54 protein-coding genes and 3 tRNA genes (2 of these 57 running past the window's edge) are annotated in these 57,486 nt (G+C 51.9%); 35 read left to right on the top strand and 22 right to left on the bottom strand.

Translation table 11 applies throughout. From position 1 onward, the window contains the following. The 3 genes from groL to ubiA form a co-directional block, all read left to right on the top strand. Positions 1-760: the final stretch of a chaperonin GroEL gene (groL, locus tag Dpoa2040_RS00770; RefSeq protein WP_168639953.1), read on the top strand. The gene continues 887 nt to the left of window position 1, outside the view; 760 of the gene's 1,647 nt are visible here — the last part of the coding sequence; its start codon lies off the left edge, out of view; its stop codon occupies positions 758-760. Positions 761-1,096: 336 nt separating this feature from the next. Further along, positions 1,097-1,612 (top strand): chorismate lyase, encoded by a 516-nt coding sequence (gene ubiC / locus Dpoa2040_RS00765; protein WP_042868420.1) that lies wholly within the window; start codon positions 1,097-1,099, stop codon positions 1,610-1,612. Positions 1,613-1,633: 21 nt separating this feature from the next. Next, a complete protein-coding gene (gene ubiA / locus Dpoa2040_RS00760) occupies positions 1,634-2,497 on the top strand; it encodes a 4-hydroxybenzoate octaprenyltransferase (RefSeq protein ID WP_042873757.1) in 864 nt (287 codons plus the stop codon). A gap of 34 nt (positions 2,498-2,531) precedes the next feature. On the opposite strand, the gene plsB is transcribed toward ubiA, so the two are convergent. Further along, the gene (gene plsB / locus Dpoa2040_RS00755) at positions 2,532-5,015 is read right to left on the bottom strand and encodes a glycerol-3-phosphate 1-O-acyltransferase PlsB (protein ID WP_168639952.1); all 2,484 of its coding nucleotides are present in this window, start codon (positions 5,013-5,015) and stop codon (positions 2,532-2,534) included. Positions 5,016-5,143: 128 nt separating this feature from the next. On the opposite strand from plsB, the gene Dpoa2040_RS00750 reads away from it, so the two are divergent. Together Dpoa2040_RS00750 and lexA are read left to right on the top strand one after the other, a co-directional pair. Further along, the gene (locus tag Dpoa2040_RS00750) at positions 5,144-5,509 is read left to right on the top strand and encodes a diacylglycerol kinase (protein ID WP_146411586.1); all 366 of its coding nucleotides are present in this window, start codon (positions 5,144-5,146) and stop codon (positions 5,507-5,509) included. A gap of 109 nt (positions 5,510-5,618) precedes the next feature. Continuing rightward, positions 5,619-6,230 (top strand): transcriptional repressor LexA, encoded by a 612-nt coding sequence (gene lexA / locus Dpoa2040_RS00745; RefSeq protein WP_042868425.1) that lies wholly within the window; start codon positions 5,619-5,621, stop codon positions 6,228-6,230. Positions 6,231-6,455: 225 nt separating this feature from the next. Here lexA and zur read toward each other — a convergent pair whose 3' ends face one another. Then, entirely contained in the window at positions 6,456-6,965 is a 510-nt protein-coding gene (gene zur, locus Dpoa2040_RS00740) for a zinc uptake transcriptional repressor Zur (protein WP_042868427.1), read from the bottom strand. Positions 6,966-7,140: 175 nt separating this feature from the next. Continuing rightward, positions 7,141-7,848, bottom strand: a complete 708-nt coding sequence (locus tag Dpoa2040_RS00735; RefSeq protein WP_168639951.1) for a pirin family protein — start codon at positions 7,846-7,848, stop codon at positions 7,141-7,143. Between the two features lie 109 nt (positions 7,849-7,957). On the opposite strand from Dpoa2040_RS00735, the gene Dpoa2040_RS00730 reads away from it, so the two are divergent. Then, positions 7,958-8,854, top strand: coding sequence for a LysR family transcriptional regulator (locus tag Dpoa2040_RS00730; RefSeq protein WP_042868431.1), 897 nt, complete (start codon positions 7,958-7,960; stop codon positions 8,852-8,854). A 111-nt stretch (positions 8,855-8,965) separates the two neighbouring features. Here Dpoa2040_RS00730 and Dpoa2040_RS00725 read toward each other — a convergent pair whose 3' ends face one another. From Dpoa2040_RS00725 to Dpoa2040_RS00685, 9 genes are all read right to left on the bottom strand, one after another. Further along, positions 8,966-9,949 carry a glutathione S-transferase family protein gene (locus tag Dpoa2040_RS00725; protein WP_168639968.1) on the bottom strand — a complete coding sequence of 328 codons (984 nt, stop codon included), beginning with the start codon at positions 9,947-9,949 and terminating at the stop codon, positions 8,966-8,968. Positions 9,950-10,041: 92 nt separating this feature from the next. Beyond that, the gene (locus Dpoa2040_RS00720) at positions 10,042-10,437 is read right to left on the bottom strand and encodes a DoxX family protein (RefSeq protein WP_168639950.1); all 396 of its coding nucleotides are present in this window, start codon (positions 10,435-10,437) and stop codon (positions 10,042-10,044) included. A gap of 254 nt (positions 10,438-10,691) precedes the next feature. Continuing rightward, positions 10,692-10,988, bottom strand: coding sequence for a YqjK-like family protein (locus Dpoa2040_RS00715; RefSeq protein ID WP_168639949.1), 297 nt, complete (start codon positions 10,986-10,988; stop codon positions 10,692-10,694). Next, a complete protein-coding gene (locus Dpoa2040_RS00710) occupies positions 10,985-11,383 on the bottom strand; it encodes a phage holin family protein (RefSeq protein ID WP_168639948.1) in 399 nt (132 codons plus the stop codon). Before Dpoa2040_RS00710 ends, Dpoa2040_RS00715 begins: the two co-directional genes overlap by 4 nt. Positions 11,384-11,386: 3 nt before the next feature. Beyond that, positions 11,387-11,692 carry a YqjD family protein gene (locus tag Dpoa2040_RS00705; RefSeq protein WP_168639947.1) on the bottom strand — a complete coding sequence of 102 codons (306 nt, stop codon included), beginning with the start codon at positions 11,690-11,692 and terminating at the stop codon, positions 11,387-11,389. A gap of 186 nt (positions 11,693-11,878) precedes the next feature. Beyond that, positions 11,879-12,229 (bottom strand): EnvZ/OmpR regulon moderator MzrA, encoded by a 351-nt coding sequence (mzrA, locus tag Dpoa2040_RS00700; RefSeq protein WP_168639946.1) that lies wholly within the window; start codon positions 12,227-12,229, stop codon positions 11,879-11,881. A gap of 3 nt (positions 12,230-12,232) precedes the next feature. Further along, positions 12,233-12,907: a DedA family protein gene (locus tag Dpoa2040_RS00695; protein WP_042868447.1), complete on the bottom strand. Its 675-nt coding sequence runs from the start codon at positions 12,905-12,907 to the stop codon at positions 12,233-12,235. Positions 12,908-13,432: 525 nt separating this feature from the next. After that, entirely contained in the window at positions 13,433-14,212 is a 780-nt protein-coding gene (gene exuR, locus Dpoa2040_RS00690; RefSeq protein WP_042868450.1) for a transcriptional regulator ExuR, read from the bottom strand. 232 nt (positions 14,213-14,444) lie between these two features. Continuing rightward, a complete protein-coding gene (locus Dpoa2040_RS00685) occupies positions 14,445-15,746 on the bottom strand; it encodes an MFS transporter (RefSeq protein ID WP_042868453.1) in 1,302 nt (433 codons plus the stop codon). Positions 15,747-16,282: 536 nt separating this feature from the next. Between Dpoa2040_RS00685 and uxaC the strand changes: the two genes are divergently transcribed. The 4 genes from uxaC (at position 16,283) to Dpoa2040_RS00665 (ending at position 21,511) form a co-directional block, all read left to right on the top strand. Further along, positions 16,283-17,692: a glucuronate isomerase gene (gene uxaC / locus Dpoa2040_RS00680; RefSeq protein ID WP_042868456.1), complete on the top strand. Its 1,410-nt coding sequence runs from the start codon at positions 16,283-16,285 to the stop codon at positions 17,690-17,692. A gap of 199 nt (positions 17,693-17,891) precedes the next feature. Further along, entirely contained in the window at positions 17,892-19,343 is a 1,452-nt protein-coding gene (locus Dpoa2040_RS00675; protein ID WP_168639945.1) for a tagaturonate reductase, read from the top strand. Between the two features lie 18 nt (positions 19,344-19,361). Continuing rightward, positions 19,362-20,852, top strand: coding sequence for a UxaA family hydrolase (locus Dpoa2040_RS00670; protein WP_168639944.1), 1,491 nt, complete (start codon positions 19,362-19,364; stop codon positions 20,850-20,852). 110 nt (positions 20,853-20,962) lie between these two features. Next, positions 20,963-21,511, top strand: a complete 549-nt coding sequence (locus Dpoa2040_RS00665; RefSeq protein WP_168639943.1) for a YgjV family protein — start codon at positions 20,963-20,965, stop codon at positions 21,509-21,511. A 55-nt stretch (positions 21,512-21,566) separates the two neighbouring features. Here the strand turns inward: Dpoa2040_RS00665 and Dpoa2040_RS00660 are convergent, their stop codons facing one another. Next, positions 21,567-22,520, bottom strand: a complete 954-nt coding sequence (locus tag Dpoa2040_RS00660; RefSeq protein WP_168639942.1) for a TerC family protein — start codon at positions 22,518-22,520, stop codon at positions 21,567-21,569. 435 nt (positions 22,521-22,955) lie between these two features. Here Dpoa2040_RS00660 and rlmG point away from each other — a divergent pair, with 435 nt between their 5' ends. From rlmG to Dpoa2040_RS00630, 6 genes are all read left to right on the top strand, one after another. Next, complete coding sequence (gene rlmG, locus Dpoa2040_RS00655) at positions 22,956-24,107, top strand: 23S rRNA (guanine(1835)-N(2))-methyltransferase RlmG (RefSeq protein WP_168639941.1); 1,152 nt, start codon at positions 22,956-22,958, stop codon at positions 24,105-24,107. 96 nt (positions 24,108-24,203) lie between these two features. Next, a complete protein-coding gene (locus Dpoa2040_RS00650) occupies positions 24,204-24,500 on the top strand; it encodes a hypothetical protein (RefSeq protein WP_042868469.1) in 297 nt (98 codons plus the stop codon). A 215-nt stretch (positions 24,501-24,715) separates the two neighbouring features. Then, positions 24,716-25,189 (top strand): ATP-independent periplasmic protein-refolding chaperone Spy, encoded by a 474-nt coding sequence (gene spy, locus Dpoa2040_RS00645; protein ID WP_168639940.1) that lies wholly within the window; start codon positions 24,716-24,718, stop codon positions 25,187-25,189. A 192-nt stretch (positions 25,190-25,381) separates the two neighbouring features. Beyond that, on the top strand, positions 25,382-26,431 hold the full coding sequence (apbE, locus tag Dpoa2040_RS00640) for an FAD:protein FMN transferase ApbE (protein WP_168639939.1): 1,050 nt from the start codon (positions 25,382-25,384) through the stop codon (positions 26,429-26,431). A 799-nt stretch (positions 26,432-27,230) separates the two neighbouring features. After that, positions 27,231-30,011 carry a flavocytochrome c gene (locus Dpoa2040_RS00635; RefSeq protein ID WP_168639938.1) on the top strand — a complete coding sequence of 927 codons (2,781 nt, stop codon included), beginning with the start codon at positions 27,231-27,233 and terminating at the stop codon, positions 30,009-30,011. Between the two features lie 71 nt (positions 30,012-30,082). Further along, the gene (locus Dpoa2040_RS00630; protein WP_168639937.1) at positions 30,083-31,060 is read left to right on the top strand and encodes an FAD:protein FMN transferase; all 978 of its coding nucleotides are present in this window, start codon (positions 30,083-30,085) and stop codon (positions 31,058-31,060) included. A 94-nt stretch (positions 31,061-31,154) separates the two neighbouring features. Here the strand turns inward: Dpoa2040_RS00630 and Dpoa2040_RS00625 are convergent. The 4 genes from Dpoa2040_RS00625 to rpsU form a co-directional block, all read right to left on the bottom strand. Next, positions 31,155-31,230, bottom strand: a tRNA-Ile gene (locus tag Dpoa2040_RS00625). Positions 31,231-31,485: 255 nt separating this feature from the next. Then, positions 31,486-33,321 (bottom strand): RNA polymerase sigma factor RpoD, encoded by a 1,836-nt coding sequence (rpoD, locus tag Dpoa2040_RS00620; protein WP_168639936.1) that lies wholly within the window; start codon positions 33,319-33,321, stop codon positions 31,486-31,488. 156 nt (positions 33,322-33,477) lie between these two features. Further along, positions 33,478-35,232 carry a DNA primase gene (gene dnaG, locus Dpoa2040_RS00615; protein ID WP_168639935.1) on the bottom strand — a complete coding sequence of 585 codons (1,755 nt, stop codon included), beginning with the start codon at positions 35,230-35,232 and terminating at the stop codon, positions 33,478-33,480. A 127-nt stretch (positions 35,233-35,359) separates the two neighbouring features. Beyond that, positions 35,360-35,575 carry a 30S ribosomal protein S21 gene (gene rpsU / locus Dpoa2040_RS00610; RefSeq protein WP_001144069.1) on the bottom strand — a complete coding sequence of 72 codons (216 nt, stop codon included), beginning with the start codon at positions 35,573-35,575 and terminating at the stop codon, positions 35,360-35,362. Between the two features lie 227 nt (positions 35,576-35,802). Here rpsU and tsaD point away from each other — a divergent pair, with 227 nt between their 5' ends. Next, a complete protein-coding gene (gene tsaD / locus Dpoa2040_RS00605; protein ID WP_168639967.1) occupies positions 35,803-36,816 on the top strand; it encodes a tRNA (adenosine(37)-N6)-threonylcarbamoyltransferase complex transferase subunit TsaD in 1,014 nt (337 codons plus the stop codon). A gap of 50 nt (positions 36,817-36,866) precedes the next feature. Here tsaD and argR read toward each other — a convergent pair whose 3' ends face one another. Then, positions 36,867-37,337, bottom strand: coding sequence for a transcriptional regulator ArgR (gene argR / locus Dpoa2040_RS00600; RefSeq protein ID WP_042868486.1), 471 nt, complete (start codon positions 37,335-37,337; stop codon positions 36,867-36,869). A gap of 492 nt (positions 37,338-37,829) precedes the next feature. Between argR and mdh the strand changes: the two genes are divergently transcribed. Beyond that, complete coding sequence (mdh, locus tag Dpoa2040_RS00595) at positions 37,830-38,771, top strand: malate dehydrogenase (protein ID WP_168639934.1); 942 nt, start codon at positions 37,830-37,832, stop codon at positions 38,769-38,771. 72 nt (positions 38,772-38,843) lie between these two features. Here mdh and Dpoa2040_RS00590 read toward each other — a convergent pair whose 3' ends face one another. After that, positions 38,844-39,125: a helix-turn-helix transcriptional regulator gene (locus Dpoa2040_RS00590; RefSeq protein ID WP_146411580.1), complete on the bottom strand. Its 282-nt coding sequence runs from the start codon at positions 39,123-39,125 to the stop codon at positions 38,844-38,846. Positions 39,126-39,313: 188 nt separating this feature from the next. Here Dpoa2040_RS00590 and Dpoa2040_RS00585 point away from each other — a divergent pair, with 188 nt between their 5' ends. Together Dpoa2040_RS00585 and Dpoa2040_RS00580 are read left to right on the top strand one after the other, a co-directional pair. Next, entirely contained in the window at positions 39,314-39,700 is a 387-nt protein-coding gene (locus tag Dpoa2040_RS00585) for a DNA-binding protein (protein WP_042873760.1), read from the top strand. 226 nt (positions 39,701-39,926) lie between these two features. Further along, positions 39,927-40,307 carry a DNA-binding protein gene (locus Dpoa2040_RS00580; protein ID WP_042868493.1) on the top strand — a complete coding sequence of 127 codons (381 nt, stop codon included), beginning with the start codon at positions 39,927-39,929 and terminating at the stop codon, positions 40,305-40,307. Between the two features lies 1 nt (position 40,308). Here Dpoa2040_RS00580 and ispB read toward each other — a convergent pair whose 3' ends face one another. Beyond that, positions 40,309-41,280, bottom strand: coding sequence for an octaprenyl diphosphate synthase (gene ispB / locus Dpoa2040_RS00575; RefSeq protein ID WP_042868494.1), 972 nt, complete (start codon positions 41,278-41,280; stop codon positions 40,309-40,311). Positions 41,281-41,538: 258 nt separating this feature from the next. On the opposite strand from ispB, the gene rplU reads away from it, so the two are divergent. The 4 genes from rplU to cgtA all read left to right on the top strand — a co-directional run bounded on the left by rplU (position 41,539) and on the right by cgtA (position 44,618). Further along, positions 41,539-41,850, top strand: coding sequence for a 50S ribosomal protein L21 (rplU, locus tag Dpoa2040_RS00570; RefSeq protein WP_016943772.1), 312 nt, complete (start codon positions 41,539-41,541; stop codon positions 41,848-41,850). A 19-nt stretch (positions 41,851-41,869) separates the two neighbouring features. Next, positions 41,870-42,127 carry a 50S ribosomal protein L27 gene (gene rpmA / locus Dpoa2040_RS00565; protein WP_012771136.1) on the top strand — a complete coding sequence of 86 codons (258 nt, stop codon included), beginning with the start codon at positions 41,870-41,872 and terminating at the stop codon, positions 42,125-42,127. Positions 42,128-42,241: 114 nt separating this feature from the next. After that, complete coding sequence (locus tag Dpoa2040_RS00560; protein ID WP_168639933.1) at positions 42,242-43,186, top strand: DMT family transporter; 945 nt, start codon at positions 42,242-42,244, stop codon at positions 43,184-43,186. A 256-nt stretch (positions 43,187-43,442) separates the two neighbouring features. Continuing rightward, positions 43,443-44,618: an Obg family GTPase CgtA gene (cgtA, locus tag Dpoa2040_RS00555; RefSeq protein ID WP_042868498.1), complete on the top strand. Its 1,176-nt coding sequence runs from the start codon at positions 43,443-43,445 to the stop codon at positions 44,616-44,618. Positions 44,619-44,718: 100 nt separating this feature from the next. Here the strand turns inward: cgtA and dacB are convergent, their stop codons facing one another. Further along, positions 44,719-46,152, bottom strand: coding sequence for a serine-type D-Ala-D-Ala carboxypeptidase (gene dacB, locus Dpoa2040_RS00550; protein WP_168639932.1), 1,434 nt, complete (start codon positions 46,150-46,152; stop codon positions 44,719-44,721). 266 nt (positions 46,153-46,418) lie between these two features. On the opposite strand from dacB, the gene greA reads away from it, so the two are divergent. Beyond that, on the top strand, positions 46,419-46,895 hold the full coding sequence (greA, locus tag Dpoa2040_RS00545; RefSeq protein WP_042868502.1) for a transcription elongation factor GreA: 477 nt from the start codon (positions 46,419-46,421) through the stop codon (positions 46,893-46,895). Positions 46,896-47,017: 122 nt separating this feature from the next. Here greA and yhbY read toward each other — a convergent pair whose 3' ends face one another. Beyond that, positions 47,018-47,311 (bottom strand): ribosome assembly RNA-binding protein YhbY, encoded by a 294-nt coding sequence (gene yhbY, locus Dpoa2040_RS00540; RefSeq protein ID WP_168639931.1) that lies wholly within the window; start codon positions 47,309-47,311, stop codon positions 47,018-47,020. Between the two features lie 159 nt (positions 47,312-47,470). Here yhbY and rlmE point away from each other — a divergent pair, with 159 nt between their 5' ends. The 10 genes from rlmE to infB form a co-directional block, all read left to right on the top strand. Continuing rightward, the gene (gene rlmE, locus Dpoa2040_RS00535; protein ID WP_168639929.1) at positions 47,471-48,100 is read left to right on the top strand and encodes a 23S rRNA (uridine(2552)-2'-O)-methyltransferase RlmE; all 630 of its coding nucleotides are present in this window, start codon (positions 47,471-47,473) and stop codon (positions 48,098-48,100) included. 47 nt (positions 48,101-48,147) lie between these two features. After that, positions 48,148-50,103, top strand: coding sequence for an ATP-dependent zinc metalloprotease FtsH (gene ftsH / locus Dpoa2040_RS00530; RefSeq protein ID WP_146411577.1), 1,956 nt, complete (start codon positions 48,148-48,150; stop codon positions 50,101-50,103). A 117-nt stretch (positions 50,104-50,220) separates the two neighbouring features. Next, on the top strand, positions 50,221-51,054 hold the full coding sequence (folP, locus tag Dpoa2040_RS00525) for a dihydropteroate synthase (protein ID WP_168639927.1): 834 nt from the start codon (positions 50,221-50,223) through the stop codon (positions 51,052-51,054). 8 nt (positions 51,055-51,062) lie between these two features. After that, a complete protein-coding gene (glmM, locus tag Dpoa2040_RS00520) occupies positions 51,063-52,400 on the top strand; it encodes a phosphoglucosamine mutase (RefSeq protein WP_146411572.1) in 1,338 nt (445 codons plus the stop codon). 319 nt (positions 52,401-52,719) lie between these two features. Then, positions 52,720-53,055: a preprotein translocase subunit SecG gene (secG, locus tag Dpoa2040_RS00515; RefSeq protein ID WP_042868510.1), complete on the top strand. Its 336-nt coding sequence runs from the start codon at positions 52,720-52,722 to the stop codon at positions 53,053-53,055. A 55-nt stretch (positions 53,056-53,110) separates the two neighbouring features. After that, positions 53,111-53,197, top strand: a tRNA-Leu gene (locus tag Dpoa2040_RS00510). A 59-nt stretch (positions 53,198-53,256) separates the two neighbouring features. Continuing rightward, positions 53,257-53,333 (top strand) — tRNA-Met (locus tag Dpoa2040_RS00505). Positions 53,334-53,552: 219 nt separating this feature from the next. After that, complete coding sequence (rimP, locus tag Dpoa2040_RS00500) at positions 53,553-54,005, top strand: ribosome maturation factor RimP (protein ID WP_042873761.1); 453 nt, start codon at positions 53,553-53,555, stop codon at positions 54,003-54,005. Positions 54,006-54,026: 21 nt separating this feature from the next. Beyond that, positions 54,027-55,517: a transcription termination factor NusA gene (nusA, locus tag Dpoa2040_RS00495; RefSeq protein WP_042868511.1), complete on the top strand. Its 1,491-nt coding sequence runs from the start codon at positions 54,027-54,029 to the stop codon at positions 55,515-55,517. A gap of 25 nt (positions 55,518-55,542) precedes the next feature. Next, positions 55,543-57,486, top strand: partial view of a translation initiation factor IF-2 gene (gene infB / locus Dpoa2040_RS00490; protein WP_146411569.1) — the 5' portion only. It continues 771 nt past the right edge of the window; the window shows 1,944 of its 2,715 coding nt (coding positions 1-1,944); it begins with the start codon at positions 55,543-55,545; its stop codon lies off the right edge, out of view.

Below are 57,486 nucleotides of genomic sequence, written 5' to 3'. Positions count from 1 at the left end.
TTCTGGTACTGTGATTTCTGAAGAAATCGGTCTGGAGCTGGAAAAAGCCACTCTGGAAGATCTGGGTCAGGCCAAACGTGTGGTTATCAACAAAGACACCACCACTATCATTGATGGCGTGGGCGACGAAGCGGCAATTCAGGGCCGTGTGACTCAGATTCGTCAGCAGATTGAAGAGGCGACTTCCGACTATGATCGTGAAAAACTGCAAGAGCGCGTAGCTAAACTGGCTGGTGGTGTTGCGGTTATCAAAGTTGGCGCAGCCACTGAAGTCGAAATGAAAGAGAAGAAAGCCCGCGTTGAAGATGCGCTGCACGCGACCCGTGCTGCCGTTGAAGAAGGCGTGGTTGCCGGTGGTGGCGTGGCGCTGGTGCGCGTAGCGGCGTCTATCAGCAAACTGACTGGCGACAACGAAGATCAGAACGTAGGTATCCGTGTTGCACTGCGCTCTATGGAAGCACCGTTGCGTCAGATCGTATCTAACGCGGGTGAAGAGCCGTCTGTGGTTGCTAACAACGTGAAAGCCGGTGAAGGTAACTACGGTTACAACGCTGCGACTGAGCAGTATGGCAACATGATCGACATGGGTATTCTGGACCCGACCAAGGTAACCCGTTCTGCTCTGCAGTACGCGGCTTCTGTGGCTGGCCTGATGATTACCACCGAATGTATGGTCACCGAACTGCCGAAAGGCGACGCGCCTGATTTAGGTGCTGCCGGCGGTATGGGCGGAATGGGTGGTATGGGCGGTATGATGTAATCTGCCACGTAACTGCAGCGATATTCTCGCTGTGGTGCCTGTCACACGAAAAAACTACCCGGCCAACGCCGGGTAGTTTTTTTTAATGGCCGTAAGCCAACCTGGATGTTCCTTGTAATGGTAATGCACGTTCTGTGCGAACGTACATCATGTGCGTGACGCCCCACTGGTTTGCAACAAAATGTGAGATGAGCGGGTATGTTGTTTGAAATTCATGCAAATCGTTAACGTACGGTTCGAAGCCGGTTATCAGCGTGCAATTCTTCGCTAGAATAAGCATCTGCGCTACAATTAGCAGCGTATTTTATTTATTAAACACCAGGTGGAATGGGATAAATGTCTGATGAGGCGTTGGCTAGCCTGCACTCGGTTGAGTGGTGCGCGCCCGAAGATTTACCTGCGTCCGTGGCGGATTGGTTGGTTTACCGCGATTCGATGACGCGCCGTCTGGAACGGTATTGTATGCGATTGACCGTGCAGGTCGGCAAAGAGCAGTTTGTGTCGTCGCTGGATATGGCTGGTGAGCCGGAGTTGTTGCCGCTGAGTGAGCGCTATTGGCTACGTGAGGTAACGCTGTTAGGTGACGGCAATCCCTGGTTATTTGGTCGCACGGTAATACCGGAGCAGACGCTGGAAGAGGCTGATATTGACCTGACGCAGGTCGGTAATACGCCTCTGGGGCGTTATTTGTATTTACAAGGGCCACCGCCGCGCGATGTCATTCAAACTGGTCGATGCGGATCATTGTGGGTGCGGCGTTCACGTGTGCTTTTGTCGGGCAATCCGTTGCTGATCACCGAGCTATTTTTGCCGGATGCCCCCGTTTATTTCCCCGACGCCCATCAGGGCTGAGTGCAGAAGGAGAATCAGGCGTTGGAACGATTGTTAACGTCAGGACGCTGGGGCGCGTATTTCCGTTTGATGCGTATCAATAAGCCGATTGGCACCCTACTGCTGTTATGGCCGACACTGTGGGCGCTGTGGTTGGCAGGGCGTGGAACGCCGGCTCCTTGGACGCTGTTGGTGTTTGTCGCCGGGGTGTTCCTGATGCGTGCGGCAGGGTGTGTGATTAATGATTACGCCGACCGCCATTTTGACGGGCATGTTAAACGTACTGCGGCACGCCCGTTGCCTGCCGGATTAGTGAGCGAACAATCTGCCAAGGTACTGTTTGTCATACTGGTGTTGCTGGCGTTTGGCCTGGTGCTGACCATGAACCCGTTGACTATCTGGCTATCGGTTGCTGCACTGGCATTGGCCTGGGTATACCCGTTTATGAAGCGAGTCAGTCATCTGCCGCAACTGGTGCTGGGTGCGGCGTTTGGCTGGTCTATCCCGATGGCTTACGCCGCTGTGAGCGAGTCGTTACCTGCTACCTGCTGGCTCATGTTTTTTGCCTATATCTGCTGGACTGTGGCCTATGACACCGAATACGCGATGGTTGACCGCGATGACGACCTCAAGGTCGGGATAAAATCTACTGCTATCTTGTTTGGTCGTTATGACACCTTGATTATTGGCCTGCTACAACTGATGACGCTGGTGGCGATGCTGGCGCTGGGTCGGATGATGGGGTTGGGACAGATTTTCTACTGGTCAGTGCTGGTGGCAGCGGTGTTGTTCGCTTATCAGCAGAAACTGATTGCCCGGCGTGAGCGCGAAGAGTGTTTTCGGGCGTTCCTCAATAACAATTATGTTGGCATGGTGCTGTTTTTCGGCATTCTGTTTGGTCTGTAATAACAGCCCTGCGGCGTCTCCGCAGGGCTTACTGTTACTCAGCGTCTTCCTTTTCTACCAGACTAACGACGGGTTCGTTGCCGCTGTCGCTGCTCTCTTGTGCCAGACTGGCGCTTTCAATCGTCAGCTTCACTTCCGGGGTAAGTAGTTCGCCCAGAATGTTATACATCGCCTGGACGTGCTCCAACACCGCTTCACCACTGTCACCGACATACCCTTCGTTACGCAACGTGTTGACCAGCGTAGAGAACACCGCTTTATCGAAAAATTCTGGCGCGTTGATGCCATGCAACACTGAGAGGCGTTGAGCCATGCTGCGGCTTTCTTTCTCCAGCGCTCCCCGGCTTATCGTGGGGTTGGCGTTCAGCAATGCCAGAGTAATAGCATAACGCTGTAGTGTTTCGCGGACACCCGCAGCCAGCAATTGCAGCGTACGGATACGTGCGGGGTGTAACTCCAGCACGTCATCCTTGCTCAAAATGAGTTGCTGACGCGCCAGTTCCGCAACTAATTTGTCCAGCACGTCAGCCAGTTCAGCTTTTTCGTAATGCAGGAACAATTCAGCCTGCAGCAGTGGGTAAATCAGTGTGATTTGACGTAACAGTTCCGCCGTGGTGATGCGACGGCAATACATCACAATACTGGCAACCAGCGACGGCAGCACCAGCATATGATGGATGTTATTGCGGTAGTACGTCATCAGTACTGCCTGCTCGCGCGGCAGGACGATAATATCGCCGACGTTGTCTTTCTCTACCTCGAACTTGTCCATGCTTAGTGCATGATCCAACAGCTCGGCAGCGGTTTTGTTCGGTACCGTGATATCGTTGCTGTAAGGAACGTTACGTAGTAGTTGCAGATAGCACTCCAGTTGTTCTTCCATCTGCTCGCGTGTTAGCGCTCGCTGACGTGAGGCCAGCAACGCGGTACAGCACAGGTTCATGGCGTTGGCCGCTGCTGCGTTATTGATACGCACCATGATGTCGTCGGCGATATCCTGTACGGTAGGTGTCAGCCAGGCTGGGCGCTGCGGGTCGATAGGGTCGATAGCGTCACGCCATTGCGGTACATGGTTGTTGAGGTAGGTGGTTAGCGACAGCGGTTCACCGACATTAACGTACCCCTGACCAAGATTGCGTAATTTACGCAGCCCCCGCATCATCTGCAGGAAGCCCTCTTTCTCTTTCGTGGCACCGCGCAACTCTTTAGCGTAGGTTCCCACTTCCATCACATGCTCATAACCGATGTAAATCGGCACCAATGTGATAGGTCGGGGACCGCCGCGCAACATTGCCTGGATGGTCATCGACAGCGTGCCGGTTTTGGGTTCCAGTAAACGACCCGTGCGGGAGCGGCCACCTTCGACAAAGTATTCCACCGAATAGCCGCGGGTAAACAACTCGCCCAGATACTCGCGGAACAGCGTGGAGTAGAGCTTGTTTCCTTTGAAGGTGCGTCGGATGAAAAATGCGCCCAGACGACGGAAAACCGGGCCTGCTGGCCAGAAGTTAAGGTTAATGCCGGCAGCGATATGCGGTGGCACCAGCCCTTGATGGTAGAGCACGTAGGAGAGCAGCAGATAATCCATGTGGCTGCGGTGACAGGGAACATAGACGATTTCATGCCCATCCTGCGCCAGTTGGCGCACCCGCTCGGCATTGTGCACGTTGATGCCCTGATACAGACGGTTCCAGGTCCAGCTCAGCACCCGGTCAGAGAGTCTGACGGCTTCATAAGAGAAGTCGGCGGCAATTTCTTCCAGCAGGGTAATGGCATTTTGCTGGGCCTTGTCATGGGAAATCTTCTTGACCCGTGCTTCATCATCAATCGCCTTGGCGATAGCATGGGAGGACAACAACTTATTGAACAATTCCTGACGGACCGGCAAACGCGGACCAACAGTTGCCAGCCGCAGACGTGAGAAGTGCATACGGGCTACGCGCGCCAGCTTATGGGCGATAGTCTTGTCGGTGCCGTGCTCAGTTGCCATATAACGCAGCGATACGGGGACGGAGAAGCGCACAAAACTGTCGCGCCCCAGCCATAAAACGGCGAAGAATTTCTCGATGCCGTTCAACAGGCGCAGGTGTGGGGTGTCCTGACTTTGTCCCTCACGGCCTGGTGAACGACCGAACATGACCGAAACCGGCACCATCTGTATGTCGAGTTCCGGATTGTTACGGTGCAGATCCAGATAGTCGTGGAACAATTTTATCGACTGCTGTTTGGGTACGTAGTAACGAAACAGGCGTGGGCCATCGTTGACGAACACGTGGCTCGGCAGGGTTTTCCCATCGATCTGTAGCGGTTGCAATGGGTCCGGCAGACTTAGCTCCAGACATTTGGTGCGCAGAGTCAGCAAATCTGCCTTGGAGTTGTAGGGCAGGACATAGAAAATTGGCCGCGTCGGATCCAGTCGTTGCTCATTAACGGGGTCCTGTGGAATAACCTTACTTCTTACCAGTAATTTTAGCGGGAAATTCAGTAGTTTATAGTAAATTATACGCCAACCTGACATAACAACCAGAAGCCTCTTGTTAGCAATTCGGGCCAAGGATACCAGAAACCAAACAGGATATCTGTGGTGATGAAACCAGGGGGGCGCGTTAAAATCATGACCAATCACAAATTAAAGGCGGAGTACGCATGAACAAAGCAACCGGAATGACCCGAATTATCAAAGCGACGGGTTATTCGCTGCAAGGGTTGAAACAGGCATGGCGGCATGAAGCGGCGTTTCGCCAGGAAGTATTGCTTACGCTTGTCGCGGTAATGATTGCCTGCTGGCTACCGGTTTCCATGGTTGAGCGGTTGCTATTAATCGGTTCTGTCGTGCTGATCGTGCTGTTTGAACTGGTCAATAGCGCTATTGAAGCCGTAGTGGACCGGGTTGGGATGGATTACCACGAGTTATCTGGTCGGGCTAAAGATATTGGTTCGGCGGCAGTATTCGTTGCCTGTTTGTTGGCCGCGGTGGTATGGGGAGCGATACTGTGGAACCGTTTTGCGTGACGATTTGCATAATCACAGAAAAATCCGTGCAATCGTGATATCGCGGTTCCCATCGGCACTTTCCCTGTATATACTCACAGCGAGACTGTATAAACAAACAGGGGGCGGAATGAAAGCGCTAACTACCAGACAACAGCAGGTTTATGATCTGATTCGCGATCATATTTCACAAACCGGTATGCCGCCCACCAGGGCCGAAATTGCCAGTCAACTTGGCTTTCGCTCGCCAAATGCAGCTGAAGAGCACCTCAAGGCGCTGGCGCGTAAAGGCGTCATTGAAATCGTCACCGGTGCTTCGCGCGGTATTCGTCTGCTGATGGAAGAAGAAGATCAGGGACTGCCGTTAATTGGCCGTGTTGCCGCAGGTGAGCCGTTGCTGGCACAGCAGCATATTGAATGTCACTATCAGGTAGACCCGGCGATGTTTAAGCCCAGCGCTGATTTTTTGCTGCGGGTAAGTGGTATGTCGATGAAAGACATCGGTATTCTGGACGGCGATTTACTGGCGGTGCATAAAACGCAGGATGTACGTAACGGTCAGGTCGTGGTGGCGCGTATTGAAGATGACGTGACGGTCAAACGGCTGAAAAAACAAGGTAATATTGTGCAACTGCTGGCAGAAAATAAGGATTTCGCGCCAATCGTTGTCGATTTGCGTGAACAGAGTTTCTCCATTGAAGGTTTGGCGGTCGGTGTGATCCGCAACAGTGACTGGAGCTGATGCCCTTGTTTCAGCTCGCCTTATCGTGGGTGGTGATGACAACCGCCCATTGAGGTAGCTTGTCTGGATGAACGCCTGTATTTGCCGGTTGCGTTACAACGTGGTTGATCACCGAAGTGGGATGCAGACAAGCGTGTTTAGGAAGATTAATGTATTCCGGAAGAATGGTGTGAAGTAATGCTCCACACTCGGCAGGCATTTTCCATCATTTAACGTTTTTCACATTTAACGTTTTTTCACCATGATGCTGTGATCATGATTACAGCTGTCCCGATGCTCGCAAGACTCCACTTTCAGGCATTCGCCACACAAGCCGTGAGCTTCCACCACACTGTGGCGTAGGGCAAAGCCCGCCTGCTTCGCCAACTGGTGCAGGGTTTCCTCAATACCTTCTGTCTGGCGTTCTGTCACTTGCCCACAACGATCACAAATAAATAGCGCCGACGTATGACTATGCTCTTCGAAATGATGGCACAGCACATAACTATTGGTGGACTCTACTTTGTGGATAAAGCCTTGTTCCAGAAGAAAATCCAGTGCGCGATAAACAGTAGGCGGTTTAGCCTGGGGTTCGGAAACACGGAGCAGATCCAGCAGATCATACGCGCTGATAGCACCAGGTTGCTGGGCCATCAATCGCAATACCTCTTGACGCTGAGGAGTCAGACGCACGTTGCGTTGCTGGCAAAGCTGTTCAGCCTGGGCAACAAGTTTGTCCGGATTGGTTGAGTCCATTGCAGTAACCCTGAAGCGAGTGTGAAATTATGGCGGCATCTTACCATGACTGGACAAAAACGCCGAGACGGCGGCTTCAAGGTTGTTCTGAACTCCCTCAGCCAATAAGACATGGTGCCAGCAATGGTTCAGGGAAGGCGTTTTTTAGTTGCGTTTAACATTATTGCAGGTGCAACTAAGCCACCAGATCGATCAGTAATGCGCGTGTGGCGGTTTCTGCCCGGAAAGTGAGGCGGTTTTCCTGCTGGACAAACGCGCCGTCGCCGCAGTGCAACACGTTGGGTGCGGCGCTAATATTGCCATTGATGCTGAGGATACCGTGGATCGATTGCAGATAGGCGCGGTTACCATTCAGTGTCAGGCTATGTTGCTCACCTGCCGCCAGATTCAGATGATGTATCCAGACCTGTTGGCGCAGATGGAGGGCATTAGCTGATTCATCCGGTGATGCCAGTAATTGATAAGGACGCTGTGCTTCTAGCGTGAGTCGTTGCAGACACTGGTTCTCCCGCGTTGGACAGGCATCCAGCCATAGCTGCAACCGGGTTAGTGGCGTGTCGTTGCCAACATTATGTTCGCTGTAGCTGACAGTAGGCTGGGTGGCGAGCAGCAGCGCTTCGCCTGCTTTGGCGCGCGTATGGTTACCGTTGCTGTCGCGGTATTCCGCTTCGCCCTGCAATAAAATGTTCAGAATATCGACGCGCGGGTAGGTTCGCGGCTGAAAAGAGGCACCTGGCGCCAGTACTTCCTGATTGAGAACCCGTAGTGAAGCAAACCCCAGTAATTCAGGATCAAAGTAATGACCAAAAGAAAAGGTGTAACGTGCCTGCAACCAGCCATAGTCAGCCTGGCCGCATTGTTCTGCTGCTCTGCTAATGATCATGGCATTTGACCCTGATAATTATTAATAAAATGATAGTAATTGTCTGGACGATGGATTGTTAGCCAGTTAATCTGGTTAGTATATTCAAAAATCCTGAATGAGTGAGAGAATGGCAAAAGAACGGGCATTAACACTAGAAGCATTAAGGGTTATGGACGCCATTGATCGCCGTGGAAGTTTTGCCGCCGCTGCCGATGAACTGGGGCGTGTGCCTTCAGCCCTGAGCTATACCATGCAGAAATTGGAAGATGAGCTGGATGTGGTGCTGTTTGATCGCTCTGGCCATCGCACTAAATTCACCAACGTCGGGCGGATGCTGCTGGAAAGGGGGCGTATCCTGCTGGAAGCCGCCGACAAGTTGACTACCGATGCTGAAGCGCTCGCACGAGGATGGGAAACCCATTTGACCATCGTCATGGAAGCGCTGGTGCCGACTGAGCGCCTGTTTCCATTGCTGGATAAACTTTCGCTGAAGGCTAACACTCAGGTGTCGTTGCTGACTGAGGTGCTGGCTGGTGCATGGGAGAGGCTTGAGCAGGGCAGGGCAGATATTGTTATCGCACCTGACATGCACTTTCGTTCCTCTTCGGAAATTAATACCCGCAAACTCTATTCAATGAAGAGTGTGTACGTGGCCAGCCCGGATCATCCAATTCATGATGAGCCAGAGCCATTGTCGGAAGTCACGCGCATCAAATATCGCGGTATTGCGATTGCCGATACCGCCCGCGAACGTCCAGTGCTGACGGTTCAGTTACTGGATAAACAGCCGCGCCTGACCGTGAGTTCAATGGATGATAAACGGCGTGCATTGCTGGCGGGGTTGGGGGTGGCGACCATGCCGTATGAGCGGGTGGCGCAGGATATCGCCGAAGGGCGATTGCGGGTCGTGAGTCCGGAAAATACCATCGAAGCCCAAATTATCATGGCATGGCGTCGTGATAGTATGGGTGAAGCTAAAGCGTGGTTTTTACGGGAAATACCACGCATATTCAACGCGCATTGATGATGGCGCAGGCAAAGCATAACGCCGTCGGCTGAATTCCCCACCGACGGCGTTGTCAGGTATAGCCTGGTGAATTGTCTGTACGTTTACTACAGCGCGTTCACTACAGATTTAGTAACGCTTATCCCGGCCATGTGGTGCGGCCAGATCCCCATCCGGGCCTACCGAGATGATGCCGTAAGGATTAATCGTGCCATGGCTACGGTAATAGTGGTGGCGAATATGCTCCAGATTCACCGTGTCGGCTACCCCCGGTAACTGGTAGATTTCACGCAGATAACCATACAGATTGGGGTAATCGCTAATCCGGCGCTGGTCACATTTGAAATGGGTGTGGTAGACCGGATCAAAACGGATCAACGTCGTCCACAAACGGATATCCGCTTCGGTGAGCCGATCTCCAGCCAGATAACGTTGTCGGTCAAGGATCGATTCCAGCCGATTCAGCGCATTAAATACCAGCCTGACTGATTCATCGTAAGCCTGCTGGGTAGTGGCGAAACCGGCTTTATACACGCCGTTATTAACCTGATGGTAAATCCACTCGTTCAGGTCATCGATTTGCCCCTTCAATTCCAACGGATAGTAATCATCAGGTGCGGCACCGCAGCCGTCGAAGGCACTGTTTAACATACGGATGATATCGGCTGATTCATTGCTGACAATCGTGTGCTGCTGTTTGTCCCAGAGTACCGGAACGGTGACGCGTCCGCTGTAATCGGCTTTGGCGTGCTGATAAAGCTGGTATAGAAATTCGTGTTGATAGAGCGTGTCGCCAGTGGCCTGTGGAAAGTCGGTATTAAAGGTCCAGCCGTGGTCCAGCATCAACGGGTGTACTACTGAGACGTCAATGTGTTGTTCCAGTCCTTTGAGTTTTCTCAGTAACAACGTGCGGTGGGCCCATGGGCAGGCCAGCGACACATACAGGTGGTAACGGCCAGCTTGTGCGTTGAAACCGCCAGAGCCTGTTGGGCCGGGTTCGCCATCAGCAGTGACCCAATTGCGGAAAAATGTCTGTGGGCGTTTGAAATGTCCGCCGGATGACTGGGTTTCATACCAGGTATCATGCCATACACCGTCAACCAACAATCCCATAGCCGGGTCCTCCCAGAATGTGACGATGGCAGCCAACAATATACTGTTGACTGCCATAAGATAATCGGGTTGTGTTGCTTAGCTGATTATTATTACCATTTTTTGTTCAGCAGGCGGTCGATGCTGAATGCGCCTGGACCAGTGACGAACAGCAGAACATAACCGCCAGCGATAGACAGGTTTTTCATGAACATCAGCTGGTTAGCGCCTTGGGCGAAATCAGTGTGGAAAATGAATGCCGTCAGCAGGGTAAAGACAGCAGTGATAATAGCGGTAGTACGGGTCAGGAAACCGAACAGTACAGCCAGACCACCACCCAGTTCCAGCAGAATGGTTAACGGCAGCAGCGCCCCTGGAACACCCATCGCTTGCATATACTGCTGGGTCGCGGCGTAAGAGGCTCCCAGTTTGCCATAACCAGCAACAATAAACAGAATTGGCAGCAGGATACGGGCAATCATCAGCAGTACATTCTCAAAATTTTTCATCGATATCTCCAGTGTGTTTGCGGCCGAAGCAATATTCGATAAGGATGCATCCGGCGTTGATTTGTCTAACTGTTCGTGTAACAGATGAAAAGCATACTAGAGGGGGTGGCGTGCAGACGCCAGCGAGTAAAATTGTTGTTTTATGTCAGAAAAATTGATTTTATAGCGTGCAAACAAACGAAAAAACGGGGGCTGATCGGGTTGAAGGGGGAGGCTCCGATGGGGATGGGTTGGTAAACGATGCCCCATTCGGGTCATTGGCATGGCGTCGTTGGTAAGATAGAACGTAGCAGCTTCAGTGCGTTCCAGATACCGGTTACCTTGCGTGTAAACCTGATTAGCCGACGTGGATGGCGTATTCCCAGTATGGCGATGATCGGCGGGATTAACACCAGATAACGACGTATCCGCGTCCATTTCTGCCAGTAGGCATCATACGGGGCAGTGATGTCCAGCCACCGGTTTTTCTCCGCAACCAGATCCAGCCGTTGTTGTTGGATCTGGCGCAGTAGTTGTTTCTTTTCGGCAGCCATATGCCGTCGGCGATTCATTTTGAGTCGTCCTCCAGCAATGAGCGGTCTGCCGCCAGTTCTTTACGGGTGTCTCGTAATAGTGTGGAGCGATGCAGGCGTTGCAGTGTCCATAGCCCGCCGAATAATGCCAATCCAAACAAGGTAACCGTAATCCAGCACAATGCCGTCAGACGTAAGGCGGGATCAAGGCTCCAGATGATAAGCGCAATCAGACTCATCAGGCCAAACGTCGTAAACAACAACGTCAACCCGACCATCAGCAACAACTGAATAAACAGGTTTTTTTCCTGTTCCAGTTCCACCACCATCAGCCTGAGACGGGTTTCCACTATGCCGACCAGAAGGGTGAAAATACGTTGCACAGTAGAAACGGCAGCGCGGCCAGGACCGTGACGTTGCGGTTCTGTCTCCATACGTTAACGGCGCGCCAGCAATAAACCCAACACCACGCCGACGGCGGCACCGATGCCTACCCCGGTCCAGGGATTTTTACGTACGAAATCATCGGCACACTGGGTAGCTTCGCGGGCTTGTGCCGTAATACGTTCGCCGGTGTCATTCAGGCGTTCACGAGACTCTTTGAGCACGGCTTCTGCTTTATCGCGCAGTTTTTCCAGTTCGGCTTTGGATTTATCGCTGGAGGAACGCAGCACTTCTTCCAGCGTATCTCCCAGGGAACGTAGCTCTGCTCGTAGCTGTTCAGTATCAGATTCTTGTGCCATCTGAGTGCTCCTTTATCTGATGAATCATAACGTTGACTATAGTGCGAATTTTCATTGTTGTGGGCGGAATGGCTACAGATAATTCTGATAATCCACGATCTTGAACAGCGGGAAAATTCGAAAAGAGAACGTGCGCAGGCAAAGAATAAGGGTGCAGTTGGCGACAGGTAAACAGCGGCGTTGGCGTCAGCTTTTGACGCACGGCGTGACGCCGTGAGTCTGTTGGGCGATGACAATGGTATATGGCAGCGCGGTACTCAGTATTTCTCTGGCTGCGCTGGTTTGTTCCGGTAAAGAGAGCCGCACAATAATGCTGTCGTTTTCCGGGGTAATGCTCTTGATGGCGATCCCTTTCTCATTAAGTCGTTGGTAGATATAGAAACCATCCGGCAAAGGTACGCCATGACGCAGCGGAGAGATGTGCAACGTCACTTCGTCCGGCAGGTGCCGTGACGACATAGATAACAGCAGCACCAGCGGCAACAGGAACAACAACCGCCGCCGGGCGGAGGGCTTCTTTAGCCCAGGGTAGATCATCAATTAATTCCTTTTGTCACGTGCCATCATGCGCTTTTTACGCCACAACACCAGTAGTGAGCCGACCAGCCCGATGCACAGTAAAACCAGCGGCAGCAGCATCAGACAAGACATCAACAGCTCTTCGTATTTGCGGAATAATGGCGTGTTACCCAGTGCAAAACCGAGAGAAACCAAACTGGTGACCCACAAAAAGCCGCTCATCCAATTGAAGAACTGAAACCGGACATTGTCCAATCCTGACAGCCCGGCAATGGTCGGCAGCAGTGTTCGTACAAAAGCCAGAAAGCGGCCAATCAACAGTGCTGATAGCCCATGACGATGGAACAACTGGTGCGCACGTTGGTGATAGTGTGCAGGAAGATGTGACAACCATCCCTGAACGACCCGTGTATTTCCAAGCCATTTTCCTTGCAGGTAGCTGACCCAACAGCCGAGACCGGCGGCGGTGGTTAACAGCGTGATGGTGAACGGGTAGCTCATGGTGCCTTTGGTGATAAGCACTCCAACCAGAAACAGCAGGCTGTCGCCCGGCAGGAAAGCGGCTGGCAGCAGGCCATTTTCCAGAAATAGAATCAAAAACAGCAGCAGGTAAATCATCCAGACGAGTTTGGGATTGGCCAGGACCTCGAAATCCTGGTGCCAGAGTGCATACAAAAGTTCTTTGATGATATCCATCTGGGTTCCTGTGCTACGGCGTTGGAGAAACTGCGTTGTGCTCCTGAGGCCAGTTAACGGCATTCCTGGCAGGTCAGGTACACAGAGCGGTCATTACTGAACATTAGGTGTGCGCGCTTTCATTTTTAACTTCTTTGCACCTATATCCGTCATGCTTCTTAGCTGGCAGGTGCATTGGCCAATAGCAGGCGCATTGGCCGGAACTGCACGTTTTCGCCAGTGGCTTGCGTGCCGCGCCTACCTTACTTTTTCAGCGTATTTTTCCTGACTGGCAATGGTCTTTACTGTTTTTTGCCCGTCAGGTGGCTCTGTCGGTAATTAAGCGTAAAAAAACTATTCCAACTGTAACAAAAGCGGTGCGGACGAGATAGGAAAATATCACGTTATGAAAACGTATGACGACCTGTTTAGTGGGGAAAGGATGTGATTGCTGTCATATTTTACACTTGCTGACAGAACCCGACGTTGGATGACTTTTTTTGCCCCCGAACTGTGGGGGCAAAGGCAGCGGTTGCACGAGAAGATTCAGGGTTTACTACGGGCGTGATGATCCAGATGGACAACCGGATTTTCGGCAAACATGTAACGATCAACGTTAAATTCGAAATCGTCGGTGGTAGCGCGGAACAGCATCTGTTTCGTATTTTCCAAATGTTGCCACATCGCCAGTTTAGCTGCATAGGAATCTTTACGGATCAAGGCCTTGAGAATCTGGTCGTGGTCTTCGCACCAGCTTTCGATTGACTTATCGTCGATGTGTTCATGCAACTTGCGCCAGTAAGGATTGTGAATGCGCTGGCTCCACATTTTTTCCACGATAGTGGCCATGGCTGAGTTCTGGGTCGCCAGCGCGACCTGCACATGGAATTTTAGATCCCATTGCGAATCGCGGAAGCGGTCTTCCTGACGGGCATTTTCCTGAATCTCCATCAATTGGATAATGTCCTGGCGGGTGACCTGGGTGGCGGCGAACTCCGCGATGTTGCTTTCTATCAATTGGCGCGCCTGCAAAAGTTCAAACGGCCCGGCAGTGAGAAAGTCGGCGTCGCTGCCGTTAGCGGCCAGCAGGTGGCGCTGCTGGTTGGATATGACGTGAATGCCGGAGCCTTTGCGCACTTCCACGTAGCCTTCCACTTCCAGCATGATAATCGCTTCGCGTACCACGGTACGGCTGACATTCATCTCTTCGGAAATATTGCGCTCCGCTGGCAGTTTGTCTCCTACCGGATAAACGCCGTTCTCAATACGTTGTTTCAATTCTGCGGCTAACTGCTGGTAAAGCCGCCTGGATTCTGTCAGTGCCATGATGCCTGCTCTTAAGATAGAGGACGCTCCCTGAGGCAACGTGCGTCGCTGCGTCTATCTCGTGATGAATTCGTTAATGTAGACTGATATGCAGAGTGGATTTGTTATACCACCTATAGCCGGTGGCGACCAACACTCCTGTCACAGTTAGCTGCTGTGGTACATCGAGAGGAAAGGTTCATCCGGTATTCTTATGATACCGGATGAACGATGTGAAGCAGAAATTTGTCTGTTAGTGTTGCTGTGCGGCTTTCAGGCCAGCGTCTTCATTTTTCTCTTCGGAAGCCGGGTTGTTTTTCAGTACCGTCCAGATAACGACAGCGCCCAGCAGGTCAAAGATAGCCAGTACGGCGAACAGCGGACTAAAGCCGATGGTATCGGCCAGCGCGCCGACTACCAGAGCGAACAGCGTGCTGGCGGTCCAGGCGGCCATTCCGGTCAGACCGTTGGCGGTGGCGACTTCATTACGGCCAAATACGTCGGAAGAGAGTGTAATCAGCGCACCAGACAAGGACTGGTGGGCAAATCCGCCGACGCACAGCAAGGCAATGGCGACATATGGGCTGGTGAACAGGCCGATGGTGCCGGGACCAATCATCAACAGTGCGCCCATCGTCACCACCATTTTGCGCGAAACAATCAGGTTCACCTTAAAGTATTTCTGGAACAGCATCGGCAGATAGCCACCGACAATGCAGCCCAGGTCGGCGAACAACATCGGCATCCAGGCGAACATGGCGATTTCTTTCAGGTTAAAGCCATAGACTTTGAACATGAACAGCGGGATCCAGGCGTTGAAGGTTCCCCAGGCCGGCTCAGCGAGGAAACGCGGCAGTGCGATACCCCAGAACTGGCGGTTATGCAGGATCTGCCAGGCGGACATTTTCCTGGCGTTGCCAACCTGATGCTGTGCTTCCTGGCCGCTAAGAATGTAGTCGCGTTCTTCTTCGCTGAGTTTTTTCTGGTCTTTCGGGTGTTTATAGAAATACAACCAGCCGATTGCCCAGATCATGCTCAGGATACCGGTGATCACGAAAGCCATCTGCCAGCTATGTGCCATGATGGCCCAGACGACCAGCGGCGGAGCTAACATGCCGCCAATCGATGAACCAACGTTAAAGTAGCCGACGGCAACCGAGCGTTCTTTCGCCGGGAACCATTCACTACTGGCTTTCAGTCCAGCGGGAATCATTGCCGCTTCCGCCATTCCCACCGCGCCACGCGCTATAGCCAGACCACCCCAACTGTTAGCCAGCGCGGTGGCGGCGCAGAACAGCGCCCATAGGATGGCGAACATGGCGTAACCCACTTTGGTACCCAGCAAATCCAGCACATAACCGGCAACAGGCTGCATGACGGTGTAGCAGGCTGAATAAGCTGCAATGATATAGGAGTATTGCTGGGTACTGATATGGAGCTGTTCCTGCAGTGTGGGCGCCGCTGCAGCAATTGCGTTACGCGTCAGGTAGCCCAGAACGGTGCCGATGGTTACCAGTCCGATCATATACCAGCGTAAGCCTTTGATCTTGCGCATGTTAAATATATCTCCGAGTGTAATTACCAACAGCGGAACCTGTTATCAGTCTGCCGTGGTAGGTGTAGACCACGCCGAAAGTGACGAAGCGTCGGTGCGCCCCGATCAAAACCTGCGGGAGCTGCTGCCTGGCCGGTTGCCCTGCAGCCGGGCATAGCTGGCGGGCGGCGGCGGCTATCCCGCCGCGCGCGTTATTGTTTTCCGGTGGAAATACCGTTTTCCGGTGGGAATACCAACTCTGTTGACGATAGTGAGATTGAATCCCCTCATCAGGCAGCGCTACAATAATTTGTCATACCAATTTAAAGGTTGAGTGATATCACAAATCCATTACTTTGCTGGGGAATAAAATAATACGGCCAATGAGCGGGCTGTTCTGGCGTGGTGAAAGCGTAAAAATGGTATAATTGGAAGTGATTTATGCCATTTTTGCGATCATGACCTCACTAATGGTGTCAGTTATCGCAGATAATTGGTGTGATATCTTTGTGGTTGTGAGCGTATTTGGTTGGCACATGTAGTGTGAGGAAGTGAACATGCCCCAGTTTCTAAGTGAAGATTTTTTGTTGGATACCGAGTTTGCCCGTCGGCTATACCATGAATTTGCAGCAGATCAGCCAATTTTTGATTACCACTGCCATTTGCCGCCTGCGCAGATTGCCGAGAATTATCGTTTTAAAAACCTGTATGACATCTGGTTGAAGGGTGACCATTACAAATGGCGCGCTATGCGCACCAATGGTGTACCGGAGCGTTTTTGTACTGGCGATGCCAGCGACTGGGAGAAGTTCGAAGCCTGGGCTGCCACTGTCCCGCACACCATCGGCAACCCGCTGTATCACTGGACGCACCTGGAACTGCGCCGTCCATTCGGCATCACCGGCACGTTGTTGTCGCCGTCTACCGCTAAAGACATCTGGAATCGCGCCAACGACCTGCTGGAGCGTGATGAGTTTACGGCACGCGGCATCATGCAGCAGATGAACGTAAAAATGGTCGGCACCACCGACGATCCTATCGACGACCTGCTGCATCACAAAGCGGTGGCTGAAGATAAAACCTTCTCCATCAAAGTACTGCCGAGCTGGCGTCCGGATAAAGCCTTCAATATCGAACAGGCGACCTTTAACGACTATATGGCGAAACTCGGTGACGTGTCTGATACCGATATCCGCCGTTTCAGCGACCTGCAGGCGGCGCTGAGCAAGCGTCTGGACCACTTCGCCGCACACGGTTGTAAAGTGTCTGACCATGCGCTGGACGTGGTGCTGTACGCCGAGGCGGATGAAGCCACACTGGATGGCATTCTGGCTCGTCGCCTGTCCGGCGCAACCCTGAGCGAACAGGAAGTGGCGCAGTTCAAAACCGCGGTGCTGGTATGGTTGGGAGCTGAATACGCGCGTCGCGGCTGGGTGCAGCAGTATCACATCGGCGCACTGCGCAACAACAATCTGCGTCAGTTCAACCTGCTGGGGCCGGATGTGGGTTTCGACTCCATCAACGACCGCCCGCTGGCGCAGGAGCTTTCTCGCCTGCTCAGCAAACAGAATGAAGAAAACCTGTTGCCGAAAACCATTCTGTACTGCCTGAACCCGCGCGATAACGAAGTGCTGGGCACCATGATCGGTAACTTCCAGGGTGAGGGTATGCCGGGCAAGATGCAGTTTGGTTCCGGCTGGTGGTTCAACGACCAGAAAGACGGTATGCAGCGCCAGATGACGCAACTGGCGCAGTTGGGTCTGCTGAGCCGCTTCGTCGGTATGTTGACCGACAGCCGCAGTTTCCTGTCTTACACCCGTCATGAATATTTCCGCCGCATTCTGTGCCAGATGATTGGCCGTTGGGTGGAGGATGGCGAAGCGCCGGGCGACCTGCAACTGCTGGGCGAGATGGTGAAAAATATTTGTTTCGATAACGCCAAAAATTATTTCGGTATCGAGTTGTAAGAAAAAGGGAGGGCGGGCGCCGTCACGGGCCCGTCTGTCAATGTGGTGATTTCGGGCTGGCGCAGGGAGCTGAATCTTGCCGCCCTGGCGCTGTCGTGCTGACCTGACGCTGTTTAATGATCTGATGGCTGTACCGACTGGCGTTTGTCCCGACTGGGTTTCGTCCCGAAATAGTGTCGTGTTCTGAGGTAGCTTGTTAATGCAAACGCTCAATCGTCGTGATTTTCCTGGCCGTCGTCATCCTGACCGCGTTATTCAATTTGGCGAAGGCAATTTCCTTCGCGCCTTTGTTGACTGGCAACTGGATCTGTTGAATGAACATACTGATCTGGACGCGGGTATTGTTGTGGTTCGTCCGATTGATACCGATTTCCCGCCTGCGCTGAATACCCAGGAGGGTTTGTACACCACCATTATTCGCGGCCTGAACGAACAGGGCGACGCGGTGCGCGAGCCGCGCCTTATCCGCTCGGTTAACCGTGAAATCAACGTGTACCGTCAGTTTGATGAGTATCTGGCGCTGGCGCATGACGCCAACATCCGCTTTGTATTTTCCAACACCACGGAAGCCGGTATTAGCTACCATGCTGATGACAAACTGGCTGACACGCCGCCAGCCAGCTTCCCGGCGAAGTTGACCCGTCTGCTGTTCGAACGCTTCAATCATTTTAATGGCGCCGCCGATAAAGGCTGGGTGCTGCTGCCGTGCGAATTGATTGATTACAACGGCGAAAAACTCAAAGAGCTGGTGCTGCGTTATGCGGCGCAATGGGCGCTGCCGGCCGCGTTCACCACCTGGCTCAACGAGCACAACACCTTCTGCTCAACGCTGGTGGACCGCATTGTGACGGGGTATCCACGCAATGAAGTGGACGCGTTACAACAGGAACTGGGTTATCAGGACACCTTTCTGGATACCGCTGAGTATTTCTACCTGTTCGTGATTCAGGGGCCGCAGTGGCTGGCAGAAGAACTGCGCCTGAACCAACTGAAACTGAACGTGCGCATTGTTGATGACATCAAGCCTTATAAAGAGCGCAAGGTGGCGATTCTGAACGGTGCCCACACCGCGCTGGTACCGGTGGCGTTTCTGGCAGGCCTCGATACCGTGGGTGAATCGATGAATGATGCCCAGATAGGCAAATTTGTCGAAACCACGATTGCCGAAGAGATCGTACCGGTACTGGATTTACCGCATGACGAGCTGATGTCGTTTGCCGAGGCGGTACTGAGCCGTTTCAGAAACCCGTTCATTCAGCATCAGTTGCTGTCTATCGCCCTGAACGGTATGACCAAATTCCGTACCCGCATTCTGCCGCAACTGCTGACGTACCGTGAACGTCATAACGCGTTGCCCAAGCGCCTGACGTTTGCGCTGGCAGCCTTGATCGCGTTTTATCGCGGCGAGCGTAACGATGACCGCTATCCGTTGCAGGACGACGCCCGCTGGCTGGAGCGTTACGAAGTGCTGTGGAGCGGCGTGCGCGCTGGCACCACGTCGCTGGCGCAGGTGGTGAATGCCGTGCTGGGGGATGAGGAGCACTGGGAACAGGATTTGACGCAGGTGCCCGGTCTGGCATCGCTGGTCACCGAACAATTGCAGGCTATCGTCGAGCGCGGTATGCGCGACGCGTTAGCGGGTTATTGCTAATCGCATAAGGTCGTCTCCATGCAGAGCATCATTAAAATTCACTCACTGGACAATGTCGCCGTTGCCTTGCGCGATCTGGCACAGGGCGAGACGGTGTCGGTGGGTGATGTAACCCTGACGCTGCCGCAGGCGGTGGCGCGCGGGCACAAATTCGCCCTCAAGGCGATAGCGTCAGGCGAGATGATCGTGAAATACGGTCTGCCGATCGGTCATGCACTGGCGGCGATTGCCGCGGGTGAGCACATCCACTCTCAGAATGCGAAAACCAACCTGAGCGATCTGGATGAATACCAGTATCAGCCGGAGTTCATCAGTCTGCCGGCGCAGATGGCGGATCGTGAGGTGCAGATCTACCGCCGTAAAAACGGCGACGTTGGTATCCGCAATGAACTGTGGATACTGCCGACCGTCGGTTGCGTTAACGGCATCGCCCGTCAGATCCAGCTGCGTTTCCTCAAGGAAACCAATAACGCGGAAGGTATCGATGGCGTTTACCTGTTCACCCATCCGTTCGGTTGTTCCCAGTTAGGTCAGGACCATGAAAACACCCGTACCATGCTGCAAAACATGGTGCGCCACCCGAATGCCGGGGCGGTATTGGTGATTGGTTTGGGGTGTGAGAACAATCAGGTATCCGCATTCCGCGACACGCTGGGCGAGTTCGACGCCGCTCGTGTCAACTTCATGATCTGCCAGCAGCAAGAAGATGAAGTGGAAGCCGGTCTGGAGCGTTTGCATCAGTTGTATCATGTGATGCGTGACGATCGCCGTGAGCCGGGTAAACTGAGCGAACTGAAATTTGGTCTGGAGTGCGGCGGCTCGGATGGCCTGTCCGGTATTACCGCCAACCCGCTACTGGGGCGTTTCTCGGATTACCTCATCGCTAATGGCGGAACGACGGTGCTGACCGAAGTGCCGGAGATGTTCGGTGCCGAACGTATTCTGATGAGCCGGTGCCGCGATGAGAGTACATTCGAGAAAACCGTGCATATGGTCAATGATTTCAAACAGTATTTCATTGAACATAACCAGCCGATTTACGAGAACCCGTCGCCGGGCAACAAAGCGGGTGGTATCACTACGCTTGAGGAGAAATCCCTCGGTTGTACTCAGAAAGCCGGGCAAAGTCAGGTGGTGGATGTGCTCAAGTATGGCGAGCGTCTGCATACGCCGGGGTTGAACCTGCTGAGCGCACCGGGTAACGATGCGGTGGCCACCAGCGCGCTGGCGGGGGCCGGTTGTCACATGGTGCTGTTTAGTACCGGTCGCGGTACGCCTTACGGCGGCTTTGTGCCGACGGTGAAACTGGCGACCAACACCGAACTGGCGCAGAAGAAACCGCACTGGATCGATTTTGACGCGGGTCGCTTGATTCACGGTATGTCGATGGATGAGTTGCTGTCGCAGTTTGTCGATCTGATTGTCGATATCGCCAACGGTAAACCGGCGAAAAATGAGATCAACGACTTCCGTGAACTGGCGATATTTAAAAGCGGTGTGACGTTATAAAACCGATCGTTATAAGCCTGGCGTTGTAAATCCAAACGATTTCACATAAAATAAAACGGCGTTTCATTTTTTGCGCCGTTTTTTCATCATGGCGCTTTAAGGCAGGAATCATGACATCTTACGTGTTTGCCCAGGCTGTTGGCGTACTGGCCTTTCTGGTCGGTATCACCATGTTTTTCAACCGCAGTGAAAAAAAATTCAAAATCCAGCTCTCCGCTTACAGTGCGGTTATCGCTTGCCACTTCTTCCTGATGGGGGCACATGCGGCGGGCGTGAGCGCCTTGCTCAATTCAGGCCGCACCCTGATCACCCTGAAAACCAGCAATATCGTGGTGATGTTTGTGTTTATTGCCCTGACGCTGGGGCTAGGCCTGCCGGGTATGAAACACCCGATGGAACTGCTGCCGATCATCGGCACAGTGTGCAGTACCTGGGCGCTGTTCCGCGCGCATGGGTTGACGACGCGCTGCATCATCTGGTGTTCGACGGCGTTGTGGGTGATGCACAACATCTGGCTGGGGTCGATTGGCGGATCGCTGATTGAGGCCAGTTTTCTGGTGATAAACGGGTTCAATATCATCCGCTTCTGGCGTATGCAGCGTAACGGCATCGACCCGTTCAGAGTAAATGAGCCGCAATCCACCACCAAAAGCGCCTGAAGGAATTGCCCCGCGGTTAAGCGGGGCGCACGCCGGTATTCAGTATGGGGTAGGGTTAGCGCGTAGCGCATCGGTTAACCCAGAGGTTGATCAGAATGGTGACCAGCAAGATCACAGCCACCACGCTGAGCGACATGGCGACAGGGATGTGGAACAGATCGATCAGCATCATCTTGATGCCAATAAAGATCAGGATCACCGCCAGCCCGTATTTCAGCATGGAGAACTTCTGCGCCACGCCTGCCAGCAGGAAGTACATGGCGCGCAATCCCAAAATAGCGAACAGGTTTGACGTCAGCACAATGAACGGGTCGGTGGTGACGGCAAAAATCGCGGGGATGCTGTCTACCGCGAAAATCACATCGCTGATTTCCACCATCACCAGCACCAGAAATAGCGGTGTGGCGTACAGCAAGCCGTTCTGCCGGATGAAAAAACGATCGCCTTGCAGGGTATCGGTCATCCGCAGGTGACCGCGCAGCCAGCGCACGACCGGTTTCTCGCCGATGGCGGCGTCATCCTCTTTCGCTAATGCCATTTTGATACCAGTGAGCAGTAAAAACGCACCAAACAGATACAGCAGCCACTGGAACTGGGAAACCAGCCAGCTACCGGCAAACACCATGATGGTACGCAGAACGATGGCCCCCAGCACGCCATAAACCAGTACCCGACGCTGATACTGTGCGGGAATGGCGAAATAACTAAACAGCATCAGCCAGACAAACACGTTATCGACGGCCAGCGCTTTTTCTATCAGGTAACCGGTAAAGAACGCCAGCGCCTGAGTATCTGCCACCTCGCGGCCCACGGTGCTGCTGAGATACCACCAGAAGCCGATGTTGAATAATATTGACAGGCTGACCCACACCAGCGACCAGACGGCGGCCTGTTTAAAGGTCATCACCGTCGAGCCTTTCTTGCCCTGATAAAACAGGTCAATAGCCAGCATGATTACCACAATAATTGCGAAGCTGCTCCATAGCAGCGGGGTTCCTATCGTTACCATAACCGTATCCCTTAGCGCCTTTCCCATGAGGAAGTGTGTCGTGGCCCTGTTGTCAGAAAACAAAACGGCCTGTGTCAGAAGGCACAGGCCGTTTGCTATTCACGGTGCTGCAAATGGACCTCGCCTTCTGGCAAGGTCTCACTTACAACTTAATGTGGAATAGAGTCATTAAGGTTGCCTGGTAACCGAGTGCGCTTGCACTGTAATGACGATTAGCCAGCGAGAAGTTACTCCCCTTTGCAATTCCAAAGATAGGATAGTTCCTGTACAGGGTCAAACTCTTCCTCTTGCCTTCTATGTCGATGTGCTTTGACGTGGCGTAGCCGATGGATAGGGGTGTCAGTGGATGAATAGTGGGCATCAGCAGGAAAACCATTTACTGCGGCGCCGTTTTAAGGGATAAACAGCGCCAGATTTTGTATTGCAGGAGAGGCCATGAGCCAACTTGAGCTGGAAACACATAACCTGACGTTGGTCCGCTATCCGCAGTCTGAACGCGAGTCATCGTTGCAGGCATGGGAAGCGGCGGATGAGTATCTGCTGCGGGAGTTGGCGACGATGCCGATTGGTCCCGGTCCTCGTCTGATTTTCAATGATGCGTTCGGCACGTTGGCCTGTGGCTTACAGGCGCAAGCGCCTTATTGCATCAGTGACTCATACCTCAGCCAACTGGCGACCCGGCATAACCTGTCGCTCAATGGGTATGCGCCGGAGTCGGTCACGCTGCAAGACAGCCTGGCTCCCTTGCCAGACGCACCAGCGCTGGTGGTGTTGAAAGTGCCGAAAACACTGGCGCTGCTGGAACACCAGTTGCGTCAACTGCGCGAGGTGGTGACGCCACAAACGGTGGTCATCGCGGGTGCGAAAGCGCGTGATATTCACACATCCACGTTGCAACTGTTCGAGCAGATTCTGGGTCCGACTCGTACTTCGCTGGCCTGGAAAAAAGCCAGATTGATTCACTGCCAGCCACAAGCGCGCGTTATTGATGACAAACCGGCGATGACTGCCTGGCTGTTGGATGACGCTGCCAGTCCTATCCACAATGCCCGTATCCACAATTACGCCAATGTGTTTGCCCGCGGCGGGTTGGATATTGGCGCCCGTTTTTTCATGCAGCATCTGCCGCAACAACTGGACGGTAAGATTGTTGATCTGGGGTGCGGCAACGGTGTTATCGGCCTGAGTGCACTGGCGCTAAGCCCACAGGCGTATGTCAGCTTTTTCGACGAGTCCTATATGGCGGTGGCCTCCAGCCAGCACAATGTGGAAGTCAACCGGCCACAGGATATGGCGCGCAGCAGCTTTGTGGTGAACCATGCGCTGACGGGAGTCGGGCAAGGCAGCCTGCAGGCGGTGTTGTGTAATCCGCCATTCCATCAGCAGCAGGCGATAACCGATGACATTGCCTGGCAGATGTTTTTGGATGCACGCCGCTGCCTGGCGGTAGGCGGCGAATTGCGGATAGTCGGCAACCGCCATCTGGACTATTTCCACAAGCTGAAGCGGTTGTTCGGCAATTGTGAAAATGTTGCCAGTAATGCGAAATTCGTTGTGTTGCGTGCGGTAAAAACCCAGAGTCGCTAGATGCGGTGATCCCGCCCAGCATTTGTTGTCGCGCGGGACTGTCATTATAATCCGCAGGTTATGTCAGAGAGAGAAGGTACGTCAGAAGGAACCTCTATGTGTATCGAAGAGTTGGAAGCACGGCTGGAAAGCGCATTGCAGGCGCTGGAGGCCAGTGTCAGCCGACAGCAACAGATCTGGCAGCGCGACTATCAGCACCTTCACTTGCAATTGGTACAGGCTCGTCAGCGTGAAGCGGATTTGTGTGCAAGAATCAATGAACTGGTTACCCGGTTAAACATGATGGATGAGTCCCCTGAACGTAACCCGTTGTTGCAGAAAATCAACCTGATCCGCTCCCATCTGGATGCGCTGGCCAAAGACGCTGCCGCGTTTCATCGTTCGCTGCTCTGAGAAATCCTGCGGCGGTTATCCGATGGCGGCGTCAGTTCGCCGCCACTTACAGCGTTCTGGCGTTTTCTCCACAATTGGTGGAATTGTGAATGCCTTCCTTGCAAAGTTTTACCCAGGCACCCGATTAACTGAAATTCCACGACCTATACTGCATCGCAAAGGTTGACGCATTTCGATGCGTTAATAATTAAAACCGTAACGTGAAGGAAGGTCCTATGTCTAAATTAACTGTGATTATGGTTGCCTCTGCGTTGGCGCTGGGGAGTGCCGGATTTGCCTATGCCCAGGATCCTACCCCGCCGGATCAGGATGCACGCATGATGAGACACCATGACGGCGAGCGTGGCGAACACGGGATGGAACAGAATATGTTTAGAGGGTTGAATCTGACCGACGAGCAGCGCCAGAAAATACGCGACATCATGGAGAATGCCAAAAAAGACCGCGAGCGGCCTTCGGCTGATGATCGCGCCGAATGGCACCGCCTGATCGCCGCTGACAGCTTCGATAAAGCGAAAGCTGAAGCGGTAGCCAATAAAATGGCTGAAGCCAGCAAAGCCCGTATGCTCAACCACCTGGAAATTCAGAATAAAATGTATAACGTGCTGACGCCGGAACAGAAAAAACAGTTCAACGATAAATTCGACAGGCATCTGAAAGAGCCGATGCCGCCAAAAGCGCCTCAATAACGGTATGCCAGATATGACTGGAGCGCGCCGGCTGGCGCGCTCTGTCTTTGAGGGTGAGGGCCACAACCGCAACATTCCGGCCCTGTTTAGTCGATCTCTTGCGTTCAGACAGGTTTTTTCCCATCTGTGCTTTTCAATCACCCGTACTTGCTCTATCAATATCGCGTCATTGTGATTCAAGGAGTACGGCTCATGGCGTCTTTCGCCCTAAAATCCATCCTGTTGCTTGGTGTATTCAGCGTGCTGAGTGCCTGCAAACCGCAATCGCCCGTGAATGATTCGCGCCCCTTCACCACGTTTGAGGGCAAAACCATGGGTACGTTTTATAGCGTGAAGATAAGTGGAGAGTTGCCGGAAAGCAGCCAGCAGTTGCAGCAGGAGATCGATGCGTTGCTGGAGCAGGCTAATAACGAAATCTCTACCTACCGCAGCGATTCCGTGTTGTCCCGCTTTAATCGTGACACCGGTACTGAGCCACAGCCTATCAGTAATGGCATGGCGGATATCATTCTGGCTGCGCAACGTATTGGCCGGGCGACGGGCGGAGCGATGGATATCACAGTGGGACCGTTGGTTAACCTGTGGGGATTCGGGCCGCAGAAGCAGCCGGTTACCATCCCCAGTCAGCAGCAGATTGATGAAGCACGGCGTAAGGTCGGGCTAAATCACCTTCGTCTTATCAGCAATCATCAGGGGGAATGGTTGCAGAAAGACCTGCCCGGCCTGTATGTGGATCTCTCCACGCTGGGCGAAGGTTACGGTGCCGACCTGCTGGCACAGTTGATGACCCGTAAAGGCATTACCAACTATCTGGTATCGGTAGGTGGGGCGATTTCCAGCCGTGGCGTTAATGGGCAGGGACAACCCTGGCGAGTCGCTATTCAGAAACCTACCGACAAGGAGAATGCCATTCAGGCTGCGGTGGATCTGCATGGCTACGGCATCAGTACCTCCGGCAGCTATCGCAACTATTTTGAGCAGGATGGCAAACGCTATTCGCATGTTATCGACCCGGCTACCGGTAGGCCGATTACGCATCAGCTGGTTTCCGCCACCGTGATTGCCAGAACCGCACTGGAGGCGGATGGCTGGGACACCGGGCTAATGGTGCTGGGTAAGGACAAGGCGTTGAAACTGGCGGAACAGCAAGGACTGGCGGTGTATCTGATTACGAAAACCGATAAGGGATTTGAAGCGGTGATGACGCCACAGTTTAAAGCATTTCTGTTGCCCACGCCGTAATCAGACGAGGAGCCTGATGCGGCAACATCAGGCTCCAGTAATTTACTCATCAGGTTTCATGTATCAGCTTTATGTTCAGAAACCATGTTTAGAAATCATTGTCTTCTTTGCATGTGAAATGAGTCGCCATGAATCATTTTCATTCTGAATAATCAGTCCGCATCGGTTGATGTTATTTCACCGTATCTTTCCCCTATGCATGTGGTCACTGGGGTGACCGTTTTATGCCGGCAATGTTCTCAGCGTAAATGTTCTCAGCGTAAGTTGTGAATAATGATGCCAGTGAATAGATATCCTAAATACCTCAGGTTGCAGGGTTCCCTCGGCAAGACAGCAAACTGTGTGCAACGCCACTACCGATCTTGATTCGTTTAAAATCAATATGATTGAGTTTGGCGCGCAATCGCAGGGTCTGCTATTTGGTTTGACAAACATTCGCTTTGACAAATATTCGCTTTGATAAACAGTGCCAACCAATGGCGTATTCCAGTGTGTAGCCTGTTTTTCCGGCAATCCGAATTCTTGAATGAGTAGGTATGAATTACTCAGGTATCAGGTAAATAAAGTGTTGTCTTATTTTTAACGAATATGAATGAGTTGTTTTTTCATGAATCACTCTTTCAACAACACGATGACATAATAATAAATCATTAGTTAATTAACTAATTTGATTATTTAGAAACTAAAAAGCCACTCATATTAACGTTATGACATCGGCCCGCTAAGCAAAATAAAAAACAATAAACCGATAACAAATTTGAAGCATATAAAACATTGGTAATTTATGGAGTCTCTTATTATGAGCGTTAATAACCAGGTACTCAGTCCGTTTACTTTGCCCAATGGCGTCGAGCTTAAAAATCGTCTGCTGATGGCACCCATGACCACCTGTACCGGCTTTTATGACGGCACCGTCACCAAAGAGCTGGTGGAGTACTATCAGGTGCGTGCCGGCAGTATCGGCGCAGTGATTGTGGAGTGTTGTTTTATCGATGATAAAGGGTTGGCGTTTCCGGGCGCCATTGGCATCGACAATGACGATAAGGTCATCGGGTTGGCGAAAATCGCTTCGGCCATCAAAGAGAAGGGGTCGAAAGCCATTCTGCAGATCTACCATGGTGGACGTATGGTGGAGCCGAAACTGATTGGTGGCCAGTCGCCCGTTGGGCCGAGCGCAGTTGCCGCACCGCGTGAAGGTGCGGCGGTGCCGGTAGCGCTGACGGGCGAAGAGGTGGACGCCATGATCGCCAAATTTGGCGAAGCGGTGCGCCGCGCCATTGAAGCCGGCTTCGACGGCGTGGAAATTCACGGCGCTAATACCTACCTGATTCAGCAGTTTTACTCCCCGAACTCTAACCTGCGTACCGACGAATGGGGCGGCAGCCGCGACAACCGCGCCAGATTCCCGCTTGCTGTGCTGGAGATCACCCACAAGATGGCGCGCCAGTATGCGGATGCGACCTTCATCATCGGTTATCGCTTCTCGCCGGAGGAAATCGAAGAGCCGGGGATTCGGTTTGACGATACGCTGTATCTGCTGGAGAAACTGGCGGCGCGTGGGTTGGATTATCTGCACTTCTCAATGGGCCATACCCTGCGATCTTCCATCGTTGATACCCTCGATCCTACCCCGTTGATTAGCAAATATGTTGCCATGCGTTCAGACCTTCTGGCGAAGGTGCCGGTTATCGGCGTCGGCGGCGTGGTAAATAAAGCCGATGCGGATGCCGCGCTGGAGCACGGTTACGACCTGGTTGCGGTAGGGAGAGCCTGCATTGCTTATCCGGACTGGACTGATCGCCTCATCAGCCAGCAGAAGCTTGAACTGTTTATCGACAGCACTCAACGTGAGGCCCTGACCATCCCGGAACCGCTGTGGCGTTTCTCACTGGTGGAAGCGATGATCCGCGACATGAGCCTGTCGGCGAAAAAATTCAAGGCCGGTGTATTTCAGGAAAACGTGCAGGATGATGCTGCTGGTGAGCTGGTGATTAACGTCAGTCTGGAAACGGATCGCATCGCCGACGTTACGCTGGAGCGTAATTCGCAACTGAATGCCGATTTCATCAGTAGCTTTGAGGTTATCCGTTCCCGCATTCTTGATGCCAACAGCCCACATGTGGATGCCGTCACTGGCGCTACTACCCAAAGTGAGGCGGTGAAGAAAGCGGTATCCAAAGCGCTGGCCAAATCCTGCAAGGCGGCGATTATGGAGGAAGGCGGTGATCCGTCCCAAATGCAGCGTTATGACGTGGTCGTCATCGGTAGTGGTGGCGCGGGCCTGGCGGCGGCGATTCAGGCGTGCGATGACGGAGCCAGCGTGCTGATTGTCGAGAAGATGTCCAGCATCGGCGGCAACACTATCAAGGCTTCTGTGGGAATGAACGCGGCAGGCACCCGTTTCCAGAAAATGAAAGGCATTGTTGACGACAAGCAACGGTTTTACGAGGAAACCCTGAAAGGCGGTAAGCAAAAAAATAACCCCGATTTGCTGAAACGATTCGTGGAAGGCGCGCCGATGGCGATTGAATGGCTGGCGGAGCGTGGCATCGAACTAAACGACATTACCATTACCGGCGGGATGAGCGTGGATCGCACCCATCGACCGGCAGACGGTTCGGCGGTCGGGGGTTTCCTGATCAGCGGACTGGTAAAAAACATCAACAAGCGCAATATCGATGTGATGCTGGAGACGTCGGTTGTCGATATCGTTCACGAAGGCGGCGCAATTACCGGTGTTCGCGTGCTTAACGAGGATAATGAGCAGCTAACTATTGCCACCAAAGGGGTGGTGGTTGCCACCGGCGGGTTCAGCGCCAACCGTGAGATGGTGGTGAAATACCGCCCGGATCTGGACGGCTTTGTCACCACCAACCATAAAGGAGCCACGGGTAGCGGTATTGCGATTCTGGAGAAAATGGGAGCTGATACCGTTGATCTGGAAGAAATTCAAATTCATCCAACGGTGGAGCAAAACACGTCTTATCTTATCTCCGAATCTATTCGCGGCGGCGGCGCGATTCTGGTGAACCAGCAGGGTCAGCGCTTCTTTAATGAGATGGAAACCCGCGACAAGGTGTCGGCATCAATTATCGGCCTGCCAGAGAAGTACGCTTATATCCTGTTTGATGAGCAGGTGAGGATGAAGAACAAGGCGGCGGACGAGTATTTGTCCCGTGGATTTGTGGTGAGCGCCGCTTCTCCGCGTGAACTGGCAGACAAGCTGGCTATCGACCCGCACGCCCTGCTGGCGACGCTGGAGCGCTACAACCGGTTTGTTGAAAAACAGCATGACGATGACTTTGGTCGTAAAACCGCATTGCGTCACCCCATCAATCAGGGGCCGTTTTATGCAATCCGCATCGCGCCCGGCGTGCATCACACCATGGGTGGTGTGGTGATCAACGCCGATACGGCGGTGCTGGACAGCAAAAAACGGGTCATTCGGGGCGCTTTCGCTGCGGGTGAGGTAGTGGGTGGCATTCATGGCAGCAATCGCATCGGCGGTAACGCCGTCGCCGATATCATTGTTTTTGGTATTCAGGCGGGTCGTAACGCGGCATCCTACGTACAGATGTAATTAACGCCAGCCTGCGTCAGAACTCGCTGCTGATGCAGGCGTAATTCGCTTTTCTATCGGGGTTATCCGCCATGCAGCCAGATGATCGGGTTTATACCTATTCCACCGTACTCATGGGGTCGCCTATACAGCTCAAATTGTTTGAGCCGAATGAACATCTGGCATCGCAGGTGTTTGGTCGCATTAAACAACTGGAGGATATGCTGACCGTTAACCGGGTCAGCTCCGCGGTCATGGATATCAATCAGGCGGCAGGGAAACACCCGGTCGTCGTCAGCCAGTTGCTGTTCAATCTGATTAAGCGTGCCAGAGAGGTCAGCCTGCTGGAGGACAGTTGCTTTAATTTCACCATTGGACCGGTGGTCAAATGCTGGAAAATCGGCTTTCATGGCCACAGCGTACCACCCGCCGATGAACTGCGGACGTTACTGGCGCTGACTGACCCTCGCCACGTCGTGCTCAATGCGCAAGAATGCTCGGTATGGCTGGAAAAAACAGGGATGGAAATTGATCTGGGCGCGATTGCGAAAGGGTATATCGCCGATGTCATCAGACAATTCCTGTACCAGCACCATGTCTATCATGCGTTGATCAATCTGGGCGGCAACGTACTGGCGATGGGCAAACCGCAACACGCCAGCCAGACGGCCTGGTCAGTCGGCTTGCAAAAACCGTTTTGCGACAATGGCGAGCTTATCGGCATGATGCTGGTAACCAACAAATCAGTGGTGACGTCCGGCATTTACGAGCGTTATTTCGAGTGCGATGGTCGCCTGTATCACCATATCCTCGATCCGAAAACCGGCTACCCGCTGGATAACGAATTACTCAGCGTGACCATCATTTCCGACGCCTCCATCGACGGAGACATCTACACCACCTTGATTTATGGGCTGGGGGTGGAAAAAGGCAAGGCTTACCTGTCCCAGCTACCGCACATTGAAGCCGTTTTTGTGACTAAAGACCGGCGCGTGGTTCTCTCTTCGCAGCGGCAGTACGATTTTATGCTGCTGGATAACAGCTACGAGGTGGTGCAGGGAACGGGATGATCATTGAGCGACACTTTATCGCCACTTATCCACCTAATACAAAAAAGCCACCCGCTAAGAGGTGGCTTAATCATATGATTTTAAAGCTAAAATTTGGTGGCCCCTGTTGGGTTTGAACCAACGACCAAGCGATTATGAGTCGCCTGCTCTAACCACTGAGCTAAGGGGCCAAGCGGACGCTAATTATAGGTAATCCGGCTAGTCGGGTCTATAGCCCAGCAACCATATGGTTGTTTTGTATTCACTCTACAGCAGATTGTTATTATTAAGGATTCATTCTGGTTCTACTGAGAACAGACGAGAGACTAACGAACAAGGTTACAGCGTTGCTTTTTCATCGCTGATGGGCGAGTCGGGATGATCGTCACCAAAATAAAAACCCCCGCTTGGAACCGGGGGTTTGGTGGAAGCGATAACAAATCTTATTAATCGTCCAGGAAGCTACGCAAGACTTCGGAGCGGCTTGGGTGACGCAATTTGCGCAGCGCTTTCGCTTCTATCTGACGAATACGCTCACGGGTCACGTCGAACTGTTTGCCAACTTCTTCCAGCGTGTGGTCGGTATTCATATCGATACCGAAACGCATACGCAGCACCTTGGCTTCACGTGCGGTCAGGCCAGCCAGTACGTCGTGGGTGGCGGAACGCAGGCTTTCCGAGGTAGCGGAATCCAGCGGCAGCTCCAGCGTGGTATCTTCGATGAAGTCTCCCAGATGTGAATCTTCATCGTCACCGATAGGCGTTTCCATCGAGATCGGCTCTTTGGCGATCTTCAATACTTTGCGGATCTTGTCTTCCGGCATCAGCATACGTTCAGCCAGCTCTTCCGGCGTCGGCTCACGGCCCATTTCCTGCAACATCTGGCGGGAAATACGATTGAGTTTGTTGATGGTCTCAATCATGTGCACCGGAATACGGATGGTGCGCGCCTGATCCGCGATGGAGCGGGTAATCGCCTGACGAATCCACCAGGTAGCGTAGGTGGAGAACTTATAGCCGCGGCGGTATTCGAACTTGTCCACTGCTTTCATCAAACCGATGTTGCCTTCCTGAATCAGATCCAGGAATTGCAAACCACGGTTGGTGTATTTCTTGGCAATCGAAATAACCAGACGCAGGTTCGCTTCCACCATCTCTTTCTTGGCGCGGCGGGCCTTGGCTTCGCCGATCGACATACGGCGGTTGATGTCTTTCACCTGCTCGATGGTCAGGCCGGTTTCTTCTTCGATCTGTTGCAGTTTCTGCAAGCTGCGATGCACATCGTCTTCAACTTCGCGTAGTTTCTCACACCAGGGTTTGCCCATGGAAAGAGCGGCTTCGAACCACTTGCTGTTGGTTTCGTTGCCGGTAAACAGCGTGACAAAATTTTTCTTCGGCATCTTGCACAGTTCTACGCACAGCTTCATGATCTGGCGTTCCTGCGCACGCACACGGTCCATCATGGAACGCATGTTGTTCACCAGCAGGTCAAACTGTTTTGGCACCAGACGGAACTGCTTGAACACTTCAGACAGTTTGTTGATTTCGTCAATAGCAGACGGATGACTGCGACCATGCGCTTTGATGCTTAGGCGGGTCGCCTCGTACTGTTCGCGCAGTTCGGTGAATTTCTGACGTGCCAACTCCGGGTCGATGCTGTTGTCATCGTCGGCGTCGTCTTCGTCTTCTTCGCTCTCGTCGTCGTCGTCATCCATTTCTTCATCGGCCAGCTCGGCGTTTTCAGGCGCTGCGTTTGGCGTCAGATCTTCTTCGGCGTTCGGATCGACAAAACCCGTGATCAGATCGGACAGGCGGTTTTCTCCCGCTTCAACACGATCATACTGATCCAGCAGATAGGTGATGGCTTCCGGATATTCGGCAACGGAACATTGAACCTGATTGATGCCATCCTCGATTCGCTTGGCGATATCGATTTCCCCTTCACGGGTCAGCAGTTCGACGGTACCCATTTCACGCATGTACATGCGCACCGGATCGGTCGTACGACCAATCTCAGATTCGACGCTGGACAATACCTGTGCTGCTGCTTCAGCAGCATCTTCATCAGCGGTATTCTCGGCCAGCATGAGATCATCGGCATCCGGTGCTTCTTCCATCACCTGGATGCCCATGTCGTTAATCATCTGGATGATGTCTTCGATCTGATCAGAGTCGATGATATCTTCCGGCAGATGGTCATTGACCTCGGCATAGGTCAGGTAGCCTTGCTCCTTACCACGGGTGACAAGCAGCTTGAGCTGTGACTGCGGGTTTTGCTCCATAAGACGGTATCCACACTTCAGAATATTGGGTTGGTGTCGGTCAGCGTAAATCGCTAACAATAACATTAGGGGAATTTTTCTTATTTGCCGCAGCCCCTGTAGCGGCACGCTGTAGGGCTCGACCCTACTGTTTATCGGCAATTAAGCCGCAGGAAATCAGTTTTTTCGTGTTAGCGCCAGTTGTAGCGACCACAACTCTTTGCGCTCATTCATGCTCAGTCCATGCGTTCTTTCACGGGCAATAAGCGTATCCATTCGTTGCTGTAACAACTGGTCGTAGAGTTCAGCCAAACTGACCCGAAATTTTTCTTCGAGCTCGTCCTCTTCAATCATATGGTCCCAGGCGGCGAGGGTTTCAAGCTGCTTGCGATATTTACTTTCTCGATATTTCTCCAGCAGCAGCCCCATGTTCATGCCTGGGCTTTCGTTACAGGTCTTCACCAGATCTAAAAACAGCTCCAGCCCTGCAACTTTGTTTTCTTCCACGCCATCCAATGCCTGTTCCGGCACCTCGGCGGACAACCTCGGATTTTGTACTAAAAGTCCTATTAGTATACGCATAGTTGTGACTTTTAGCCGTGGAGGCTGATAGTGCGATGTTTGTTCTGCTGTTTTCGGCAACAGGCGATCCAACTGGCTGTCGTCCAGCAGCCCCAGTTTACGACCAAGCTGTTGACGTAAGTATAAGCGCAACGTTTCACCCGGCACCTGACCAATAAGGGGCAAAGCCAGCGTACTGAGCTTAGTGCGTCCGTCTGGAGTACTCATGTCTACCTGCTGTAACAGCGAATCGAACAAAAATGCCGATAGCGGCATCGCCTGCTCAATACGTTGTTCAAAAGCAGCCTTACCCTCCTGACGAACCAGCGTATCTGGGTCTTCGCCATCGGGCAGGAACATAAAGCGCAACTGCCGACCATCATCCAGATAGGGTAGCGCGGTTTCCAGCGCTCGCCAGGCGGCATCGCGTCCGGCTCGGTCGCCATCGTAACAGCACACGACTTGATCAGTGGCGCGAAACAGCAACTGAATATGGTCTGCTGTCGTTGATGTTCCTAACGACGCGACCGCGTAATCAATGCCAAACTGAGCCAACGCCACCACATCCATGTAACCTTCGACCACCAGCAGCCGTTTCAATTCCGGATTTTTCTGCTGTGCTTCATACAAGCCATACAGTTGCCGGCCTTTATGAAAAATCTCGGTTTCTGGCGAGTTCAGGTACTTTGGGGTGCCGTCGCCCATCACCCGACCACCGAAAGCAATAACCCGTCCGCGTTTGTCGCGGATGGGGAACATCACCCGATCACGAAAACGATCATAAGTACGACCATTATCATTGGTCACCAACATGCCGGCATCGGTCAATGTGGTTCTGTTTTCGCTGTTGCGGCCAAAACGCTTTAACGCATTATCCCACCCTGGCAACGTGCATCCGATGGCGAACTGCTGGATTATCTCATCGCTCAGACCACGTCTGGACAGATACTCTCTCGCCGGGGTGCCTGCTGGCTGGTTTAATGTATGTTGGTAAAACGCGCTTAATTGTTCCATCAACTCGTATAAATTTTGCCGCTGATGACGTTCTAGCTGGGTCGGGCCGGTGCCCGCCTCGTAAGGAACGTCCAGACCATGCATTGCAGCCAGTTCTTCAATGCTTTCAACGAATTCCAGACGATCATAATTCATTAGGAAATCAATGGCGTTGCCATGGGCACCGCAACCAAAACAATGATAGAACTGCTTGTCACCGTTTACGGTGAACGAAGGGGTTTTCTCGTGGTGGAACGGGCAACACGCGTGATAATTCTTGCCCTGCTTTTTCAATTTGACGCGCGCATCGATCAGGTCAACGATGTCGGTGCGGGCTAGCAGGTCATTAATAAATACGCGGGGAATACGTCCAGCCATAAGCCCCTTATCTATATACGTTTATAAACGACAACAAGCCGCGCATTCCTTTCGGAAATACACGGCCTTCGTATGCAACTGCTAAGTCTGCGGATTAATCACGCGGTGGAGGATAACCCTCCAAAAATTAATACAGACGAGTGCGGCGTGCGTTTTCTCGAGCCAGCTTCTTGGCGTGACGTTTCACAGCAGAAGCTTTAGCGCGTTTACGTTCGGTAGTCGGTTTTTCATAGAATTCACGACGACGAACTTCAGCCAAAACACCCGCTTTTTCGCAGGAACGCTTGAAACGACGCAGAGCAACGTCGAACGGCTCGTTTTCACGTACTTTAATTACCGGCATGTGCCTCTCACCTCAGTAAATTCGGTTTGTTGCTGGCCTTGTGCCAGCCTTTTCAAAATGGTGCGGAATTCTACTGCAACTGGCGCGCGTTTGTAAAGTCCATCAGCGATCATAAAACGCGCGATGTGGGTTAGCTCGTCTGTGGCCGGGCTTATGGTAGACTATGCGCCGCCTGAATCAAGCGGCCTGCCAGGTCGCTGTTAATGTAACCGAGAGTGAAAACAGTAATGCGCGTATTGGGTATTGAAACATCCTGCGATGAAACCGGCGTTGCGATTTATGACACGCAGGCTGGGCTGCTGGCGAACCAGCTTTACAGCCAGGTAAAACTTCATGCTGATTATGGCGGCGTGGTGCCTGAATTGGCTTCCCGCGACCATGTCCGCAAGACCGTACCATTGATTCAGGCAGCGCTAAAAGAGGCCGGGCTACAGCCTGGTGATATCGATGGCGTCGCTTATACAGCAGGCCCTGGTCTGGTGGGGGCGCTGCTGGTTGGTGCAACGGTGGGGCGCTCACTGGCGTTTGCCTGGAATGTGCCAGCCATACCGGTTCACCATATGGAAGGTCATCTGCTGGCACCGATGCTGGAAGATAATCCTCCCGCGTTTCCGTTTGTCGCGCTGCTGGTCTCCGGTGGTCATACCCAGTTGATCAGTGTTACCGGTATTGGCGAATACCGTTTGCTGGGTGAATCCATTGATGATGCGGCTGGTGAGGCGTTCGATAAAACCGCCAAGCTACTGGGGCTGGATTATCCTGGTGGACCGTTGCTGTCGAAAATGGCGCAAAATGGGAATGTGGGCCGCTTTGTCTTTCCCCGACCAATGACTGACCGGCCTGGTCTGGATTTTAGTTTCTCCGGCTTGAAGACCTTTGCTGCTAATACCATCCGTGAGAATGGCAACGATCCGCAGACACAAGCAGATATCGCACGTGCGTTCGAAGATGCTGTCGTTGATACTCTGGCTATTAAGTGTCGGCGTGCGCTTGATGAAACTGGGTTCAGTCGACTGGTGATGGCGGGGGGCGTGAGCGCCAACCGGACATTGCGCCAGCGGCTGGCGGACATCATGGTCAAACGGGGGGGCGATGTGTTCTATGCTCGCCCTGAATTTTGTACTGATAACGGCGCGATGATTGCGTATGCGGGGGCAGTACGGTTTGCTCATGGGGTAACGGGTGAGCTTGGTATTACCGTGCGACCGCGCTGGCCGCTGGCTGAGTTGCCCGCATTATGATGTTTTGGCTATTTCCTTCGCCCCGAACATATGACGGGGCGGAATGGACATTATAGTTCTTGTTCAAACAATACCAGTATGGCTTCATACAACTGCTTGACGCTAAAACCTCTGGCTGGAGTGGTGAAAATGGTATCATCTCCGGCGATAGTGCCGAGAATCCCTTCAGATTTGCCCAGCGAATCCAACAGACGTGCGATTAGCTGCGCCGCACCTGGACTGGTATGAATGACGACCACCGCATCGTTGTAATCTACATCCAGTACCAGATTTTTCAGTGGGCTGGTGGTGGTGGGAACACCTAACTCTGCTGGCAGGCAGTAAACCATTTCCATCTTTGCGTTACGGGTACGTACCGCACCAAACTTGGTCAGCATTCGAGATACCTTGGACTGGTTGATGTTATCGAAACCGTCGTCCTGTAACGCTTGTACAATCTCGCTCTGAGAGCTGAATTTCTCTTCTTTTAACAGCGCTTTGAACGCTTTAACCAGATCTTCTTGTTTAGTGGGATTACGCATTCTGCACCGTGTCCGGGAAATTATAGAAAACATAAGAACATTATGCATTTAAATGAATTTTTATGCAATATGAATGCGTATAAAACCGAATTATTGGACTGAGGCAACAGGTTATAAGTTTGGTGGAGCGATACTTTTCCAGGGTGTCAGAAAATGTGCTCCACATCACATAAAAGTAAAATAAATGTTATCAAAATGATGTTGTTTGGGGGCTGTTTGCAGGTGTAATGTAACATACCCGTTAATCAGTCGTGGGCTTATGTCGGGGCACGCCACAATGGCCTGTTACTTTAATTACCTTTCAGATATCAGGCAGATTGTTAGTTTATTATTAATCACATAGTGCGTTATCGCTGAGCACCAACTGATTGCAGCGGACCTATGTAGTGCCCATCTGAAAGCAGGTCTGGTTCCTGGCTTCTCTCGCGAGCATAAACGTTTTTAACTAAACGCATCCACGGTAATTTTACTTAACATAATAAGGAGTTTAGGATGAAAGTTACAGTTCTCGGAGCCGCAGGTGGCATTGGTCAAGCCCTTGCTCTTCTCCTCAAAACCCAGCTTCCTTCCGGTTCAGAGCTTTCTCTTTATGATATCGCTCCCGTTACGCCAGGGGTGGCTGTTGACCTGAGCCATATTCCTACCGACGTAAAAATCAAAGGGTTCAGTGGTGAAGATGCGACTCCGGCTCTGGAAGGTGCAGATATTGTGTTGATGTCTGCCGGGGTTGCGCGTAAGCCGGGCATGGACCGTTCCGATTTGTTTAACGTTAACGCAGGAATTGTGCGTAACCTGGTTTCTCAGATTGCCCGTACCTGCCCTAAAGCTTGTATCGGCGTCATCACCAACCCGGTCAATACCACGGTTGCGATTGCTGCCGAAGTGCTGAAAAAGGCTGGTGTCTATGATAAAAACAAATTGTTTGGCGTGACAACGCTGGACATTATCCGCTCGAATACTTTCGTAGCTGAACTGAAAGGCAAACAGCCGCAGGCTATTGAAGTACCGGTTATCGGCGGTCATTCCGGCGTTACCATTCTGCCGTTGTTGTCCCAGATTCCAGGCGTGAGTTTCACTGAACAAGAAGTGGCTGACCTGACCAAACGTATTCAGAATGCGGGTACTGAGGTTGTGGAAGCAAAAGCTGGCGGTGGGTCAGCAACATTGTCTATGGGGCAGGCTGCTGCGCGCTTTGGTCTGTCTTTGGTCCGTGCTCTGCAAGGTGAAAGCGGTGTAGTTGAGTGCGCTTACGTCGAAGGTGACGGCAAATATGCTCGTTTCTTTGCACAACCGCTGTTGCTGGGCAAAAACGGCGTAGCCGAGCGTAAAGATATCGGGACGTTGAGCGCGTTCGAACAACAGGCTCTGACCAGTATGCTGGATACTCTGAAGCAGGATATCGTGTTGGGCGAAGAGTTCGTTAACAAGCAATAATTACCTTCGTGTATAGCCCGTATTGCTGATGGGGCCGGAGTATATTCTCCGGCCTTTCTTTTGCCAGAAGTATTATTCGGGTTGTGGATCCGATTGTGGACGGATCAGTTTTTTGCGGTCGAGTAGTTCCTGTGTTTCAGGATCATAATAGCGACTGGGCCATATTTCTGATGGATGAATACCCAGCGCATCGGCTATTAACCATTCGCCTTTCGGCCATGGACGGGATAAGGCATTGGCTAGCGTGGAAGAGCTCAACCCGGCACCACGTGATACGGCAGCCAGCGTTGTCCCCTTCTTTCTCAGTGCCGCAATAATATCGGCGGGATGCCAGTCATTTTTCCTTGAATTCATAATCCTTCCCTTATTGCTATTAAGACGACAGCGTATTAATGGTATAACTAACAGCTAATGGTGAATGGTTTAGCTAACCAAAAGCCATTATTTGGAAATAATATAGCACCAATTTCCTTAATATTTCCAAATTAATTTCCAAATGGATCTGAATGAGCAACGAGTATCACTATCGGGATGAAAAGGACATGAAAAAAGAGTGGTTTGCGACCAGCGAATTGGTTGGTATCGGCGGACTCCCTAAATCACGGCAAGGATTGAATAAGCGGGCCCGAGAAGATGGTTGGGAAAAGCGTCGCCGTAAAGGTGTACAAGGAAGGGGGGTGGAATATTCTATCCATAGCTTGCCTCAGTCTGTTCAGCAAACGCTGCTGATGCAGGAAACGTCAGGTGAATATTCTGCAAAGCCGTCAGACATGTTGTCTGTCTGGATTCAGATTTATCATCAGTTGTCCGTCCCGGAACGGGAAAAATTGATTGCGTATATCATGCGCGAAGGCGTGTCTTCTACGTTGAAGCAACTGGGCCTTGCCAATATGGTGAGCGCTACTTTGATAAAAGATTTTTCTGATTAAGCGTCCGACTGAGCCATTCCCGTTTGTACTATTGTGGAATGGCTTTCTCTTATTCTTTCGCCTGATTTCTTCCTGCGGAATTTTTCTGATCATAATTAATTCGGCCTTTAACGCTATGGCGTTAGTCGTTTGACTAAAATTAGTCTATTATATGGAAACGTAATCGATATTTTTGTCATCTGATTATGTATTCGTATCAGGAAAGAGATGAAAGGGAGAATTAATAATGGAAAAAACATGGTTTACAACCAATGAGCTGTTAGGTGTGGCTGGATTACCGAGATCTCGTCAAGGACTGAATAAAAAGGCGAAGGAGCATGGTTGGGAAAGACGGCGTCGCAAAGGTGTACAGGGCAAAGGCGTCGAATACGCTATCTGGAGCCTGCCGGAAGAGGTGAAAACTACGCTGATGCGGGAAGCGCCGCCTGACAATATAACGGGAACATCGTCAAGCGTGCAGGAGTGTACCTGGATGCAGATTTACCACCAGCTTTCTGTGGAAGAGCGTACCCGCTTGATCGGGCATATCCTGCGTGAAGGAGCGGTGGGGATATTGGCCCGCCTGGAAAACGGGCCACAGGAATACAGAAGCAAAAAAGAAGAGTGATTTAGAAGTCGCGCTGCACCGCGAGATGAGCCAGACCTTCAAGCGCGGTGCGAAAATCACTAGCAGGCAGGCATTGAATAGCGGTGATGGCTTTATCGGCTTCTTCTTCTGCTCTCTGTCGGGTATAGGCAAGGGAGCCGCAGGACTGCATGGCCGCTAGCACCGGTTCCAGCAAATGGCGGCCATTACCCTGTTCAATCGCCTGACGGATCATGATGCGCTGTTCTTCATTGCCGTGGTGCATAGCATGGAGTAACGGTAGCGTAGGCTTACCTTCATTCAGGTCATCGCCGGTATTTTTTCCCAGCGTGTGGCCGTCAGCGCTGTAGTCGAGTAAATCATCAATCAGTTGGAAAGCGGTGCCCAGGTACCGGCCATATTCTTGCAGTGCTAATTCCTGATCGTTACTGGCACCTGAAAGAATGGCTGAAGCCTGCGCTGCCGCTTCGAATAACCGGGCTGTTTTGCTGTAAATCACCCGCATGTAGCTCTCTTCCGTAATGTCTGGATCGTTACAGTTCATCAGTTGGAGCACTTCGCCTTCAGCAATAACGTTAACAGCGTCAGACATCAACGACATGACACGCAGTGAAGACAGACTGGTCATCATCTGGAAGGCGCGAGTATAAATAAAGTCGCCGACCAGTACGCTTGCGGCATTGCCGAATGCGGCATTCGCCGTAGCTTTTCCACGGCGCATGTCACTTTCATCGACCACATCATCGTGAAGGAGTGTGGCGGTATGGATAAATTCAATCAGCGCCGCGACAGTAATGTGTTTATCACCCTGATAGCTCAGTGCTCTGGCTGCCAACACCGCGATCATCGGACGGATACGTTTACCACCGCCGCTGATGATGTAATTTCCTAACTGATTAATCAGGACAACGTCAGAGTTTAGCTGATCCAGTATGGTCTGGTTGACGGCGGCCATATCTTGTGCGCTTAACGCTGTGATTTGCTCTAAGTTCATTGTTTCTGCCAACTGATTGCTTCTGTTTTGCCGTGAAAATAATGAGGATATCGGCATTGAAAAGGGAACGTTAAGTTCGATTGTACTTGAAAAACGGCACAGATAAACGGCAGTTCAGAGGTTGTATCCTTTTTCTTCACATTGATTGATTCTGCGCTTGTCATCAGTAGGTTTTTTGCGTAGAATTCGCGCCCTATTGTGAATATTTATAGCGCGCTTCACATCATTCAAGGAAGCACGCGGAAAGCGGAGTTTTATATGTACGCAGTTTTCCAAAGTGGTGGTAAACAACACCGAGTAAGCGAAGGCCAGACCGTTCGCTTGGAAAAGCTGGACATCGCAACCGGTGAAGCTGTTGAGTTTGACCAGGTGCTGATGGTTGCCAATGGTGAAGATGTCAAAATCGGTGTTCCTTTCGTCGATGGCGGCAAAATCAAGGCTGAAGTTGTTGCTCATGGTCGTGGCGAGAAAGTTAAAATCGTTAAGTTTCGTCGCCGTAAACACTACCGTAAGCAGGCTGGCCATCGTCAGTGGTTCACTGACGTGAAAATCACCGGCATCAGCGCTTAAGTTTTAGGAGAGCGGATTAATGGCACACAAAAAAGCTGGCGGTTCTACTCGTAACGGCCGCGACTCAGAAAGCAAACGTCTTGGCGTAAAACGCTTCGGCGGTGAATCAGTTCTGGCTGGCAGCATCATCGTTCGTCAGCGTGGCACCAAGTTCCACGCCGGCAGCAACGTAGGCTGTGGTAAAGACCACACCCTGTTTGCTCTGTCTGACGGTAAAGTCAAATTCGAAGTTAAAGGCCCGAACAACCGTAAATATATCAGCATTGTTGCTGAGTAATTTTTCGGTATCAGGTTTAATTGTAAAGCCCCGCACTTGTTGCGGGGCTTTTTACATTTATATTGCACGATAAGCTCGCGTACGATAAAGAAACCAATAAAAACAGGTGACGTGATGAAACAGAATGCTGGTATCGGGTTTGGTCTGGCACTTACCACGGCTATATGTTGGGGGGCGCTGCCAATTGCGATGAAACAGGTTCTGGTGACGATGGAGCCTTATACCATTGTCTGGTATCGTTTTTTGATTGCGTCTGTCGGGTTGGGCATTTTCTTGTACAGTAAAGATGCGTTGCCAAAACCGCAGGCGTTCGATCATCAACGTTGGTGGATTTTGCTGCTGATCGCAACAGGAGGGTTGTTGGGCAACTTCGTGCTGTTCAGCTCTTCGTTGCAATACCTCAGCCCGACCGCGTCACAGGTGATCGGACAGTTGTCGACGGTAGGATTGATGGTCGCCAGCGTCGTTATCCTAAAAGAGAAGATGCGTATCAATCAGGTTATCGGTGCCGGAATATTGGTCTGTGGATTGTTGATGTTTTTCAACAACAGCCTGGTGGAGTTGTTTACCCGTCTGACGGATTATACCTTCGGGATCTTGCTGGGTGTGGCAGCATCTACCGTATGGGTTGCTTATGGCGTAGCACAAAAGGTATTGCTACGTCGCCTGACGTCACAGCAACTGCTTTTTTTGCTCTACGCGCTCTGTGTGTTGTTTATTACACCTTGGGCTAAACCGGGCACACTGTTTCAGTTAACCGGCTGGCAATTAGCTTGCCTGTTGTTTTGCGGTGCGAATACGCTGGTTGGTTACGGTGCGTTGGCTGAGGCCATGGCTCGCTGGCAGGCTGCTCAGGTGAGTACCATTATCACCTTGACGCCATTGTTTACATTGCTTTTTTCTGATCTGCTGTCATTAGTCTGGCCATCAGTATTTGCTGCGCCTGCACTTAATCTGTTGGGATACGTTGGGGCCTTTGTGGTCGTGGCTGGTGCGATGTTCTCAGCAATTGGACACCGTCTTATCGCATCAAAACGTGCCAGACATCCGATGTTGTAGCGGTGGCGGTCATCGTGTTGTGGGGGTGAATGGCGAAGTAGATAAGGGCTGATTATTTTTAATACAGGTGAAATCCTTTCGCCAAGCAGGTACAATCAGCGCCCTTTTATCGGAACGGTTCTGATGCGTCGGTTTTTCAGTGGCAGGTGGCATACTGCGGTTATCTGTCATCAACCCTATTCGTTGAGCCAAAGAGAACCAATAAATTATTCAAACGCGTCGGTCATTCTCTTATTGGTTTTTGCGGAGACAGTTCATGAAGTTTGTAGATGAAGCCACGATTCTGGTGGTTGCGGGTGACGGTGGCAATGGCTGTGTCAGCTTCCGCCGTGAAAAATATATTCCCAATGGTGGGCCTGATGGCGGCGACGGCGGCGACGGCGGCGATGTCTATCTGCTGGCGGATGAAAACCTTAATACCCTGATTGATTATCGCTTTGAGAAAAGTTTCCGTGCGGAACGCGGCCAGAATGGCCAAAGCCGTGACTGCACGGGTAAACGCGGCAAAGATATTACGATTAAAGTGCCGGTTGGTACTCGCGTGCTGGATAAAAGCACGGGCGAAGTATTGGGTGATATGACTCGTAATCAGCAGAAACTGCTGGTTGCCAAAGGCGGATGGCATGGGTTGGGGAATACCCGCTTCAAATCCTCTGTCAACCGTGCGCCACGGCAGAAAACCAACGGTACGCCGGGCGAAGAGCGTGAGTTGCTGCTAGAGTTGTTGCTGCTGGCGGACGTCGGCATGTTAGGGTTGCCGAACGCCGGGAAATCGACCTTTATCCGTGCGGTGTCTGCGGCTAAACCGAAAGTGGCAGATTATCCGTTTACTACGCTGGTGCCGAGTCTGGGCGTTGTGCGTATGGATAGCGAGAAAAGCTTTGTCGTGGCGGATATACCTGGGCTTATCGAAGGTGCTTCCGAAGGAGCGGGGCTTGGGATCCGTTTTCTGAAACATCTGGAACGTTGCCGCGTACTACTGCACTTGATCGATCTGGCTCCGGTTGATGAATCCGATCCTATCGAAAATGCTAAAGTGATCGTTAATGAATTGCAGCAATACAGCGCTTCTCTGGCGGAAAAACCGCGCTGGCTGGTATTCAACAAGGTAGATCTACTGGAGAAAGGCGAGGCTGAAAAACGCGCGAAAGCAATCGCGTCGGCGCTGGGCTGGGAAGGTAAATACTACCTGATTTCCGCGGCCAACCGGGAAGGGGTAAATGCCCTCTGTTGGGATGTAATGAATTTCCTTGAGACTCAGCCGAAAGCGTTAGCCGAAGTAGAGAACAAGGCGCCTGAAAAAGTTGACTTCATGTGGGATGACTACCACCGCGAACAGCTGGAAGCCGCCAAGGCTGAAGCTGAAGAAGAGTGGGACGACGACTGGGATGAAGATGACGACGAAGGTGTTGAAATCGTTTATCAGCGTTAATCTGGTACTGCCATCCGGCCACTAGCTGAAAAGTTTGCTTGTTAGTTGTACATGTTTCCCTTATCTGCATAAAGCAGATAAGGGATTTTTTTATCGCCGACTAATTGTTTTGGTAGATGTCTTTGTAAACACGGCTTTCGAAACGGACCAGCGGAATGCGGCGCTCTTTTTGATCTTCCGGCGGTACGGCATAACCAGAAAGATACTGTACGAAAGCCATGCGTTGGCCGCTGGCGGTAGTGATAAATCCCGCCAGATTATACACCCCTTGTAGCGCGCCGGTTTTGGCTGAGACTTTGCCATCGAGTCCCGCTTCATGCAGACCTGCGCGATAGCGTAATGTCCCGTCATAGCCGGCTAGTGGCAGCATCTTGATATAATTCAATTCATTATCGTGCTGAGCGATGTATTGCAATACCTGCATCATGGTTGCAGGCGCGATCAGGTTGTGCCTGGATAATCCTGAGCCGTCAACGATGATGGTATTACCCAGGTCAATTCCCGCTTTCTGGCGCAGGATTTGGCGCACAGCGTCTGCACCGGCGCGCCAGGTGCCGGGAACCTTGAAGCGTTCATGCCCAATCGTGCGAAATACGGTATCGGCAATCATGTTGTCGGATTTTTTCAGCATGGTGGTCAGCAAGTCATGCAGTGGCTCCGACTCGGTTTGCGCCAATACTGTGCCGGTTTTACCCGCTAATGTCTGTCGCCGCAGGCTGCCGACGACGCGAATGTCTGCCTGTTGCAGTTCGTCTTTCACAATCGCGCCGGCATAGCTTGTGCCATCCTGAATGGCGAATGCTAATGGTAACGGCTCAGCTCGTTGTGTCAGACAACCGGTGACGGTGAAGCGATTGAGTTCGCCCGGTACGACATCCAACTCGCAATACTGCGAGTCCGGCGAACCTTTGGGCAAGGTACGAACCTCACTGAACATGTGTACCGGATAATACGACGCCACGCGAATGAAGGCGTTGTCTCCCACTTTTGGGGCGCTATAGAGTGAAATGGAGAAGCAGTTTTTGTCGACAATCGCCGCTGCCGGTGGTGCGCTGAAGCATTGGGTCATATCGTTCCAGGGCCAACCGGGCGCTTTATCGTGACTGGAGAACACCGATGTATCGATCAGAACGTCGCCGCTGATTTCTCGGATCCCTTGCTTTTTCAGTTCCTGCACCATGCTGCGAAGTTGTTGGCGTTTCAGCGAGGGATCGCCGCTGAAACGTACCGCCAGGTTACCGCGTAGTACTCCGCCGGCGATTGTACCGTTGCTTTCTATCGTGGTGACGAAACGGTAATTCGGCCCTAACTGTAACAAGGCAGCCAGCGCAGTAATAACTTTTTGCGTACTTGCAGGTAGCGCCATTTGCTGGCTGTGATAATCGACTGTCGGGACAGTAGCGCCGATTTTTTGCACTACCAGCGCCAGATTGGCTCCATCAGGCAGATATTTGGTGTACTCATCAATGGGGGCTGCGTTGGCATGTAGTGCAATTGCGCAGGCAAAACTGGGCAGAGTCGATAAAAAACGCATAATCTCAATTAAGTACAGGGTAACGTGGTGGTCATACTACGGCGCATCAAGGGATAAAGTAAACGATGACCCTCGCGGAACTCTGGGGTAAAATGCGTATCAAAATGCAAAAACGCCTTTGGCCTGGAAGTCATGTTCCGGGTAAGGCGGTTTTTGTTTAAATTGTCAGGGTGCACTGGCATTGAAACATTCCGTCGCAGGTGATTTTATCGTGTCAGGATGACGGTAACGTGAGCCGTACGGATTTTTTTAGAGGTGGTGACGATATGAAACAATTTCCGATGACGTTGCGTGGTGCTGAAAAGTTACGCGAAGAGCTGGACTTCCTGAAGTCGGTGCGTCGGCCTGAAATTATTGCAGCGATTGCCGAGGCACGCGAACACGGCGATTTGAAGGAAAATGCGGAATACCATGCCGCCCGTGAGCAGCAAGGATTCTGTGAAGGCCGGATTCAGGAAATTGAAGCCAAACTATCTAACGCTCAGGTCATTGACGTCACCAAAATGGCGGCCAATGGGCGTGTCATCTTTGGTGCTACGGTGACCGTGATGAATTTGGATACTGAAGAAGAACAGACTTACCGCATCGTGGGCGACGATGAAGCAGACTTCAAGCAAAACCTCATTTCGGTTAATTCACCGATTGCTCGTGGTTTGATTGGCAAGGAAGAAGATGATGTCGTGGCGATCAGCACACCGGGTGGTGTGGTGGAGTACGAAATTCTGAAGGTTGAATACCTCTGATTGGCGAGTAAGTAAAACGCCATTCAGATTGTAAAGAAAGGAAAAAGGCCGATGTCGGCCTTTTTTCTCACCAGCACGTCATGGAACCTTGCTGCTAAACAAGGTAACCTGAACCGAAAATGTTATCGAGGCAACACAATCTTGCGTTCTTTTGACGCACGATATAGCACTAGGGTGTGGCCAATAACCTGGACATTGCTGGCACCGGTTTCGCGCAGAATGGCATCGACAATCAGCTCTTTGGTTTCTCTGTCCTCAGTGGCGATTTTCACCTTGATCAGTTCATGATGCTCCAGAGCTTGCTCGATTTCGGCCAGCACACCTTCAGTAAGGCCGTTGTTGCCCAGCATGACGACGGGTTTTAACGGATGAGCCAGCCCTTTCAGGTGTTGTTTTTGTTTGTTACTCAGATTCATTGTCTTTTTTGCTTAGGTTAGGATTGAAAACGGAACATTCTAACGCCATCTCATGATTATCACCAATCCGGCTATACTGATTGGCTGTCGTTGAGACGCGTTTTCCGCCGCTGGCATCTTAATTAACACTAGTTAGAAAAAATCATAGTTGGAAAATCGATGGCTAACAAAAAGCGTTCTGCAAGTTCCAGTCGCTGGCTGCAGGAACACTTTAGCGATAAATACGTACAGCAGGCGCAGAAAAAAGGGCTTCGCTCACGCGCTTGGTTTAAACTTGATGAGATACAGCAGACGGACAAGCTGTTCAAACCCGGTATGACCGTGGTGGATCTGGGGGCGGCGCCAGGTGGATGGTCTCAGTATGTCGTCAGCCAGATTGGTGGAAAAGGGCGCATTATCGCGTGCGATCTTTTACCGATGGATCCTATTGTTGGAGTCGATTTCCTTCAAGGGGATTTTCGTGATGAATTAGTGCTCAAGACCCTGCTGGAACGGGTTGGAGACGATAAGGTTCAGGTGGTGATGTCCGACATGGCCCCGAACATGAGCGGTACTCCGGCGGTGGATATTCCCCGATCCATGTATCTGGTTGAGCTTGCGCTGGATATGTGCCGGGATATATTAGCGCCGGGAGGCAGTTTCGTAGTGAAAGTATTTCAGGGTGTGGGCTTCGATGAGTATCTACGCGAGATTCGTTCCCTGTTTACGACGGTAAAGATTCGTAAGCCTGATGCCTCGCGAGCCCGATCACGTGAGGTGTACATTGTAGCGACAGGCCGTAAACTGTAGTAACCTGACGCTATTTTTTAATACAGTTGTAATATGAGGTTAATCCCTTGAGTGACATGGCGAAAAACCTGATTCTCTGGTTGGTCATCGCGGTTGTGTTGATGTCCGTGTTCCAGAGCTTTGGGCCCAGCGAGTCGAATGGCCGTAGGGTGGATTATTCAACCTTTTTAACTGAAGTGAATCAGGATCAGGTTCGTGAAACACGTATCAATGGGCGCGAGATCAATGTTGTCAAAAAAGACAGCAGTCGCTACACCACGTACATCCCTGTCAACGATCCTAAACTGCTGGATAACCTTCTGACCAAAAATGTAAAAGTGGTTGGTGAACCGCCGGAAGAGCCGAGCCTGCTGGCTTCGATCTTCATCTCCTGGTTCCCAATGCTGTTGCTGATTGGCGTCTGGATTTTCTTTATGCGCCAGATGCAGGGGGGGGGCGGCAAAGGTGCCATGTCGTTTGGTAAAAGCAAGGCACGGATGCTGACTGAAGACCAGATTAAAACCACGTTCGCTGATGTGGCGGGCTGTGATGAAGCCAAAGAAGAAGTTGCCGAACTGGTTGAATACCTTCGAGAACCGAGCCGCTTTCAGAAACTGGGCGGTAAAATTCCTAAAGGCGTACTGATGGTTGGTCCGCCGGGGACTGGTAAAACGTTGTTGGCGAAAGCCATTGCCGGTGAAGCCAAGGTGCCGTTTTTCACCATTTCCGGTTCCGATTTTGTGGAAATGTTTGTGGGTGTCGGTGCCTCTCGTGTACGAGACATGTTCGAACAGGCCAAAAAAGCCGCGCCTTGTATCATCTTTATCGATGAGATTGATGCTGTGGGCCGTCAGCGTGGCGCTGGCTTGGGCGGTGGTCATGACGAACGTGAGCAGACGCTGAACCAAATGCTGGTTGAGATGGATGGTTTTGAAGGCAACGAAGGCATCATCGTCATCGCTGCGACTAACCGTCCTGATGTGCTGGACCCGGCGTTGCTGCGTCCCGGTCGTTTTGACCGACAGGTAGTGGTTGGTTTGCCGGATGTGCGTGGGCGTGAGCAGATTTTGAAAGTTCATATGCGCCGTGTGCCGCTGTCGCCGGATATCGATGCTTCCGTTATCGCACGTGGCACGCCTGGTTTTTCCGGCGCTGATTTAGCCAATCTGGTGAATGAGGCTGCGTTGTTTGCGGCTCGTGGCAATCGCCGTGTGGTTTCGATGGTGGAGTTCGAAAAAGCCAAGGACAAAATCATGATGGGGGCAGAACGTCGCTCTATGGTCATGACCGAAGCACAAAAAGAGTCCACTGCTTATCACGAGGCGGGTCACGCTATTATCGGTCGGTTGGTGCCTGAGCATGATCCCGTGCATAAGGTGACTATCATCCCGCGTGGTCGTGCGTTGGGTGTAACGTTCTTCCTGCCTGAAGGCGATGCGATTAGCGCCAGCCGTCAGAAATTGGAAAGTCAGATTTCTACGCTATACGGTGGTCGTCTGGCTGAAGAAATCATCTACGGGCCGGAGCATGTTTCTACCGGTGCGTCTAACGACATCAAAGTGGCGACGTCTATTGCGCGTAACATGGTGACTCAGTGGGGGTTCTCGGAAAAACTCGGACCTTTGCTGTATGCGGAAGAGGAAGGTGAAGTATTCCTTGGCCGCTCTGTGGCTAAAGCCAAGCATATGTCGGATGAAACGGCGCGCATAATCGATCAGGAAGTGAAGGCACTGATCGAGCGTAATTACCAGCGCGCCCGTGAATTGCTGATGTCGAATATGGACATTCTGCACTCGATGAAAGACGCATTGATGAAGTATGAAACGATCGATGCGCCACAAATCGATGATCTGATGTCACGTAAGGATGTTCGTCCGCCTGCTGGCTGGGAAGATCCGACGCCGGGCAATAACTCTTCTTCGTCTGACAATGGCGGTGCCCCTAAAGCGCCGACAACAACAGGGGATGAACCTCATACGCCGACACCGGGCAATACGATGTCCGGGCCTTTGAACGACAAGTAAGTATATCGTTTATGGTGTGACAGCCCTTACCTTGGCTGCCGACTCCCTCAAACCCCGGCTTGCCGGGGTTTTTTACTCCAGAAGGGCGTACCAACTAAAAGCACTGAGACACAAAACATGAAATTGAATGCACGCGGCTTGACGCTGGATCTCTCCTGTCCTCAAGTTATGGGGATCCTGAATGTAACTCCGGACTCTTTTTCTGACGGCGGTAAACACAATACGTTGAATGCTGCTTTGATCCATGCCGAGCAGATGATCTCCGCAGGTGCCACTTTCATTGATGTGGGGGGAGAATCCACCCGCCCAGGAGCTGATGATGTCAGCACGGAAGAAGAGTTGGAGCGCGTCGTGCCGGTAGTAGAAGCTTTAGCACAGCGGTTTGAAACCTGGATTTCGGTCGATACGTCCAAACCGGAGGTAATTACCGCCAGTGCGCAAGCTGGGGCGCATTTGATCAATGATGTGCGGGCGCTTAGCGAACCCGGTGCTCTGGAGGCAGCAGCGGCAACGGGTCTGCCAGTTTGCCTGATGCATATGCAGGGACTGCCAAAAACGATGCAACATACCCCGCATTACGACGATGTAGTCGCTGAGGTAATGGCTTTTTTTGAGCAACATATCACTCGTTGTGTTGCTGCGGGTATGCCGCGCGATCAGTTATTGCTGGATCCTGGGTTCGGATTTGGCAAGAATCTGCAGCACAATTACCGACTGCTGGCGCAGCTGGAAGCATTGCATCGCTTCGGTTTACCGCTATTGGTTGGTATGTCCAGAAAAACCATGATTGGACAATTGCTGGGCGTGCCGCCGCTTGAACGTGTTCATGGCAGTGTGGCATGTGCCGTCATTGCCGCTATGAAAGGAGCTCATATTATCCGTGTCCATGATGTGAAAGCGACAGTGGATGCAATACGTGTAGTCGAAGCAACTCTATCAGCGAAGGAATAACAACAACTATGAGTAGCCGTAAATATTTTGGCACTGACGGTATTCGGGGCAAGGTGGGTGACCTGCCGATTACGCCTGATTTTGTACTGAAGTTGGGCTGGGCTGCCGGCAAGGTTCTGGCACGCCATGGTTCCAGAAAAATCATTATCGGTAAAGATACCCGTATTTCCGGTTATATGCTGGAGTCTGCGCTTGAAGCCGGTTTAGCCGCAGCCGGGTTATCTGCATCGTTCACCGGTCCTATGCCCACACCTGCCGTAGCGTATCTGACACGAACTTTTCGTGCAGAAGCTGGGATAGTCATTTCGGCTTCGCATAACCCTTATTACGATAATGGCATCAAATTCTTTTCGATTGATGGCACCAAGCTGCCGGACGAAGTAGAAGAAGCTATCGAAGCGGAAATGGAGAAACCGTTGACCTGCGTAGAATCGGCAGAGTTAGGTAGGGCAAGCCGTATCGTTGATGCTGCCGGACGTTATATTGAATTTTGTAAAGGCACTTTTCCCAGTGAACTGAGCCTTAATGGTCTCAAAATCGTAGTGGATTGTGCCAATGGCGCGACCTATCACATTGCCCCCAGCGTATTGCGAGAACTCGGTGCCAAGGTGATAGCTATAGGTTGTGAGCCGGATGGGATGAACATCAATGAGCAGTGTGGTGCTACCGATGTTACCCAACTTCAGGAACGTGTATTGTCTGAAAAGGCTGATGTGGGCCTGGCGTTTGATGGTGATGGTGATCGCCTGATCATGGTTGACCACCAGGGCAATAGAGTGGATGGCGACCAGATCCTGTATATCATTGCTCGTGAAGCGCTGCGTCAGGGGCAGCTTCGTGGAGGTGCGGTTGGCACGCTGATGAGCAACATGGGTCTGGAAGTAGCGTTAAAACAGCTAGGGGTTCCGTTTGCCCGTGCCAAAGTGGGGGACCGCTACGTGCTGGAACTGATGCAGTCAAAAGGCTGGCGTCTGGGGGCTGAAAACTCAGGTCATATTATTTTGTTAGATAAAACCACTACAGGTGATGGCATTATTGCTGGCCTGCAGGTACTGACTGCTATGGTTCGCAACCATATGAGTCTTCATGATCTCTGCAGTGGCATGAAATTATTCCCGCAAGTCCTGGTTAATGTGCACTTTTCTGGAGAGGGAGACCCATTGGAAAGTGAGGCAGTGAAACAGGCTACTCAAACCGTAGAAGTACAACTGGCTGGCCGTGGCCGGGTATTACTGCGTAAGTCCGGTACTGAGCCTTTAATCCGGGTAATGGTTGAAGGAGAAGATGAAGCTTCGGTAACGCAGATGGCAAACCACATTGCAGATGCGGTAAAAGCAGCGGGTTAGGCTGCAATACCAATTCGCAATACCAATTCGTTGAAAGGTGGCAGGCTGTCGGGCCTGTCACCGACATAGTAATAACGTGAAATACGGTGTAATCAGTCAACTAATCAGTAGTTTCCGGTCTATGTTGTCGAGGTGCTGATTTTTTCCTCAATCGGTTAGTGGTGGGCAAATTACCCTTGCGTACCTCCGAGGCTTTAGTTAGTATTCAGACCCGCTTTGTAGGGGATGTTGCACATCTTATTATTGCGGGCAGTCGCGGTTAAACCGCAAGAATTAGTGATGCTTCGCCATGCGGTGAAGATAAATAACGGGTACAACTATGTACGAAGCTCTTCTGGTAATTTTCCTGATTGTGGCGATTGGCCTCATTGGTCTTGTTATGCTGCAGCAAGGTAAAGGTGCAGATATGGGAGCGTCGTTCGGAGCAGGTGCTTCCGCTACTTTGTTTGGTTCAAGCGGATCTGGCAATTTCATGACCCGAATGACGGCGCTATTTGCCACGCTGTTTTTCGTGCTCAGCCTGATTCTGGGTAATATGAGTTCCAATCATAGTCAGAAAAGCAGTGGATGGGATAACCTGAGTCAGCCAGCTGCGTCTGAAAAACCAGAACAGCCTAAAGCACCAGCTGCACCGTCAAGCGATATTCCTAAATAATCGCGGGCGTTTCATCAGCAACAAAAATGCTGATGATGAAAAAGCAAATTGTGATGCCGAGGTGGTGGAATTGGTAGACACGCTACCTTGAGGTGGTAGTGCCCGATTGGGCTTACGGGTTCAAGTCCCGTCCTCGGTACCAATCCTATAGATAACTTGCATTTTTGCGGTTGTCAGCGTAGTATTTGCCACGTTTTCGGACGCGGGGTGGAGCAGCTTGGTAGCTCGTCGGGCTCATAACCCGAAGGTCGTCGGTTCAAATCCGGCCCCCGCAACCATTTAACTTCCCAGAAAAGTTTTTTTTCAAATAAACTGTATTACATCGAACGAATTGTTTACGGTTAATTTTGAAAGAATACTTGGATGGTAGTTATGCCGCAGTAGCTTGCGGTAAATAGGGTCCAGTTGCATAAAGCCCCGATATATCGGGGTTTTTTGTTATCTGACAGCAGAATTACTGGGCTATTAAGCCCTTTTTTTATGTCTTGGGGGTGGGCTTGTCCACATTAGAACAAAAGTTAACAGAGATGATTTCGGCACCTGTTGAAGCCCTTGGCTATGAGCTGGTGGGCATTGAGTTCATCCGGGGACGCCAGTCGACACTGCGTATCTATATTGATAGTGAAGATGGTATCACTGTTGATGATTGTGCTGATGTTAGCCACCAGGTCAGTGCGGTACTGGATGTTGAGGATCCTATATCCGTTGCCTATAACCTGGAAGTGTCGTCACCGGGCCTGGACCGGCCGCTTTTTACTGCTGCCCATTACGCGCATTTTGTGGGTGAAGAAGTGAGTCTGGTGTTGCGTATGGCGGTTCAGAATCGCCGCAAGTGGCAAGGTATTATCAAGTCTGTTGACGGCGAGATGATCACTGTAACAGTGGAAGGCAAAGATGAAGTGTTCGCGCTGAGCAATATCCAGAAGGCGAACCTGGTACCCCACTTTTAAAGTTTGGATGAGGCAACTAGGATGAATAAAGAGATTCTGGCTGTTGTTGAAGCGGTTTCCAATGAAAAAGCCGTGCCGCGCGAAAAGATTTTTGAAGCGCTGGAAACTGCACTGGCGACAGCGACCAAGAAAAAATACGAGCAAGAAATTGATGTTCGGGTTTGCATTGATCGCAAAACCGGCGATTTTGATACCTTCCGTCGCTGGCTGGTAGTGAATGAAGTTACCCAGCCGACGCGTGAAATCACATTGGAAGCAGCGCAGTTCGAAGAGCCGACTATTGAACTGGGTGGCTACATCGAAGATCAGATAGAGTCCGTGACTTTCGACCGCATCACCACGCAGACCGCCAAGCAGGTTATCGTACAGAAAGTACGTGAAGCCGAGCGCGCTATGGTGGTTGATCAGTTCCGTGAGCAGGAAGGTGAGATTGTCACTGGTGTAGTTAAAAAAGTTAACCGCGATAACATCACGCTGGATTTGGGTAGTAATGCCGAAGCGGTGATTGGCCGCGAAGATATGTTGCCGCGTGAGAACTTCCGTCCTGGCGACCGTATTCGTGGCGTGTTATACGCAGTTCGTCCGGAAGCGCGCGGCGCGCAGCTGTTTGTGAGTCGTTCCCGCCCTGAAATGTTGGTTGAACTGTTTCGTATCGAAGTGCCGGAAATTGGCGAAGAAGTTATTGAGATCAAAGCGGCTGCCCGCGATCCCGGTTCCCGCGCTAAAATTGCGGTCAAAACTAACGATAAGCGTATTGATCCGGTCGGCGCGTGCGTGGGAATGCGTGGTGCACGCGTTCAGGCTGTATCCAGCGAATTAGGCGGCGAACGTATTGATATCGTCCTGTGGGATGATAATCCGGCACAGTTTGTTATTAATGCCATGGCACCGGCTGATGTCGCGTCCATTGTGGTCGATGAAGACAAGCATACGATGGATATCGCAGTTGAAGCCGGTAATCTGGCTCAGGCGATTGGTCGCAACGGTCAGAACGTGCGTCTGGCTTCCCAACTGAGTGGTTGGGAGCTAAATGTGATGACTATTGAGGATTTGCAGGCCAAACATCAGGCTGAGGCCCATGCTGCCATCGATATTTTCACCAAGCATCTGGATATTGACGAAGAGTTTGCCACTGCACTGGTTGAAGAAGGCTTTTCTTCGTTAGAAGAATTGGCTTACGTACCGATCAATGAGCTACAGGAGATCGATGGTTTGGATGAGGAAACCATCGAAGCGCTGCGCGAGCGTGCGAAAGCCGCGCTGACTACGCTGGCTCTGGCGAATGAAGAAAACCGCGGCAACGGCCAGCCAGCGGAAGATTTGCTCAATTTATCTGGTCTGTCCCGCGAACTGGCGTTTAAACTAGCTGCCCGTGGTGTTTGCACGCTGGAAGATCTTGCTGAGCAGGGCGTCGATGACTTGGCAGATATTGAAGGGCTTGATGAAGCACAAGCCGGTGAGCTGATTATGGCTGCACGTAATATCTGTTGGTTTGGTGACAGTAACGAATAACGAACTGTAGCAGGAAAGGAACAGCATGACAGATGTAACCCTGAAATCACTGGCTGCAGAGATCCAGACGCCGGTTGACCGCCTGATACAGCAATTTGCTGATGCGGGAATTACCAAGTCTGCGTCGGACTCTGTGACTCAGAACGAAAAAGAAACACTGCTGGCGCACCTTAACCGCGAACGCGGTAGTGCGCCGGGGAAATTGACACTGCAACGTAAAACGCGTAGCACATTAAATATTCCTAGCACCGGTGGTAAGAGTAAATCGGTGCAGATTGAAGTCCGCAAGAAGCGCACCTACGTAAAACGCGATCCTCATGAAGAGCAGCAGGTTGCTGTTGAGGAAGAGCAGGCACGGCGTGAAGCGGAAGAACAGGCGCAGCGCGCCGCCGAGGAACAAGCCAAACGTGAGGCTGAAGACAAAGCCAGGCGTGAGGAAGAAGAGAAGGCAAAGCGCGCAGTTGCTGAAGAGCAAGCCAAACGTGAGGCCGCTGAAAAAGCTAAGCGTGACGTAGCGGAAAAAGAGAAAGTGAGCAATCAACAAAACGATAGTATGACTAAACCAGCTCAGGCTGAGAAAGCGCGTCGTGAAGCGGAAGCGGCTGAACTCAAGCGTAAGGCGGAAGAAGCGGCTCGTCGTAAGGTCGAGGAAGAAGCTCGCCGTATTGCGGAAGAAGCTCGCCGGATGGCAGAAGAAAATGCCGGACGCTGGGAAAAAGAAGGCGATGACACCGAGGACGCCGATTATCACGTAACCACCTCTCATCACGCACGTGAAGCTGAAGATGAGAATGATCGTCAGGTTGAAGGTGGTCGCGGTCGTGGTCGCGGCGGCAAAGTGACTAAACAGAAAAAAGGCAACCGCCTGTCTGAATCGAAAGCTGATCGTGAAGAAGCCCGTGCGGTAACTCGCGGCGGCAAAGGCAAGCGTAAGCCGAGCACGCTGCAACAGGGTTTCAATAAGCCGGTGCAGGCGGTCAACCGTGATGTCGTGATTGGCGAAACCATTACCGTTGCTGAGCTGGCCAATAAAATGGCGGTCAAAGGCTCTCAGGTCATCAAGACTATGATGAGGCTGGGCGCGATGGCTACCATCAACCAGGTGATCGATCAGGAAACCGCACAACTGGTCGCAGAAGAAATGGGTCATAAAGTGATCCTGCGCCGTGAAAACGAGCTGGAAGAAGCGGTGATGAGTGATCGTGATACCGGGTTGTCTTCTGAATCTGAATCACGTGCGCCGGTAGTCACCATCATGGGTCACGTTGACCATGGTAAGACCTCGTTGCTGGATTACATTCGCTCGACCAAAGTGGCTGCCGGCGAGGCTGGTGGTATTACCCAGCATATCGGTGCCTACCACGTCGAAACGGATAACGGCATGATTACCTTCCTGGATACACCGGGGCACGCCGCGTTTACTGCCATGCGTGCCCGTGGTGCGCAGGCGACAGATATCGTGGTGCTGGTTGTTGCAGCTGATGACGGTGTGATGCCTCAGACCATCGAAGCTATTCAACATGCCAAGGCTGCTAAAGTACCGGTGGTGGTTGCCGTAAACAAAATCGATAAACCGGAAGCTGATCCGGATCGCGTTAAAAACGAACTGTCCCAGTACGGTGTTATTCCGGAAGAGTGGGGTGGTGAGTCTCAGTTTGTCCATGTTTCCGCCAAAAGCGGTGCAGGCATTGACGAACTGCTGGAAGCCATCCTGCTGCAAGCCGAAGTACTGGAACTGAAAGCTATTCGCAGCGGTATGGCCAGCGGTGTGGTGATCGAATCCTTCCTGGACAAGGGCCGTGGTCCGGTGGCTACTGTGCTGGTACGTGAAGGTACCCTGAATAAGGGTGATATTGTGTTGTGTGGCTTCGAATATGGTCGAGTTCGCGCTATGCGTGATGAACTGGGTCGTGAAATTACTGAAGCGGGTCCATCTATTCCGGTAGAGATTCTGGGGCTGTCCGGCGTG

It is taken from the genome of Dickeya sp. CFBP 2040, from assembly GCF_012273755.1.
GTDB classification, from domain to species: Bacteria; Pseudomonadota; Gammaproteobacteria; order Enterobacterales; family Enterobacteriaceae; genus Dickeya; species Dickeya poaceiphila.
Note: the sequence above shows the minus strand (reverse complement) of the source record. Positions and strands in the feature narration are given on the sequence as shown.

Bases quoted from the DNA above. Each gene is read 5' to 3' on its own strand.
- Dpoa2040_RS00630 (WP_168639937.1), top strand. From the start codon at position 30,083: ATGCAGCCAGATGATCGGGTTTATACCTATTCCACCGTACTCATGGGG.
- Dpoa2040_RS00665 (WP_168639943.1), top strand. From the start codon at position 20,963: ATGACATCTTACGTGTTTGCCCAGGCTGTTGGCGTACTGGCCTTTCTG.
- mdh (WP_168639934.1), top strand. From the start codon at position 37,830: ATGAAAGTTACAGTTCTCGGAGCCGCAGGTGGCATTGGTCAAGCCCTT.
- Dpoa2040_RS00635 (WP_168639938.1), top strand. From the start codon at position 27,231: ATGAGCGTTAATAACCAGGTACTCAGTCCGTTTACTTTGCCCAATGGC.
- folP (WP_168639927.1), top strand. From the start codon at position 50,221: ATGAAATTGAATGCACGCGGCTTGACGCTGGATCTCTCCTGTCCTCAA.
- Dpoa2040_RS00560 (WP_168639933.1), top strand. From the start codon at position 42,242: ATGAAACAGAATGCTGGTATCGGGTTTGGTCTGGCACTTACCACGGCT.
- cgtA (WP_042868498.1), top strand. From the start codon at position 43,443: ATGAAGTTTGTAGATGAAGCCACGATTCTGGTGGTTGCGGGTGACGGT.
- dnaG (WP_168639935.1), bottom strand. From the start codon at position 35,232: ATGGCTGGACGTATTCCCCGCGTATTTATTAATGACCTGCTAGCCCGC.
- Dpoa2040_RS00670 (WP_168639944.1), top strand. From the start codon at position 19,362: ATGCAGAGCATCATTAAAATTCACTCACTGGACAATGTCGCCGTTGCC.
- secG (WP_042868510.1), top strand. From the start codon at position 52,720: ATGTACGAAGCTCTTCTGGTAATTTTCCTGATTGTGGCGATTGGCCTC.
- Dpoa2040_RS00660 (WP_168639942.1), bottom strand. From the start codon at position 22,520: ATGGTAACGATAGGAACCCCGCTGCTATGGAGCAGCTTCGCAATTATT.
- zur (WP_042868427.1), bottom strand. From the start codon at position 6,965: ATGGACTCAACCAATCCGGACAAACTTGTTGCCCAGGCTGAACAGCTT.
- mzrA (WP_168639946.1), bottom strand. From the start codon at position 12,229: ATGATCTACCCTGGGCTAAAGAAGCCCTCCGCCCGGCGGCGGTTGTTG.
- greA (WP_042868502.1), top strand. From the start codon at position 46,419: ATGAAACAATTTCCGATGACGTTGCGTGGTGCTGAAAAGTTACGCGAA.
- yhbY (WP_168639931.1), bottom strand. From the start codon at position 47,311: ATGAATCTGAGTAACAAACAAAAACAACACCTGAAAGGGCTGGCTCAT.
- Dpoa2040_RS00585 (WP_042873760.1), top strand. From the start codon at position 39,314: ATGAAAAAAGAGTGGTTTGCGACCAGCGAATTGGTTGGTATCGGCGGA.
- dacB (WP_168639932.1), bottom strand. From the start codon at position 46,152: ATGCGTTTTTTATCGACTCTGCCCAGTTTTGCCTGCGCAATTGCACTA.
- Dpoa2040_RS00650 (WP_042868469.1), top strand. From the start codon at position 24,204: ATGTGTATCGAAGAGTTGGAAGCACGGCTGGAAAGCGCATTGCAGGCG.
- Dpoa2040_RS00705 (WP_168639947.1), bottom strand. From the start codon at position 11,692: ATGGCACAAGAATCTGATACTGAACAGCTACGAGCAGAGCTACGTTCC.
- uxaC (WP_042868456.1), top strand. From the start codon at position 16,283: ATGCCCCAGTTTCTAAGTGAAGATTTTTTGTTGGATACCGAGTTTGCC.
- rlmG (WP_168639941.1), top strand. From the start codon at position 22,956: ATGAGCCAACTTGAGCTGGAAACACATAACCTGACGTTGGTCCGCTAT.
- apbE (WP_168639939.1), top strand. From the start codon at position 25,382: ATGGCGTCTTTCGCCCTAAAATCCATCCTGTTGCTTGGTGTATTCAGC.
- Dpoa2040_RS00750 (WP_146411586.1), top strand. From the start codon at position 5,144: ATGAACAAAGCAACCGGAATGACCCGAATTATCAAAGCGACGGGTTAT.
- rpsU (WP_001144069.1), bottom strand. From the start codon at position 35,575: ATGCCGGTAATTAAAGTACGTGAAAACGAGCCGTTCGACGTTGCTCTG.
- Dpoa2040_RS00590 (WP_146411580.1), bottom strand. From the start codon at position 39,125: ATGAATTCAAGGAAAAATGACTGGCATCCCGCCGATATTATTGCGGCA.
- Dpoa2040_RS00675 (WP_168639945.1), top strand. From the start codon at position 17,892: ATGCAAACGCTCAATCGTCGTGATTTTCCTGGCCGTCGTCATCCTGAC.
- Dpoa2040_RS00725 (WP_168639968.1), bottom strand. From the start codon at position 9,949: ATGGGATTGTTGGTTGACGGTGTATGGCATGATACCTGGTATGAAACC.
- rpmA (WP_012771136.1), top strand. From the start codon at position 41,870: ATGGCACACAAAAAAGCTGGCGGTTCTACTCGTAACGGCCGCGACTCA.
- ispB (WP_042868494.1), bottom strand. From the start codon at position 41,280: ATGAACTTAGAGCAAATCACAGCGTTAAGCGCACAAGATATGGCCGCC.
- Dpoa2040_RS00715 (WP_168639949.1), bottom strand. From the start codon at position 10,988: ATGAATCGCCGACGGCATATGGCTGCCGAAAAGAAACAACTACTGCGC.
- tsaD (WP_168639967.1), top strand. From the start codon at position 35,803: ATGCGCGTATTGGGTATTGAAACATCCTGCGATGAAACCGGCGTTGCG.
- rpoD (WP_168639936.1), bottom strand. From the start codon at position 33,321: ATGGAGCAAAACCCGCAGTCACAGCTCAAGCTGCTTGTCACCCGTGGT.
- glmM (WP_146411572.1), top strand. From the start codon at position 51,063: ATGAGTAGCCGTAAATATTTTGGCACTGACGGTATTCGGGGCAAGGTG.
- Dpoa2040_RS00720 (WP_168639950.1), bottom strand. From the start codon at position 10,437: ATGAAAAATTTTGAGAATGTACTGCTGATGATTGCCCGTATCCTGCTG.
- lexA (WP_042868425.1), top strand. From the start codon at position 5,619: ATGAAAGCGCTAACTACCAGACAACAGCAGGTTTATGATCTGATTCGC.
- nusA (WP_042868511.1), top strand. From the start codon at position 54,027: ATGAATAAAGAGATTCTGGCTGTTGTTGAAGCGGTTTCCAATGAAAAA.
- Dpoa2040_RS00710 (WP_168639948.1), bottom strand. From the start codon at position 11,383: ATGGAGACAGAACCGCAACGTCACGGTCCTGGCCGCGCTGCCGTTTCT.
- argR (WP_042868486.1), bottom strand. From the start codon at position 37,337: ATGCGTAATCCCACTAAACAAGAAGATCTGGTTAAAGCGTTCAAAGCG.
- spy (WP_168639940.1), top strand. From the start codon at position 24,716: ATGTCTAAATTAACTGTGATTATGGTTGCCTCTGCGTTGGCGCTGGGG.
- Dpoa2040_RS00695 (WP_042868447.1), bottom strand. From the start codon at position 12,907: ATGGATATCATCAAAGAACTTTTGTATGCACTCTGGCACCAGGATTTC.
- ubiC (WP_042868420.1), top strand. From the start codon at position 1,097: ATGTCTGATGAGGCGTTGGCTAGCCTGCACTCGGTTGAGTGGTGCGCG.
- rplU (WP_016943772.1), top strand. From the start codon at position 41,539: ATGTACGCAGTTTTCCAAAGTGGTGGTAAACAACACCGAGTAAGCGAA.
- plsB (WP_168639952.1), bottom strand. From the start codon at position 5,015: ATGTCAGGTTGGCGTATAATTTACTATAAACTACTGAATTTCCCGCTA.
- exuR (WP_042868450.1), bottom strand. From the start codon at position 14,212: ATGGCACTGACAGAATCCAGGCGGCTTTACCAGCAGTTAGCCGCAGAA.
- Dpoa2040_RS00735 (WP_168639951.1), bottom strand. From the start codon at position 7,848: ATGATCATTAGCAGAGCAGCAGAACAATGCGGCCAGGCTGACTATGGC.
- Dpoa2040_RS00580 (WP_042868493.1), top strand. From the start codon at position 39,927: ATGGAAAAAACATGGTTTACAACCAATGAGCTGTTAGGTGTGGCTGGA.
- Dpoa2040_RS00685 (WP_042868453.1), bottom strand. From the start codon at position 15,746: ATGCGCAAGATCAAAGGCTTACGCTGGTATATGATCGGACTGGTAACC.
- Dpoa2040_RS00730 (WP_042868431.1), top strand. From the start codon at position 7,958: ATGGCAAAAGAACGGGCATTAACACTAGAAGCATTAAGGGTTATGGAC.
- rlmE (WP_168639929.1), top strand. From the start codon at position 47,471: ATGGCTAACAAAAAGCGTTCTGCAAGTTCCAGTCGCTGGCTGCAGGAA.